The sequence below is a fragment of the Marinobacter sp. F3R08 genome, assembly GCF_018860425.1.
Classification (GTDB): Bacteria; Pseudomonadota; Gammaproteobacteria; order Pseudomonadales; family Oleiphilaceae; genus Marinobacter.
Genome location: NZ_JAHKPI010000015.1, coordinates 1 through 56,653 on the forward strand (window position 1 = coordinate 1; position 56,653 = coordinate 56,653).

A 56,653-nucleotide genomic window follows, 5' to 3' on the forward strand; every position below is an offset into this window, starting at 1 on the left:
CCCCTCAAGCATCGTTTCCGGGTGATATACTCTGTCAATAACGAATTCAATTTCCGAATGGAGCATTTCTGATGCCTTCGAATGATCACCTTGTCATTTTTGATACGACGCTCCGTGATGGTGAGCAAAGCCCCGGCGCCACCATGAACAAAGCGGAAAAGCTACGCATCGCAAAAGTTCTGGAAAAGCTGCGTGTCGACGTTATTGAAGCAGGGTTTGCGATCGCAAGTCAGGGCGACTTCGAGGCAGTGAAGGGGATCGCCGAGTCGATCAAGGACTCCACAGTCTGTAGCCTCGCCCGGGCTCTGGACAAGGATATCGATCGCGCAGCAGAGGCAATTCGCCCTTCGGAGCGTGGTCGTATTCATACCTTTATAGCTACGTCGCCCATCCACATGAAGCACAAGTTGCAGATGCAGCCCGAAGAAGTGGTAGAGCAAGCAGTTCGCGCGGTGAAGCGGGCTCGCAGTCATGTGGAGGACGTTGAGTTTTCCTGTGAGGACGCCGGGCGCTCAGAGTTGGACTTTTTGTGTCGGATCATTGAGGCCGCCATTGATGCCGGAGCCGCCACGATTAATATACCGGATACCGTGGGTTACGCGATTCCAGAACAGTTTGGTGAAACTATCCGGCTGCTTTTGAACCGGATTCCGAACGCCGACAAGGCCATTTTTTCGGTGCATTGCCACAATGATCTGGGCTTGGCGGTTTCTAACTCTCTGGCTGCAGTCTCTCAGGGCGCCCGTCAGGTTGAATGTACTATCAATGGATTGGGCGAGCGTGCTGGCAACGCTGCTTTGGAAGAAATCGTGATGGCGGTTCGTACCCGTCAGGACCTGTTCCATTTAGATACCCGCATAGATACCCAGCATATCGTTCCTGCATCCCGTCTGGTGTCCACTATTACCGGCTTTCCTGTTCAACCTAACAAGGCCATTGTTGGCGCCAACGCTTTTGCTCATGAGTCCGGAATTCACCAGGATGGGGTTCTCAAACACCGGGAAACCTACGAAATTATGCGTGCGGAGGATGTAGGTTGGCACACTAACAGTCTTGTGCTTGGCAAACATTCCGGTCGCAACGCATTTCGTACCCGGTTGCTTGAGCTCGGAATTCAGTTTGAAACGGAGACCGAGTTGAATGAAGCTTTTACAAGGTTCAAGGCACTTGCAGACCTGAAGCATGAGATTTTCGACCAAGACCTGCAGGCTATTGCCAGTGATACCCGCCAGAAAGAGGAAGATGGCCGTTATGGTCTGGTCTGCATGCAGGTCTGCTCTGAGACCGGTGTGGTGCCCAAAGCCAACCTGACGCTTACGATGGATGGCAAAGAGCACAAGGTTGAAGCAGAGGGAAGTGGTCCTGTAGATGCAACATTCAGGGCAATCGAATCGTTGGTGGATTCTGGTTGCAATCTGCAGCTCTATTCAGTCAACAATATTACCAGTGGCACGGATTCCCAGGGCGAGGTAACTGTGCGTCTGGAAAGAGGTGGCCGGATTGTTAACGGCGTGGGTGCTGACACAGATATTATCATCGCCTCTGCCAAGGCTTATATCGAGGCGCTTAACCTGATCAGTAGGGGAGGAATTCGACAGCACCCTCAGGTTGCGGATGTCTGAGTGTCTCAATCAGGTGAGTTCCGACAGGCGGCTTTGATGATTGGATCGGAAGTAGAGCGTCAGTTTTACCTGGGAGCAGCAGGGATTCGGATGTGGTACGCCCGTCAACCGTTGCCTGGTGCGGCGCCCAGTCCGGAGTTTGACTTCTCTGTGGAGGCTGAGGCCCCGGAAACAAACCCGCGGGTGTTGGAGCCTGCACGCGGGCCCGTAAAAGACCCGGGACGTCCGGCTGCGGGACCAGATCGAACCGAGGGCGTTGCCCGAATTGCTGGCCTGCAAGCATTGATGGAAGGTGACGCTGGCGCTTCGGCCAATGCCGCGCGACCGTCGACTGAATTGTCAGTCATGCCCCAGCCTGTTGCGGAGAAGGCAGTACCAGAGCCACAGGTGATGACGGCGCCATTCTCTGCGTTTCCCTCTGAAAGCATCAATATCATGGTCTGGGCCGGGAGCAGTGCGGCTCTGATCGGAAGTATGTCTTCGGATGCCAGCAGTCTGCTCCAGGAGACCCTGGCGGTAAATATTTTAAAGAGCCTGGGCGAAAATCAGCCAAAGGTGCTGGGGCATCTATCCTGGCCCATTTTTAACAATCTGCTGGTGCCAGGGAATTCCGGCCAGGACTTCGTCGAGGTGATGGCTAGCGTTGTCTCGGGGCTGAAGCGTCACGACGTTGTTGTTCTTCAGGATCTCCAGAATTCGGAGCAGAGCTGGCTGAGTGAGGCGCTTGGTCGTGACCCCGCGAGGCAGTTTCCTCACACCCTCGCTGAGATTGCTGGTAACCCGAACCTCAAGCGTTTGCTCTGGGAGCGGATACGCCCCATGGTTGCCCGCTGATGGTCTCCACGGGGACGTATCAAAGCGTGTTGAAAGCCGATCTTCTGGTCCGCCCTCTGGTGCCTGATGACGTTGCGACCGTCATGGATATAGAACGCCAGGGTTATTCTCACCCCTGGACCGAATCGGTGTTCCTCGATTGTTTCAAGGACAACTATCGGCTATGGGCTGCAAGCCACGGTGAAACGCTCGTGGGCTATGCTGTCGTGGCCTATATGGTAGATGAAGCCCATCTGTTAAATATCTGTGTCCATCCCGGGGCCAGAGGTAAAGGCGTGGGACGACATATCCTGAGGCATGTCGTTTCTACGGCTGCCCATGAGGGTATGATCCAGTTGTTGCTGGAGGTCAGGGCCAGTAATGCCATGGCTAGAGCCTTGTACGAAAATGAAGGGTTTCGGGAAATCGGAAAACGCCCGGGCTATTATCCGGCGGCCAACGGTCGGGAAGAGGCTCTGGTTATGGTGCTGGAGTTCGGGCAGTAACCGGTGAAGCGTGAGTTCGCGTCATAATGCCTTAGGGCCTATAATACCCGCCTTTTCCAGAACATCAGATTCAGGTTGCTTTTCGATTATGTCTAACCTTCCCCAGGAAGTGGCCAAGCGCCGCACCTTTGCCATTATTTCGCACCCGGATGCCGGTAAAACAACCATCACAGAGAAAGTGCTGTTGTTCGGCCAGGCGATTCAGAAAGCCGGCACCGTTAAGGGAAAAAAATCGGGGCAACATGCCAAGTCCGACTGGATGGAAATGGAAAAAGAGCGGGGTATTTCTGTCACTACCTCGGTCATGCAGTTTCCCTACAGTGGCAAACTGGTGAACCTTCTCGATACGCCGGGCCACGAGGATTTCTCTGAAGATACTTATCGTACGCTGACCGCCGTGGACTCTTGTCTGATGGTCATCGACAGCGCAAAGGGTGTCGAGGAACGGACCATCAAGCTGATGGAGGTCACGCGGCTGAGGGATACGCCTATCCTTACCTTCATGAACAAACTGGACCGTGATACCCGGGATCCGGTGGAATTGATGGACGAGGTTGAGGACGTTCTGAAAATCGCCTGCGCACCGATCACGTGGCCCATTGGTATGGGCAAGAGCTTCAAGGGTGTTTACCACCTGCTTCGGGATGAGGTCATTCTTTACCAGTCCGGCCAGGGGCACATGATTCAGGATCGGCGGATCATTGCAGGTCTCGACAATCCTGAGCTGGATGAAGCGATTGGCGCCTACGCTGACGATCTCCGTGATGAAATTGAGCTGGTGAAAGGCGCTTCTCACGAATTTGACCAGGAGGCGTTTCTCGCTGGTGAGCTGACCCCGGTGTTCTTTGGGACAGCTCTGGGTAACTTTGGGGTGGATCATATGCTTGACGGTCTGGTGGAGTGGGCGCCCACACCCCAGCCCAGGGAGACGGACCAGCGATTGGTGCAGCCGGCTGAGGACGGATTTTCAGGATTCGTGTTCAAGATACAGGCGAATATGGATCCTCAGCACCGCGACCGCGTGGCCTTCCTTCGTATCGTCTCCGGGAGCTACAGCCAGGGCATGAAGGCGCGTCACGTACGTATCGGCAAAGATGTCCGGTTCTCCGATGCATTGACGTTCATGGCGGGTGACCGGGAGCATGCTGAGGAAGCATTTGCCGGCGATATTATTGGATTGCACAATCATGGAACCATTCAGTTGGGGGACACCTTCACTGCAGGTGGAGACATGAAATTTACGGGCATTCCAAACTTTGCGCCCGAGTTATTTCGCCGGATTCGTCTCAAGGATCCTCTCAAGGCCAAGCAGCTTCAGAAAGGCCTTATACAATTGTCGGAAGAAGGGGCGGTGCAGGTATTCCGTCCGCTACGGAACAATGACCTTATCGTCGGGGCTGTGGGTGTTCTCCAGTTCGACGTGGTTGTGAGCCGCCTGAAAAGCGAATACAAGGTTGAGGCAATCTACGAACCAATCAATGTTGCCACTGCCCGCTGGGTTACCTGCAGCGACGAGCGCAAGCTCGATGAGTTTCAGCGCAAGAACAACGATAACCTGGCTCTCGATGGTAGTGACCGGTTGGCGTATATCGCTCCTACCATGGTGAACCTGAATCTGGCTCAAGAGCGCTATCCCGACATTCATTTCCACAAGACCCGGGAGCATTGACGAGTACCGGGCGGAGGTGACTGTGCAACTGATCGACGCTCACTGCCATTTCGATTTTCCGTATTTTGATGGTCATCGCGATGAAGAGCTGGAGCTGGCTCGATCGCGCGGGCTTCGGGGTCTTGTAATACCCGGTGTCAGGCGCCCTGATTGGGCAAGAGTCCGGAAGATTGCTGAAGCCTATGATGGTCTTTCGTATTGCCTCGGCATTCATCCCTGGTTTGTTGGTGAGCATTCGAGACACGATCTTGTAGAGCTCCGGAGGTTACTGGAGGTCAGCCCGGACCGCTGCGTAGCGATCGGAGAGTGCGGGCTCGACCGGCTCCGAGGGAATCTTGATGATCAGTTGCCCTGGTTTGAGGCTCAAGTAGAGTTGGCGCAGGCGTTGGACATGGCTCTGGTCATCCACTCGGTAAAAACCCATGATGAGGTGGTCAGCCTGCTTAATCGCCTTCGTTGGGGTGGTCGAGCCTTGATTCACGGTTTTAGTGGAAGCTTTCAGCAGGCCAGAAAGCTGGTCGATCTGGGGTGCTACATTGGGGTTGGTGGTGTTATTACCCATCCTCGTGCCCACAAGACCCGTGACGCCATATCGAAATTGCCGGCGGAGTCACTGGTGCTTGAAACCGATGCGCCAGATATGGCGCCGGAAGGGGTTCCGAAAGGGCAGAATTCGCCACGCTATCTGCCGGATATCCTGGGTGTGCTCGCCGGGATCCGCACCGTTCCGTCGCAAGAGTTGGCTCCAATTCTGCTGCAGAATGTGTGTCGATTGTATGGTTGGTCAGGCACCCAGGTAGGGGAATAACGAAACAACCCGACGCAGGGTTGGCTTTCCTGAGTGGTTCGAGTATACTTCGCGCCCTGGCTTTTCAAGGTGATGTCACTATCTCAGCCCCGAATAGTGTCACTGCCGACTAACTAACAGGTACAGAACCACCTCCGGATGCAGTGCATTTACCGGCGGCGGTTTTTAACGTTTCTTATATAGCGTTCAAGGCGGAATCAATGAAGACTCTGAGTGCGAAACCAGAAACAGTAAAACGTGACTGGTACGTTGTAGACGCAGCCGGCAAGACGCTGGGTCGTCTGTCAACCGAAATCGCCCTTCGTCTGCGGGGCAAGCATAAGCCTGAGTACACCCCTCATGTAGACACTGGCGATTATATTGTTGTGATCAACGCGAGCCAGGTGCGGGTGACCGGCAAGAAAGCATCTGACAAGATGTACTACAGTCATACCGGCTTTCCGGGTGGGATCAAATCCATCAACTTCGAGAAGCTGGTCGACAAGGCGCCTGAGCAAATCATCCAGAAGTCTGTCAAAGGCATGCTTCCGAAGGGTCCGCTCGGCCGCGCAATGTTCAAGAAGCTGAAAATCTATGCAGGCGCTGAGCATCCTCATGCAGCCCAGCAGCCCAAAGAACTCGACATTTAACGGAAGGCGGATATGTCTGTAGCACAAAATTACGGTACTGGTCGCCGCAAGACATCCACGGCTCGGGTTTTTATCAAGCCTGGAAGCGGTAATATTTCCATCAACGGTCGCTCTATCGAAGATTTTTTCGGTCGTGAGACGCTTCGTATGATTGTTCGTCAGCCTCTGGTTGTCGCTGAATCTACCGATCGTTTTGATATCAATATCACCGTTAAAGGTGGTGGTATCAGTGGTCAGGCTGGCGCGATTCGCCACGGCCTTACTCGTGCGTTGATGGATTACGATGAAACTCTGCGTCCGGCGCTTCGCACCGCAGGTTACGTTACTCGTGATGCGCGGGAAGTCGAGCGTAAGAAAGTGGGTCTGCGTAAGGCGCGTAAGCGTCCTCAGTACTCCAAGCGTTAATTTCGCTGGAGCAGATCCTGGAAAACCCGGCCCTTTCGGTCGGGTTTTTTTATGCCTGTGTGATCTGCCTGCAATTTGATCTGGGGCAGGGATGAGGCGCCAGCGGCGGCTTTCCGACTTGTAAGCCCAAGGTAATTTCATTACCATTTGGGCGCTTATATTTTTGGGTTGTGAAGTCCTTTTAGATGCACATTGCCAGCTGCTTTGCGGGCTGCTGCATCGCCTGATGGGAGAAGACCATAATGAATAATGGCGACGTTAGCCAAGGCCGGCGCCGGTTTTTGATCGGTGCTACGTCCGTGGTAGGTGGAGCGGGCGTCGTCGGTGCCGCCGTTCCATTTCTGGGATCCTGGAATCCCAGTGCTAAAGCGGAAGCAGCGGGTGCACCGGTAACTGTCAATATCAGCAAAATCGAACCGGGTCAGCAGGTCACCGTCGAGTGGCGTGGTAAACCGGTCTGGGTTATCCGTCGTAGCGAGGAAATGCTCGCTAATATCGAAAAGCTGAACGATACAGTAAAAGATCCGCAGTCAGAGGCACCTCAGCAGCCAACCTATATCGAGGGTATCTACAGGTCATTGAAGCCGGAGTTTGCGGTGATCGTGGGCCTGTGTACGCATCTGGGCTGTGTACCTTCCTACCGGCCGGAAGTTGCGGCAGAGGACCTGGGCGAAAACTGGCTCGGTGGGCTTTTCTGCCCTTGTCACGGATCACGCTATGACTTGGCTGGCAGGGTCTATCAGGCGCAGCCGGCGCCGTTGAACCTTGAGGTTCCGCCTTATCGCTTTGACGATGATGCGACCCTCACGATTGGTCTTGATCCGGAGGCAGCGTAATGCAAAAGCTGATTAACTGGGTAGACGAGCGTCTGCCAATCGTTGATGCCTGGAACAAACACCTGGGTAAGTATTACGCACCGAAGAATTTCAACGTCTGGTACTTCTTCGGTTCCCTTGCGATGCTCGTGCTGGTAAATCAGCTGGTGACAGGCATCTGGCTGACCATGAGTTATAACCCGTCGGCAGAGGGCGCGTTCGCCTCCGTTGAGTACATCATGCGTGATGTTGAGTGGGGCTGGTTGCTGCGTTATCTGCATTCTACCGGCGCGTCAGCGTTCTTCATTGTGGTTTATCTCCACATGTTCCGGGGCTTGATGTACGGTTCTTACCAGAAGCCGCGTGAGCTTATCTGGATTTTCGGCATGCTGATCTATCTGGTGCTGATGGCTGAAGCCTTTATGGGCTACCTGCTGCCTTGGGGACAGATGTCCTATTGGGGCGCCCAGGTTATCGTCAATCTGTTTGGCGCGATCCCTGTAATCGGTGAAGATCTGTCTCTGTGGATTCGTGGTGACTACCTGATTTCCGGTATTACCCTGAACCGATTCTTTGCCTTGCATGTGGTTGCCTTGCCGATCGTTCTGCTCGGCCTCGTTGTGTTGCACATCCTTGCTCTGCACGAAGTTGGCTCCAACAACCCTGACGGTATCGATATCAAGAAGAACAAGGACGAAAACGGCATTCCAAAAGATGGTATACCGTTCCATCCTTACTACACGGTTCACGACCTGCTGGGTGTGGGCGTGTTCTTCTTCATCTTCTTTATAATCGTGTTCTTCTTCCCGGAAATGGGAGGGTTGTTCCTCGAGAAGCCCAATTTTGAGCCTGCGAATGCTCTGAAGACGCCTGCACACATTGCACCCGTCTGGTACTTCACTCCGTTCTACGCCATGCTGCGGGCAGTCACTGTTGACTTGTTCGGATTGCCTGCGAAGTTCTGGGGGGTTGTTGTCATGGGTGGTGCCATTGCAATTTTGTTCGTGCTTCCATGGCTGGATAGGAGTCCGGTGCGCTCCATGCGTTATAAGGGATGGCTGAGCAAGATTTCTCTTGCGGTCTTCGCAGTCAGTTTCGTGGTGCTCGGGTATCTCGGCCTTGTGCCGGCAACTGAGGGCCGCACTATGCTGGCGCAGGTGTTGACCGTAGTGTACTTCCTCTACTTCATCCTTATGCCGTTTTACACGCGGATGGAGAAAACCAAGCCAGTTCCAGAGAGGGTGACAGGGTAATGAGAAAGCTGATCTTTGGTCTTTTCATCGCAGTCCTGCCAGCCCTTGGGCTGGCAGCGGGCGCGACCGTTCATCTCGATGAGTTCGAGTCAGATCACGCCGATAAGGCGTCTCTGCAACGCGGTGCGGCCACGTTTACCAACTACTGCATGGGGTGTCACTCCATGGAGTATGCCCGTTACAAGCGGGTTTCGGATGACCTGGAAATCCCCGTCGAGTTGTATGAAGAGAACCTGATTTTTACCGGTGCCAAAATTGGGGAGCTGATGAAGAACTCGATGAGCAAGGATATGGCCGCTGACTGGTTTGGTGCGCCGCCTCCTGATCTGACGCTCGAAACCCGTCTGCGGGGCGAGGCCTGGGTGTATTCGTATCTCCGTGGCTTCTACAAGGATGAGGCTCGGCCACTTGGTGTCAACAATGTGGTGTTCCCTAACGTTGGTATGCCCCACGTTCTGGTCGGGCTCCAGGGATTGTGCGCGGTCAAGCCAAATATTGGCGTCTCCGCCAGTGTCGAGCCGCTCAGTGGTAACATTAACAACGCAGATGTATGCCCGGAATACGCTATCGAAGGCAGTATGTCAGGCGGGGAGTTCGATCAGGCGATGTATGATCTGACCAACTTCATGTCCTACATGGCGGATCCGGTTAAGCTTGAGCGGGAACGTCTGGGGATCTTTGTTCTGATTTTCGTGGCTATCTTCTTTGTGTTTGCCTATCTGCTCAATCGTGAGTACTGGAAGGACGTGCACTGAGAAATAGGGTATAATCCCGTTCCCTGAGTTCCAGCGGGCAATAACCGGCTCGCTGGACTTTTGCGTTTTTTCAGGATCATTTCGGTTTGTTTACTCGTGAGGTAGTTCTATGGGCGTTGTGACCAAGCGGTCATCAATGACGTTTTTCTCGGATCCCGCCAGCCATTACAGCCACAGGGTGCGTATTGTTTTGGCAGAGAAGGGCGTTACGGTCGATATCGTTGATGTGGATCCGGATAATCCGCCGGCTGAACTGGCCGACCTGAATCCGTATAACGCCCTGCCAACGTTGGTGGATCGTGATCTTGTGCTTTATGAGCCCAATATCATGATGGAATACCTCGATGAGCGATTCCCTCATCCGCCACTGTTGCCCGTGTACCCCGTTGCCCGTGCCAACAGTCGTCTGATGATGCACAGGATTCAGAAGGATTGGTGTGGTCTGGTAGACCAGATTCTGGCCCAGCCAAACGTAAAGGCATCGGAAGTGGCCCGTAAAGAATTGAAGGAAAGCCTGCTGGCTACGGCACCTCTGTTTGGTGAGATGCCTTTCTTCCTGTCAGAAGAGTTCACCATCGTGGACTGCTGCATTGCTCCGATTCTCTGGCGTCTTCCGTCGCTGGGCATCGAGTTGAATGAAAAGCAGGCAAAGCCACTGCAGAAGTATATGGAGAGCATCTTCGGCAGAGAAGGCTTCAAGGCAAGCCTGTCTGATCTCGAAGAAGACATTCGCAGTTGATTTGGTAACGTTCCGCCGGCCGGAGCAGGAGAGAGGCAGTGGCTGAGAGTAAAAGCACCATGACGTCCAGCCGACCGTACCTGGTACGAGCATTCAATGAGTGGATCCTGGATAACGATTGCACCCCGTATATTGTAGTGGATGCAGGAATCCAGGGTGTACAGGTGCCGACTGAGCACGTAGCAAACGGGCAGATTGTTCTGAATATCAGCCCTGGCGCGGTGCGTGGTTTGGTGGTTGGTAATGGTTCCTTGGAGTTCAGTGCCCGGTTTGGCGGTGTACCGATGCAGGTATTCATTCCATTGCAGGCGGTTATGGCCATTTATGCCAAGGAAAACGGTGAAGGCATGGTGTTCGGCAGCGAGCCCGGCTCTCCGGATCCTGATCGTACTCCGGGGGGGCATGAAAGCGAGCGGTCTTCCTCCGGTCAGGAGGATCGTCCTTCGGGGCGGCCAACGCTTAAAGTTGTTAAGTAACGAATAGGCAAGCTTCGTTCTGCCGTTGTGAAAAAGCCAGCTAATGCTGGCTTTTTTTATCCCCCGAAAATCTTGGCGTCTATTAATCCGCACAGAGCGTTGATAATCAGCAACAGGAGTGGGGTTGCTTCGGTAGCGCTGAGGTTGTTCAGTGCAATTTCGTGATCTTCCGGGTGGAGAAGGGATGTAATGTCGGATTTTTCCCTGGCGCTGAGTACGACCACTCTCATCTCTCGGTCGTGGGCAGCCTGGATTGCCTGGATGAGGTTGGCTTTGTGTCCGTCATCAACAATGACGAACAGAAGATCTCCGGGCTTGCCGATAGCCCTGACCTGGCGGGAAAAGGTGTCATTGAAGCGGTTGTCCCGGCAGATTGCGGAATAGGTCGTTGCATCGGCTCCGAGATTAATGGCCGGTAAGGCGGGTCTGTCCTGTTCGAACCGGTTCAGAAGGGCGGTGCAGAAGTATTGGGCCAGGATGTTGGCATTGCCGTTCGCGCAGGTGATGATTTTGCCATCCTGGAGTAGCGTCTCCACGAAGGCATTGGAACCTTCCTCGATAGCGAGGCCTGTGGTGCTGGCGGCCTGCGCCGTATGCTCCATATGGCTGGCGAACCATTGATTGATCTGGTGTTCGGTTTCTGTCATTTTCAGTATCACTATCCTGCCAAAATTGCATTTCTGATCCATTGTACCCGGTATTTTTTGGTGGTTCCCGGGCTGATGGCAATTACGTCTATCCGTGAGAGGCTGTCCCAGAGGCCGTGCCTGTGCAGATAAAATGACGCTGCGCGAAGCAGGCGTTGTTGTTTGGGATAATTGATTGAGCTCGCAGGATCAACGAGACTTCCTGGCCCCCGATAGCGGACCTCAAAAAATACGAGGGTATCGCCATCCCGACCGATCAGGTCAATTTCACCGCCGCGATTGTAAACGTTGCGTTCGAGTATCCTGATGCCTTGGCGAGCAAGGTATCGGGCTGCGACGCCTTCGAAGTGACTGCCCAGGGTTTTGGTGCCATCCATGGCCGTTTATGCCCTCCTGTGATGCTATTGGCTATCTGTTGTACCTGCTTCTGCGGCGGCTTCTGATTCAGCCTCTTCTGTGATTGGTTCAGCAATGACTTCCGGGGCGCCACTCTGGAACTGTGCCCAGAGTTGCTCGCGATGGATTCTACCCTCGGGGGTCATGGTCAGTAAGCCGGTCTGTCCTGAAATTGAGGCGTCTTCAACCTGTTTCAGTAATGGCAGGCGCTTACTCAGATGCCACGCATCAGCACCCATCGCGAACAGCCGCCCTGGTTGACCGCGAGTGCCAGACAGACTCTTCGTGGCCCTGGCCCGCAACTGGTTCATGTCGCCCAGAACCCAGGGGATGTCGGTGAAAATGACTCCGTTGAGGTCGCGATCCCGGGAGGTTGCCGGTGTACCTTCGTAGATAATAGATGGTGAATAAACCGGTAGGCCTCCCCCGAAATAGAAGGCGAACAGAGGCTTGAGCTGTCGAGCAACCGTCGGCTCTGCCACCATCACGATCGCGTCGGCATCCTGACGGCGCCTCGGTTCAAATTCGAGGTTCATGCCGATAGTTCGTTCAACCTGAATGGCTCTGTCCCGGGAGACGGTAATGCCCAGGAGGTCGGCGGTTACCGCGCGAAGATTGTCTTCACGGGCGAAGCGTTCAATATCGAGGACGACCCCGGAATTGGCGACCATGCGTTTCTGAAGTGCGGCCTCGACACGATCACCCCATTCTCCATCGGGAATGATTACCAGGGCCTGGTACAGTTGTTCGGCGGCTAATCTGTCAGCAATCTGTCTGGCTTCATCTTCTGCCGAAAGACCAAACTGGTAGAGGCCCTCAGTAGGTGTGGTATCGGCGGGCAGATAATTCAACCCGAGTGTGGGTACCGGCAGGGTGTGCATTGAGGCGAGCCCAGCCAGGGCCTCTTTTTCCAGTGGGCCAACGATCAGATCGATATCCTGTTCGGTCAGTTGTCGGTAGAGTTCGCTGAAGGATGTGCCGGAGGTGTCAAAGATCCGTATATCTGTTTCACTTCGGTCGGCAGAATCATCAAGGTAGTAGGCGGCAAGAAAACCATCGCGGATGGCCTTTCCGGCGGTCGCAAGTGGACCTTCAAGGGGAAGGGTAAGGGCGATTTTTTCAGGACGGCTTTCCGCCAGTGTTGCGATCAATTGCAGTTTCGAGGGCAGTACCTGGGCGGCCGGATGGCCGGCCCAGTCGTTCTGCCAGCGGCGAATGATTCGTCCCTGCTCGTCAATGCCAGCTTCCTGGGTCTGGACAAGTCTGGCGAGTTCAAGCCATCCCTTGGTCTCGTAACCGAGGGCGTCGGTGGAGGCCGAACTCAACTCGTTCTCGGGCACCTGTTGCAGCAATGACCAGAGTTGGTTGTGGATCTGCTGTGCATTTGCGGTGTTATCAGTCTGGGCCAGCAACATCAGGGTCATGGCCGCAGGCATGGGTTTGCCTGCCAGGCTGTACGTGTCCGCCTGCAGGTTGGCTGCCCGGCTGATCAGGTCGGCTGGGTAGTCGACAAAAGTCGACGGGGTGAGCTCGTTAGCGATCTCTTGTGCCCAGGAGCCATCCTCGAGAGCTGTGGCGCTTGCCATTGCCAGGAGAAGCTTCTGGTTAACGAGCCCCGGAGCGGGTTGCGCCAACTGTGGGCTTTGCAGTAGCGTTCTGGCTGCCGTGTGGTCGCTCTGGTCCTGGAATCTGCTGGCGATCCGCAGGAGGTAAGCCTGGGCAGTTTCGATGTTGTCCTCGTTGCTGGCCAGCTCCAGGGCCTGGTCGGCCGTTTGTGCTACGTGGGTTTCGAGGTTCACTGTGGCGCAACCAGCCGACAAAAGGGCGGCCGCAAATAGGCTGGCCAGTGCTCGTTGATGAATGCGGATTTTTATCATGGCAGGCTCGACATACTCCGGATGATTGGGCTTGTAGCGCCAGACTAACGGTGGCAAGTTTAACAGCTCCGAGGTTAATTCACATGACGTAACTGTCACGGCCTTGGGCTCCCCATATAGAGAGGCAGAAGCTTTGAAAAACGAGGTCAGCGATTTGCCGTCGTCAGACAGCCGGAAGGGTGAATCGGGAGGCGTGCTTTATGTGGTTGCAACGCCCATCGGTAATCTTGATGATCTGTCTCCCAGGGCGGTCCGGACATTGGCCGGTGCGGATGTGGTCGCCGCAGAGGATACCCGCCACAGTGGCCGGCTGTTGAGCCATTTGGGTGTTGCAAAGCGAATGATTGCATTGCATGACCATAACGAGAAGGATCGGGCTGCCGGGATTCTGGCTGAGTTGGCGGCCGGGCATGATGTGGCGCTGATCTCTGATGCAGGTACGCCACTGATTTCGGATCCCGGCTATATCCTTGTTCGTGAGGCCCGGAGTGCAGGGTATAGAGTTAGCCCGATTCCGGGTCCCTGTGCGCTGGTTGCGGCACTGAGCGCCGCTGGCCTGCCCACAGACCGTTTCCTTTACGTGGGATTTTTACCTGCGAAACGCTCTGGTCGCAGAGGCAGTCTGGATCTTTTGAGCAATGAAGAGGCAACCCTGGTTTTCTATGAGTCACCTCATCGGATTCTGGAATCGATGCGGGATATTGCTGATGTGCTGGGATCGGATCGCGAGGTGGTTCTTGGCCGCGAGATCACCAAGACCTTTGAAACCTTCTATTCGGGTTCGGTGACAGAGGTTCTGGCAGAGTTGGAGCGTGACCCCCATGGAAGCCGGGGAGAATTCGTGGTTATGGTTCGTGGTGCAATGGGACGATCAGATAACAGCGAAGAAGCCACTATGGATGTGGATCGGGTGCTTCGGGTTTTGCTGGCGGAGTTGCCAGTCAAGAAGGTTGCAAAAATGGCTTCGGAGCTGACCGGGCTTGGGAAGAATGAACTTTACCAGCGCGCCCTGGCGCTGAAGGATGGCTGATCGTGGTGGCGGTTTCTCTTGCAAGGCTGTGGGCGCAGGAGTATTGTCTCGCCCGAGCTCGCCAGACAGTCGCCGCCGGTATTCCGGGGGAGGAAAGTCCGGGCTCCGCAGGGCAAGGTGCCAGGTAACGCCTGGGCGGCGTGAGCCGACGGAAAGTGCAACAGAAAGTATACCGCCTAAGCGTCTTCGGGCGCCGGTAAGGGTGAAACGGTGCGGTAAGAGCGCACCGCGTGGCTGGCAACAGTTCACGGCGATGGTAAACCCCACCTGGAGCAAGACCAAATAGGAATCCTATGGCGTGGCCCGCGCTGGATTCGGGTAGGTTGCTTGAGGCCTGTGGTGACGCAGGCCCTAGATGAATGACTGTCCAAGACAGAACCCGGCTTATCGGCGAGCTCTCTTTTCTTCCTTATTGTGACGCCTGTGATTCTCAACAGGCGTCCTTTATACCCAAAAAATCTTAAACCTCACTAGTCTTCTTCAGACCTTTTTGCAGGTGTTTGATTTTACTTCTTTTCTTTTTTGTAATCTCATCATTTTATCGAATCCAGCTCTGTAACCTCTTGTCATAAAAGGAAGTTTCCCATGTGTGGCGCTGTTTGCTGCGCTTGCATTGTGTATTGCGTGTTTCTATAGTGTGCAGAAGTGGGAAAAAGTGGTTTGAAGTGGTTTTTTGTGGACATTAGGTACCCAGAGACAATGTGAATGAGTAAATTCCTCGGCAGTCATGCCATCAATATGGATGCGAAGGGTCGCTTGGCGATCCCCGCCAAGGTGCGCGAAGAGCTCGCGCAGGCCTGTGGTGGGCGCATTGTATTGACGGCAAACCCTGACGGAGAGCGGTGTCTTCTGATGTACCCGGAGCCCGAGTGGGAGATTCTTAGGCCGCAAATTGAGGCACTCCCCAACATGAATAAGCTGGCGCGGCGCCTGCAGCGCATAATCCTGGGGAATGCCGCGCCCATGGAACTGGATACAGCCGGGCGCATTCTTGTTCCTCCCACTCTGAGAAGCTATGCCCATCTGGAGAAAAAGCTGATGTTGATCGGGCAGGGCAAAAAGCTGGAGCTGTGGAGCGAAGAGCGTTGGTTTGCCTGGCTGGATGAGTCCTCCGATGACGAAGAGATGCCGCCCGAGATGGAGGCGCTGTCTTTATGACCTCCGATCGCAGTCCGGAGGCCGGGGGAGCGTACTCGCATCGCTCGGTGCTCCTTGATTCGGCGGTCGACTACCTGATTGCCGACCCCGATGGTTTTTACGTGGATGGCACCTTTGGTCGAGGTGGCCACAGTCGTCTGATTCTGGGGCGTCTCGGAACGTCCGGGCGGCTCCTTGGTATTGATAAGGACCCCGAAGCGATCGGAGCTGCACAAGCACTGGAAGCAGAGGACGGCCGTTTCCGCAGTTTTCATGGTTCCTTTGCGGAGCTGGATGACGCGGTATCCGGCTTGGGGTGGCAGTCGGTCAATGGTGTTCTGCTGGACCTCGGTGTGTCATCACCGCAGCTTGACGATGCCTCCCGTGGGTTCAGTTTTATGCGTGATGGACCTCTGGATATGCGCATGAATACCGAACAATCGCCCAGTGCGGCTGAGTGGCTGGCGACGGCGGAGGAGTCGGATATTGCCAACGTGATTTTTCGTTATGGCGAGGAACGATTTTCCCGTCGAATTGCCCGGCTGCTGGTCGAGCGTAGGCAAGAGATGCCTATTGAGACGACTCGCCAGCTGGCAGAGTTGGTAAGCGAGGCGGTTCCCAAGAAAGAAAAGCACAAGCATCCGGCAACCCGAACCTTTCAGGCAATCCGGATTTTTATCAACCGGGAACTGGAGGATCTGGAGGTTGGTCTCCAGTCCGCTGTTGAGCATCTTGCGCCTGGCGGGCGCCTGGTGGTTATCAGCTTTCACTCGCTGGAAGATCGGTTGGTCAAGCGCTTCATGAGGGACCTGGCCCGAGGACCGCAGTTGCCAAAAGGTGTTCCCGTAACCGCAGATCAGGAAGCCTCAGACTTCCGTCTCGTTGGCAAGGCCAGCAAAGCTGGTGTTGACGAAGTAAGTGACAACATACGTGCCCGCAGCGCAGTTATGCGTGTGCTGGAGCGGACAGATACCAGGAAAAACTCGCAGGGGAGCGCGTCGCCATGGGTGCGGTAGCTATTGAAGAGCCGGTTAAGACCGCAAAGCTCAACAAGCAGAGGGTTCGGGACGGCGTTGCAACTGCGGTCCGGATTTCTCGGCAGGTTTTTGCAGCCACGAAGCAGGGCAAAGTGCTGGTTTCGCTTGGGTTGGTTGTCGTGTTGTTGGCTTCCTCCATCGGGGTGGTTGTTAGTGCCCACGAAAACAGGGAGCTTTTTAATACCCTGTCGCAACTTCAGTCTGAGCGTGACGGCTACCAGAGTGAATGGAGTCAATTGCTGCTTGAGCAAAGTGCACTCAGCGCTCATGGCAGAGTAGAAAATCTGGCGGCCGAGCGTTTCAACATGGTGGTGCCGGGGCGTCAGGACATTGTGTTGGTCCCACTCATGTCGCCGGTCGCCGGCCGGTAATTAACAAGAACACCAACGATTCAGGGTGATCGACGTGTCCGATCAGGGAAAGAAGACAACATGGGGGCAGCGTTTGGCGTCCGGGCTGGCAGCCTGGCGCTTTGGCTCCGTCGTGGGCGTCTTTCTGCTGGTCGTTGGAGTTCTGGCCTGGCGCCTCGTTGATCTTCATGTTGTTGATAACGAGTTTCTGCGTAAACAGGGTGATGTCCGGACTATTCGGGTAGAGAGTATCGACGCGCACCGGGGGGTGCTCACTGATCGCTACGACGAGCCGCTTGCAGTGAGCACGCCAGTGCAGACCATCTGGGCAAATCCGTCGGAGGCTGACCCTTCCGAGGCACGTTTGGCAACCCTGGCAAGGCTTCTTGATATCAACGAAGCCTCCCTGCGCCAGCGGCTGAAAGATTACTCCGGTCGCGAATTCATTTACCTGCGCCGAAAGGTTCAGCCGGATCTGGCCAGAAAGGTTCTGGACCTGGATATTGGTGGCGTCTATGCCCGTCAGGAATACCGCCGTTACTATCCGGCAGGCGAAGTGACTGCTCACGTTGTGGGCTTTACGGATATTGATGAGCGTGGCCAGGAAGGAATCGAGCTGGCCTACAATCAATGGTTGTCCGGCGAGACTGGACGAAAGCGTGTTCTGAAAGACAACCGGGGTCGGGTCATCAAGGACCTGACTCTGATTCGTGATGCCAGCCCCGGGCGCAATCTGGCGCTCAGCATTGATCTGCGCCTCCAGTATCTGGCGTACCGGGAACTCAAAGCCGTTGTGGCGGCTCATAATGCCCGCGGGGGCACGCTGGTTATGCTCGACGTGGATACCGGTGAAGTCCTGGCGATGGTGAATCAGGGGTCATACAACCCCAATGATCGCAGCCAGCTTGAGCCTGAAAATCTCAGAAACAAAGCTATAACCGATCTGTTTGAGCCCGGATCTACCATGAAGCCGATCACTATGGCGGCTGCCCTGGAGTCCGGCAAATACTCGGTTGATAGCACTATTGATACCAATCCGGGGTATCGTCGATTTGGTCGCTTTACCATCCGGGATCATCGTAACTACGGTGTGATGGACATGGCTGAGATTATCGTCAAATCCAGTAATGTCGGGATCAGCCGGATTGCCACCGATCTCGGTGGTGATGTGATTCGCGATCTGTACGCCCGGTTGGGGCTCGGTCAACCCACTGGCATAGGTTTTCCTGGCGAAGCGGTGGGTGTATTGCCCTCCCCACCAAAGTGGCGACCGGTTGAAGAAGCAACGTTGTCATACGGTTACGGTATGAGCGTGAATGCTTTACAGCTGGCACAGGCGTATATGGTGATCGCCAATGGTGGCGTGCGCTATCCACTGAGTCTGGTTCGGCAGGACGACAAGCCCCAAGGGCAACGTGTGCTTTCTGAAAAGGTGACCTATCAGGTCCGGAACATGTTGCGTGAGGCCGTCTCAAGGGGCACCGGAAAACGCGCCCAGCCTGGCTTTTACTCGGCTGGGGGCAAGACGGGAACGGTTCACCTGGTTGGCGCTCAGGGCTACGAAGACAGCCAGTATAAAGCGATTTTCGCTGGTATGGCGCCGATTGATAACCCAAGACTGGTTACGGTTGTGGCCGTTGATGCGCCGCAGTCCGGAGAATACTACGGTGGCGAAGTTGCTGCGCCGGTATTTTCACGGGTAATGAGTGACGCACTGCGACTGTTGAATGTGAAGCCTGAACTGGAAGTAGGCGAGACTGACGTGTTCTCTTCCGCGACCGGTGAGCGAGGGTAAGCGTATGTGCATCACATCTCTCAGCACGTTGTTGCAAGGCATTGTGGTGGTTCCGTCTGTGTTTGACGTGACTATCCATGGCCTGAAGGTTGACAGTCGGGAAGTCGCCTCCGGCGACGCGTTTATAGCCCTCTCAGGTGCCCGAACGCCTGCCGACTTCTACGTTGACCGGGCCATTGAGGCTGGTGCGACGGTTATTCTTTTGGAAACCGAAGAAGCCGGTGAGTGCGCTGAGCGACACGGGGCGCTGGTTGTGCCCGTCGTGGGCCTGCGAAGCCTGGTGGGTCGAATTGCCGACCGGTTCTTCGAGCACCCGTCGCAACGGCTTCGGCTTGTCGGGGTGACCGGAACCAACGGGAAGACGTCGGTCTGTCAGTATGTTGCTCAATTGTTGAAAGAGACAGGAACGCCCTGCGGCATCCTTGGAACTCTGGGGTACGGCATGCCGGGCGCTCTCCAGTCGGCGACCCACACAACGCCAGATGCCGTGCAAATTAACCGGGTTTTGTCCCGGATCGTAAATCAGGACGGTCGCGCTGCCGTGATGGAGGTGTCCTCCCACGCACTGGAACAGGGTCGGGTGGATAATCTGTCCATGACCGCGGGCGTGTTTACCAATCTGACCCGGGACCACCTGGATTATCACGGCTCCATGGAAGCATACGGCGCAGCCAAGGCCCGGTTGTTTCAGCGGGAGGAACTGCATTTTTCGGTTATCAACTTCGACGACCCGTTTGGTCGACAGCTGTTTGATCAGCTGGAAGGAAAGTGTGATCGCGTACGTTTCAGCCTTCACGAGGCCCAGACCGAACTCTGGTTGCGAGAGTTTCGGCCTACCAATGAGGGCTTTGAAGCTGAAGTGGATGGTGAATGGGGGCGGTTTGTTATCGCGGTTCCCCTGATGGGCAGCTTCAATGCCAGCAATGTGCTGGCGGCAATGGCAACGGTGTTGACGCTTGGCGTGCCGGTTGAGCGTGTACAGCAGGCTGTCCAGCGACTTACGCCACCCCCGGGAAGGCTCGAACGGTTCGATAGCGCCAGTGGCGTCAGGGTGGTAGTCGATTATGCCCATACCCCCGATGCTCTGGCGAATGCTCTGGCAGCGTTGCGCCCGCATGTGGCGGGTGAACTCATTTGTGTGTTCGGTTGTGGCGGTGATCGCGATGCCGGCAAGCGACCGGAGATGGCACGCGAATCTGAGAAATTTGCAGACCGTATTGTGGTCACCGATGACAATCCCCGCAGCGAAGATCCTGAGATCATTGCACGGGACATTCTTGCGGGCTTTTCAGATTCGGCAAGGGTGTCTGTTATGCATGACAGAGCCGAAGCAATTCTGTCGGCAATCCGCTCTGCTACTGCAAACGACCTCGTTCTGATTGCAGGTAAAGGACACGAGACGTATCAGGAAATTGCAGGCCAGAAATACCCGTTCAGCGATGCTGAGCAGGTTCGCCACATACTGCGACTCAATGGTGGTGTGGCATGATGCGCGCCTTTTCGCTGGCCGAGGCCCGGAGCTGGACGGGGGCTGAGTGCCGTCTGGGTGATCAGACGTCAGTGATGTTCAGAGGCGTTTCAACCGATACGCGTACCCTTGCGCCGGGACACCTGTTTGTTGCTCTGCGCGGAGAGAATTTCGACGGTCATCAATTTTTACATCAGGCGCAGGATCGGGGTGCGGTTGGCCTGGTGGTCGATACGCCGGATCACAGTGTTGGTCTGCCTCAACTGGTGGTAGAGGACACGCTGAAGGCTTTGGCGCAGCTTGCTGCCGGCAACCGAGAAGAAAGTACGGCCGGCATGCTCGCGATCACCGGCAGCAGTGGCAAGACCACCGTCAAGGAGATGTGCGCCGCGATTCTCTCGCAGATGGGCCAGACACTTTCGACGAAGGGCAATCTGAACAATCACATCGGTGTTCCGCTTACGCTGTTTGGTCTCTCGCAGGAGCACCAGTATGGCGTGATCGAGCTGGGTGCCAGTGGACTTGGTGAGATAGCTCATACCGTCGCCCTCGCAAAGCCCCGGGTGGCCATCCTCACGAATGCGGGCGAGGCTCATCTGGAAGGGTTTGGCAGCTACGAAAATATTGTCCTGGCGAAGGGCGAAATCATTGAAGGCGTGGCGGCTGACGGGCTGGTTGTGCTCAATAGCGATGATCCGGCCTGCGGGACGTGGCGCAAGCGTGCCGGAGCCCGACGCGTTGTCGGGGTCAGTCGTCTTGGAGCTGAGGCGGATTACCACGTGGTCGTCGAGAATCGGAAGGCCGGGAACAGAAACATTCAAGTCAGCGGTCCGGACGGCTGGCAGTGCCGGGTTACCCTGGGGCTGGAGGGTGATCACAACATCACCAATATGCTGCTTGCGATTGCTGCTACCCGCGAATTAGGCGCCAGTGATCAGGCGATTGTCGACGGTCTGGCCGGTGTTGCCTCGGTGCAGGGGCGGCTTCAGTTTCTGACGTTATCGCCGGGGTTGACTTTGATTGACGACAGTTACAACGCCAATCCGTCGTCCATGAAAGTCGCGCTCGGGGTTCTGGCAGAGCGAGAGGGACAGCAAGTTGCCGTACTTGGCGCCATGGGAGAGCTTGGTGTTGAAGCAAGGGCATTGCATCGGGAAGTCGGGCAGTGCGCCCGCGACCTTGGCATCGACCGAGTAATCACCGTGGGGCAGGGCTGCGAAGGCTATGCCGACGGATTTGGCGGATCCACGGAGTCTGTGCGGAGTCATGAGGAGGCCGTTGAAGCAGCGATCGGAGATAAAAACACGCCATTGACAGTGTTGGTCAAGGGTTCTCGCAGTTCTGCCATGGAGCGAGTGGTGGAGGGAATTAAAGAAAAGGTGAATAACACATGCTGCTCTGGTTGACAGAGATCCTATCACAGTATTTTTCCGCACTGACGGTGTTTCAGTACCTGACCCTGCGTGGAATTTTGGGAACACTCACTGCGCTTCTGATTTCGTTGATCATCGGCCCGGTGATGATTCGTAAACTGAGTCAGTATCAGATCGGTCAGGCGGTGCGGGATGACGGTCCTCAGACCCATCTGAGTAAAGCCGGAACGCCGACCATGGGAGGGGCGCTGATTCTGGTGGCGATCGGCATCAGTACGTTGCTCTGGGCCGATCTTAGCAACCGATACGTCTGGGTTACCCTTCTGGTGACACTGTTGTTCGGCGCGATCGGCTGGGTCGACGACTACCGTAAGGTTGTAGAGCGCAATCCACGGGGCCTGCCTGCCCGGTGGAAGTATTTCTGGCAGTCGGTTGTTGGTGCTACGGCGGCGGTGGTCCTTTTCTTCAGTTCGGTGCTGCCTCAGGAAACCTCGCTGTACGTGCCGTTTGTAAAACAGTTTTCATTGACTCTTGGGCCGGTGCTTTTCATTTTGCTCAGCTACTTCGTCATCGTTGGCAGTAGCAATGCCGTTAACCTGACCGATGGACTTGATGGCCTTGCGATCATGCCTACCGTCATGGTTGCCGGTGCTCTGGGGATCTTTGCTTATCTGTCCGGCCACGCTCAGTTTGCCAATTACCTGTTGATTCCGCACCTCCCGGGGACTGGTGAGCTCATCGTTTTCTGCGGTGCGCTTGTCGGTGCGGGCCTTGGCTTTCTCTGGTTCAACACTTACCCGGCCCAGGTATTCATGGGTGATGTCGGGGCGCTGGCCCTCGGTGCAGCACTGGGTGTTGTTGCGGTTATTGTCCGCCAGGAAATTGTGTTGTTCATCATGGGCGGGGTGTTTGTGATGGAAACCGTGTCGGTGATCCTGCAGGTTGCTTCGTTCCGTTTGACCGGGCGACGGATCTTTCGGATGGCGCCGCTGCACCACCATTTTGAGTTGAAGGGATGGCCTGAGCCCCGGGTTATTGTCCGGTTCTGGGTTATCACTGTTGTTCTGGTCCTGATTGGCATTGCCAGTCTGAAGCTGAGATAGGGACGTGTTACCGCTATGAGTGTCATTGTTTCGGATCGTCGTACGCTGGTCGTAGGGCTCGGTAAAACCGGGCTCTCCTGCGTGCGTTATCTGTCCGGGCAAGGTCGGGAAGTGGCTGTAGCTGACAGTCGTATGTCGCCACCCGGTCTGGAGCAGTTGAGGGCGGACTGGCCAGATGTTCCTGTGTACCTGGGGGTATTTGACGCCGAACTGTTTTCCGGTTTTAACGAGCTGGTGGTAAGCCCTGGCATCAGCATAGCGGAGCCCGCGATTGTTAAAGCGGAAAAGCATGGCGCCAAAATCCGCGGAGATGTTGACCTGTTCGCTGAGGCAGCTGATGCCCCCATTGTGGCTATCACCGGCTCGAACGGTAAAACCACGGTCACCACTCTGGTGGGTGAGATGGCAAAAGCTGCAGGTCGAAACGTTGCCGTGGGTGGCAATATTGGTACGCCCGCGCTGGACCTGTTGGGGCGAGGTGCGGATCTATACGTACTGGAATTGTCGAGTTTCCAGCTAGAGACCACGGACGAACTCAATGCCCTGGCGGCCACCGTGCTGAATGTCAGCGACGACCATATGGACCGCTATCCGAACAAGATGGCCTATTTTCAGGCCAAACAGCGGATATTTCGGGGGTGCAGTAATGCCATTGTCAATCTGGACGATGCCTTGAGTACACCGATGGCAAGAGACAACCTGAGATTCTTGTGCTTCGGATTTCACCGGGTAAACCCGGAGACGTTCAGTACGCGAGACGATGACCAGGGAACCTGGATCACCTTTGGTTTCGATAACCTGCTACTGGCAAATGACCTGAAGCTGCTGGGTCAGCACAATATCAGCAACGTGATGGCCGCTCTGGCGCTGGGGCATGCGGCTGGTCTGCCGATGGATACAATGCTGGCTGTTGTCCGGGCATTTCCGGGACTGCCGCACCGGTGTGAATTCGTGCGCCGGGTGAATGATGTGGATTATATAAACGACTCCAAGGGAACCAACGTCGGCGCAACCGTTGCCGCGATCGAGAGTCTTGCTCCTGAGCATGGCAAGGTGGTGTTGATTGCCGGTGGCGATGGCAAAGGAGCCGATTTCACCGCTCTGGACGCTCCCGTCGCACGTCACTGCCGTGTTGTCCTGCTGATTGGTCACGACGCTCCGGCTATTGCGGATGTACTCGGCAGCGGGACTCCGGTCCATCGCATGGCGAATCTGGCGGAGGCAGTGTCTCGTTCGGCAGAGTTGGCAGTTCCTGGAGACCGGGTCCTGCTCTCACCGGCTTGTGCCAGCTTTGACATGTTCCGTGATTATCTCGATCGCGGTGATCAGTTCCGTTCACTGGTGGAGATGCTGTGATGCATGCCGATCTCTCTCTGCCGAACCGGAACCATTGGATGGGTGAAATTCAGCCGTTGCCAATGCTTGTGATCAGTTCGATCGCATTGCTGGTGGTGGGTGTTGTCATGATTTCATCCGCGTCCATGGACATGGCAACTGAAACCATGGGTAACAGTTACCACTATGTGATTCGTCAGTTGATGTTCGCAGGCCTTGGCTGCGTGCTCGCCCTGGTTGCCGTGAATGTGCCGGTGGGCTGGTGGGAGCGCAGCGGATGGTTACTTCTCGGAACCGGCCTGCTGGTCCTTGTGTTGGTGCTTACGCCCCTGGGAAGAACCGTCAATGGTTCTACCCGCTGGATTCCGTTTGGTCTGTTTAACGTCCAGGTTTCAGAGGTGGCGAAGCTCTGCGTCATTGCCTACCTGGCAGGCTACGTGGTTCGTCGCCGGGAAGAGCTGCTCAACACCTGGCCTGGTTTCATCAAGCCACTGGTCGTTCTTGGTGTGGCTTCGGTCCTTCTGGTTATCCAGCCGGACTTTGGTGCCACTGTTGTCCTGGTAACAGCAGCGGCGGGAATGATCTTTCTGAGTGGTGTGCGGCTTAGCCGATTTGTACCTCTCATAGGTACGCTGGTGTTTCTGGGTGTCATTCTGATCGTTACTCAGCCGTACCGTTTGAAACGGGTCGTCAGCTATCTTGACCCCTGGAAAGATCAGTTCGACAGTGGCTACCAGCTAACGCAGTCACTGATTGCCTTCGGTCGGGGAGACTGGGGGGGCGTCGGGCTCGGGAATTCCATCCAGAAGTTGTTCTATCTGCCAGAGGCCCACACGGACTTCATCTTTGCCATTATCGCCGAAGAGTTTGGCCTTCTGGGTTCCCTGCTGGTGCTGGGCCTGTTTACCCTTTTGGTGATTAGCGGGTTTGTCATTGCTCGCCGGGCAGAGAACGCGGATATGCCCTTCGCTGCCTGTTTCGCTTATGGCCTGACGTTGCTGATTGGCCTGCAGGCGGGGATCAACATGGCGGTCAGTACCGGCCTCCTGCCAACCAAGGGGCTGACCCTGCCCCTGGTCAGCTATGGCGGCTCCAGTCTGATGATTACCTGCATTTGCATCGGTATCCTGGCCCGCGTGGAGATGGAGCGTCTTGATCAGGAAAGGCAGGCCCGTGAAAAGACTGCTCCAAAGAAGCGGGGAGGGGCAGTGTATGACTGAACCTCGTCGTTTTCTGATGATGGCCGGAGGTACCGGCGGCCACGTATTTCCAGCTCTGGCGACCGCGCGGGCACTTGAGGCTAAAGGTCACGAAGTGTACTGGCTGGGAGCCACTGGCGGTATGGAACAGCGGCTGATTGGGGAAACTGATATTCCGCTGTCATTGATTCATATTTCCGGTTTGCGAGGCAAGGGCAAGCTTGCTCTGTTGCTGGCGCCGTTCCGGCTGATGCGGGCTTTGGGTGAAGCCTTTACCGTTCTGCGCCGGATCCGCCCGGATTGCGTCGTTGGTATGGGTGGGTTTGTGACTGGGCCTGGTGGTGTCGCAGCCTGGTTAAGCAAGACGCCGGTGGTTATTCATGAACAGAATGCCATAGCTGGCATGACGAACCGGATTCTGGTGCGATTTGCCAAAACAGTGCTGGAAGCCTTCCCGGGTAGCTTCGGGCCGAAAGTGGTCACTCGCTGTACCGGCAATCCGGTACGGGAAGATCTCGCCGCTCTGCCTGAACCTGAAACACGCCTGGCCGGACGCCAGGGCGCGCTCAGGTTACTGGTGATTGGTGGCAGTCTCGGTGCGCAGGTATTCAACGAGCAACTGCCCGAGGCCCTGGCCATGTTGCCTGAAACCGATAGGCCAGTGGTTCGTCATCAGTGTGGCGAACGTCATGCCGAGGCAGCGCGGAAGTCCTATGAGCAGCACGGGGTTGAGGCCCGTGTGGAGCCGTTCATCAAGGACATGGCTGAGGCCTATAAATGGGCGGACTTGGTGCTATGCCGCTCTGGCGCGTTGACGGTATCAGAGCTGTGCGCGGTGGGAATTGGTTCGGTACTGGTGCCGTTTCCACACGCGGTGGACGACCATCAGACCAGAAATGGGCAACAGTTGGTGTCCGAGAAAGCCGCCATCCTGATTCCACAATCAAAAATGACCCCGGCAGTGTTGGCCGAAACCCTGGGTGACCTGGCCCGGGATCGAATCCGGGTAACCGATATGGCGAAGGCCGCCAGATCGCTGGCCCGCCCTGATGCAACGGAGAGAGTCGTGAATTACTGTCTGGAGGCCGCCCATGGCTGATGCAACCAATCCGCCCCTGGTCTATCAGGTGCCTGAAATGCGCCGGATCCGTCACATCCATTTTGTGGGAATTGGTGGCGCCGGGATGAGCGGCATCGCCGAAGTCCTCAAAAACCAGGGCTATGACGTTTCAGGATCGGATATCAAAGAAGGCGCGGTGACCGATCGCCTGAAAGCGATGGGGGTTGAGGTTCAGATTGGCCACCGGGAAGAGAACAGCGCCAGCGCTGATGTTGTTGTGGTGTCTTCGGCCGTCGCGGCAGACAACCCCGAGGTGGTAGCGGCGCGCAGCCGCCGGGTGCCAATTGTACCCAGGGCAGAAATGCTGGCGGAAATCATGCGTTATCGTCATGGCATCGCTGTGGCTGGCACCCATGGCAAGACCACCACCACCAGCCTGATCGCATCGATTCTGGGCGAAGCGGGCCTGGACCCTACCTTTGTGATTGGCGGCAAGCTGAACAGTGCCGGAACCAATGCACAGCTGGGCGGATCCCGCTATCTGGTGGCAGAGGCAGACGAGAGTGACGCGTCGTTCCTTCACCTGACACCGGTGATTTCCGTGGTGACCAACATCGAAGCGGATCACATGGATACCTACGGCGGGGATGTTGAGAAGCTCAAGCAGACCTTTGTGGATTTTCTGCACAATCTCCCGTTCTACGGCGTTGCGGTGATGTGTGTGGATGATGGTTATGTTCAGGAAATAATTCCCCGGATTTCCCGGGCGATTATTACCTATGGGATTGACAACCCGGATGCGGATTACCGTGCCGAACATATCAATTCCGATGGCTTGCGGACGCACTTTGTGGTCAAGCGTCCAGCTGGCAGGAGTGACCTGACGGTCGAGCTGAAAATGCCCGGTCGCCACAACGTGTTGAATGCCCTGGCAGCCATTGCCGTGGCCACTGATGAGGGCGTTGCGGACGATGCGATCTGTCGCGGACTGGCTGGTTTTGCTGGTGTGGGGCGCAGGTTCCAGGTTTATGGCGATTACCAGACGCCGAAGGGCCTGGTTACGCTGGTGGATGATTACGGACACCACCCGACGGAAGTCGAAGCGGTCATCAGAGCCGCGCATGACGCCTGGCCGGATCGTCGTCTGGTCATGCTCTACCAGCCGCACCGGTTTAGCCGCACCCGGGATCTTTATGAGGACTTCGTCCGGGTGCTTTCTGAAGTAGACGGCCTGCTGCTGATGGATGTTTATTCCGCCGGCGAAGCCGCAATTCCGGGTGCCGACGGTCGTGCCCTGTGTCGCAGTATTCGCCAGCGCGGTCAGGTTGAACCGGTATTTGTTGAGGATAACGGTGAAATTGAAGCTCTGCTGGCCAACGTTCTGCAGGATGGCGACCTTCTGATTACTCAGGGCGCCGGTGATATTGGCGGCGTTGCGGCGCGGCTGGCGGCCGCGGGAGTGATGGCGGGTGAGTGATATGCAGCATTCAGAAGCACAAGCCTACCAGGCTGATCCTGAACTCGTGCGGGCGCTGGGTCGTGTGGCTGTCTTTATGGGCGGAGATTCCGCCGAGCGTGAAGTGTCGTTGAAAAGCGGAAGAGCGATCCTGGCGGCTCTGGTGTCCGCCGGCGTGGATGCCTATGCAGAAGATGTCAGGGGATGCCTGTTGAAGGCCGTTGAGAATCCGCAATTCGACCGGGTTTTCATTGCGTTGCATGGTCGTGGAGGCGAGGACGGTACTCTTCAGGCCATTCTCTCCCAGGCCGGGATTCCTTATACCGGTAGTGAAACGCTGGCCTCGGCGCTGGCTATGGACAAGCTGAGAACCAAATACGTATTTGAAGGCTGCGGTTTGCCCACGCCGAAGTTCCGAATCATGTCCGGTGCGGAAGAGGCTGTTCAGATTGTTGATCAGTTGCGGGTGCCGTTGAGTGTCAAGCCGTCCCGGGAAGGCTCCAGCATCGGAATCCGAAAGGTGCATACCGTTGCGGAACTGGTCGAAGCCTACGAAGCCGCTGCGGCCCTGGACAGTCTGGTACTGGTCGAGGAATGGATCGAGGGGCCTGAGTTTACGGTCAGTCTGCTTCAAGATCGGGCTCTTCCGGCCATCGGGCTGAGCGCCAGCACCGAGCACATTTTCTACGATTACGACGCAAAGTACCTGGCTGACGATACCCGCTACCGTATTCCCTGCGGTCTGGTGCCCGATGATGAGATGAGGCTTCAACAACTGGCACTGGAGGCGTTCAGGGTTGTTGGCTGCCGTACCTGGGGCCGGGTTGACATTATGCAGGACAGTGACGGCAAGTTCTGGCTGCTGGAAGTCAATACTGTGCCGGGGATGACCGATCACAGTCTCGTGCCCATGGCGGCACGGGCGGCGGGGATTAGTTTTGAGGAGTTGGTGGTCCGGATACTGAAGGACTCCCTGGAGGATCCCGATGCATGAAACACTGCTGATCCGGAGCCGGGCGACACCGTCTGAGCCCCCGCGGCGCCGGGGGGCGACGTCCCTCGGTCCTGAGCGGGACCGGTTTGGCGTGTTGAAGGGCGTTCTGGCGGCTGTGCCCTGGCTTCAGGTGGGCATGGGGGCTGTGATTGTTCTTTTGGCTGCACTTGTGCCCTGGGGCACAGGCAAGGTTTTGGGGGCAATGGATCAGCAGATCCTCGCGGTGGATGTAAAGGGCGAGTTTGTTGGTGATAGCCGGGTAGCCATCGAGCGGGCTGCGGGCGACTGGATAGGCAAGAGTTACTTCGCATCGGATCTCTCGGAAATCAAGGCAAGCCTGGAGCGCCGCCCATGGGTGGAAACCGCTGCGGTGCGCCGGGTATGGCCTGACCGCCTGGTGATCGATATCAGGGAGAAGAAGCCTCTGGCTTATTGGACGGACGGCCGTCTGGTCAGCCGGACTGGTGAATTGTTTGCGCCGCCCAATCCCGAGGTCGCTGGCCGGCTGCCGCGGTTGGCGGGACCTGACGAAAGGGTGCGGGAAGTGATCACTATGGCGCGGGCCATGAGTGACAAGCTGACTGCCCGGGGCCTGGGATTTTCGGGCCTGGCTCTGGAGCACAGGGGGGCCTGGACCCTGCGACTGGCCAATGGCATTGAAGTGGTATTAGGCCGGGATCAGGTTGAACAACGGTTCGAGCGGTTCATTACGGTTTACGAAAGTCGGTTGGCAGCGCGTTCGGACGAAGTCAGTCGGGTAGATGCCCGCTACACCAATGGTGTAGCGGTCAAGTGGAAGGCTGTTGAGACAGCCTCCATCCCACAATCATAGAAACGGTTAATTCAGACCTACGGTTTGGTGGAACACATGTCATCGGATGAAACGGAAAATATGATTGTCGGCCTCGATATCGGAACCTCGAAAGTGGTTGCGATTGTCGGCAAGCGCAAGATGGACGGGACCATCGAAGTGGTGGGCATAGGTTCCCACCCTTCCCGGGGCCTCAAGCGTGGAGTGGTGGTGAACATTGAAACCACGGTCCAGGCTATTCAGCGCGCGGTGGAAGAGGCGGAGTTGATGGCTGGGTGCCGTATCCACTCGGTGTATGCAGGCATCGCAGGTAGCCACATCAAAAGCCTGAATTCTCACGGCATTGTTGCTATCCGTGACCGTGAAGTTACCCAGGCTGACATTGACCGGGTTATCGATGCCGCGCAAGCGGTGGCGATTCCTGCAGACCAGAAGATCCTTCACATTCTGCCCCAGGAATTCGTGATCGACAGTCAGGAAGGTATCAAGGAGCCAATGGGCATGTCTGGTGTCCGCCTTGAAGCCAAAGTGCACCTGGTGACCTGCGCCGTCAATGCCGCTCAGAATATCGACAAGTGTGTGAAGCGCTGCGGTCTTGAGGTGGATGACATCATTCTGGAACAGCTGGCGTCCAGCCACGCCATTCTCACCGAGGACGAAAAGGAACTGGGCGTCTGCGTGGTGGATGTTGGTGGCGGCACAACAGACATAGCCGTTTTTACCGGCGGCGCAATCCGGCACACCGCGGTCATTCCTATTGCTGGCGATCAGGTGACCAACGATATTGCGATGGCTTTGCGCACGCCCACCCAGAATGCGGAAGAAATCAAGATCAAGTACGCCTGTGCACTGACTCAGCTGGCGGGGGCAGATGAAACTATCAAGGTGCCCAGTGTCGGTGATCGTGCTCCGCGGGATCTTTCCCGACAGGCGCTGGCTGAGGTCGTTGAGCCCCGGTATGAGGAGCTGTTCACACTGGTGCAGTCAGAACTGCGCCGGTCTGGATTTGAAGACCTGATTCCGGCTGGCATCGTGATTACTGGCGGTTCCTCAACCATGGAAGGAGTGGTGGAGCTGGCAGAAGAAATCTTTCATATGCCGGTAAGGCTGGCCTGTCCGCAGGCAGTTTCCGGCATGACGGAGGTAGTCAACAATCCCATATACGCCACCGGCGTCGGGTTGTTGATTCATGGTTTCCGCCAGATGGATCTGGGGCGGGCGCCAGTGCTCAAGGGTGAAGATGCACCCTCGCTGTTTGAGCGCATGAAAGCCTGGTTTACCGGTCATTTCTGAGTGAGCCAGGTAGTTAGAAAACGAAGGTATCTCGAAAACACAATCTCGAACAAACAGCCTGGAAAAGGCTGAAAACAGCACGAAGGAGTAGGGGATATGTTTGAACTCGTCGATAATGTCCAGCAAAACGCGGTCATTAAAGTCGTCGGTGTTGGCGGTGGTGGCGGAAACGCCGTTCGCCATATGCTTAACAGCGACATCGAAGGTGTAGAATTTATCTGCGCCAACACGGATGCCCAGGCGCTGACTGATATGGATGCGCGCCAGATCATTCAGCTCGGTGGCAATATCACCAAGGGGCTGGGTGCCGGAGCGAATCCTGAAGTGGGTCGCCAGTCCGCTCTGGAAGACCGAGACCGAATTGCCGAATCAATCAAGGGCGCGGACATGGTCTTCATCACGGCAGGCATGGGTGGTGGTACCGGCACTGGCGCTGCGCCGATCGTGGCGGAAGTGGCCCGTGAACTGGGCATCCTCACCGTTGCCGTTGTGACCAAGCCGTTTATGTTCGAAGGCGGCAAGCGCATGAGTGTTGCCGAGTCCGGTCTGAAAGAGCTTGAAGAAAGCGTGGACTCGCTGATTACCATTCCGAACGAAAAGCTGTTGGCGGTCATGGGCAAGAAGACCAGCCTGCTGGACGCATTTGCCGCAGCTAACGATGTGCTCCTCGGGGCGGTTCAGGGTATCGCTGATCTGATCACCCGTAATGGCATGATTAACGTCGATTTTGCCGACGTTAAGACGGTCATGTCCGAGATGGGTATGGCTATGATGGGTACTGCCCGCGCTACTGGTGAAAACCGTGCCCGGGAGGCCGCGGAAGCAGCCATTCGCAGCCCGCTGCTCGAGGATATCAATCTTCAGGGCGCCAAAGGCATTCTGGTCAATATCACCGCTGGTATGGATCTGAATCTTGGTGAGTTCTCCGAGGTCGGTGACATTGTGCGGGAGTTTGCTTCTGACGCCGCGACGGTTGTTGTCGGTACGGTAATCGATCCGGAAATGACCGAGGAGCTGAAAGTGACCGTGGTTGCAACCGGTCTGGGCGGTGATCGTGAGAAGCCGACCAAGGTGGTGGACAATACACGGACCCTGGATGGGAAAACTGACTATAACCAGCTGGATCGTCCCGCTGTACTTCGTCGCCGCGCAGTGTCTCATGGCAACGTGGCTATCGATGAAAGCAAGGACAGCGAAGAGCAGGGTGTCGACTATCTCGATATTCCCGCATTCCTTCGCCGGCAGGCTGATTGATAACCTAGTGCAATTGTTACTGGGTTATGGTTCAAGTATGAAAGTTTGAGCTTCCAGGCCAGTAGCTGCGTGCACTGACTGCCGTGGGTTGTTTGCTGAATGAACATTCTGCAACAACAGGTTGGTTAAATGGTATTCAGTCTTATTTTCTGATATTCTCCGAGCAGTTTTTTGCCCAGAATATCGCCAATTTGTGACGGAATTATGTACCGATGATCAGACAACGGACACTTAAAAATACCATCCGTGCCACCGGCGTGGGCCTGCATTCGGGTGAGAAGGTTTACCTGACTCTCAAGCCTGCCCCGGTTGACTCCGGTATCATCTTCCGCCGTACCGATCTTGATCCGATGGTCGAGATTCGTGCCTGCGCGGAAAATGTAGGTGAGACAATGCTGTCCACGACGCTGGTGAGAGATGGTGTCCGTGTGGCGACCGTAGAGCATCTGCTTTCGGCCATGGCTGGTCTCGGAATTGACAACTGTTTCGTCGAGCTTAGCGCCGCAGAAGTGCCAATTATGGACGGCTCAGCCGGGCCATTTGTGTTTCTGCTGCAGTCCGCTGGTATTGCCGAGCAGGACGCGGCCAAGCGTTTCATCCGCATCAAGCGTGAAGTAACGGTTGAGGAAGATGACAAAAAAGCGACCTTGTTGCCTTTCGAAGGTTTCAAAGTGAGCTTTGGTATCGACTTCGATCACCCGGTGTTCAAAGGCCGAGCTCAGACTGCAACTGTTGATTTCTCAAGTACGTCCTTTGTTAAGGAAGTCAGCAGGGCAAGGACCTTTGGGTTCATGCGTGACATCGAAAAACTGCGTGCCATGAACCTTGCGCTTGGTGGGAGTGTGGATAATGCGATCGTCGTTGACGATTACAAAATCCTCAACGAAGACGGGCTGCGCTATGACGACGAATTCGTAAAGCACAAGCTGCTTGATGCCATCGGTGATCTGTATCAGTTGGGCAATAGCCTGATTGGAGAGTTCCGGGGTATCAAATCCGGCCATGATCTGAATAACAAACTGTTGCGTAAGCTTCGGGCGGAAGAGGATGCTTGGGAAGTAGTTACCTTCGATGATGAAGCTACTGCCCCAATCTCCTACATGAAGCCCGTGCTGGCGGCGGGCTGAAGCGGGATGCTTTAATTCCGGACGTGGCTAGCGAGTTTTTCGAGAACCTCGCGTAATGCTTTATCCTTCGTGTGCCCGGCTTCCTCTTTGAGGAGTCGGGCATTTTCTTTGCTCAAAGGTTCTTTCTTGAATGCCGGTTTTTCCCTGAATCTTGGTGGGGAGACCTTGACCTTCAGCTTCCAGACAAACCTGAACAATTCGTTTTCTCGCAAGTTTCCCATAATTTCGTGCTGTCGGAAGCGGATCTGACTGGCTTTGCCGGCGGTTTCAGCCGTCAGGACCAGCTCACCGTCTTTGCAGCTGACAAAGCGTGTACCCTCAAGCAATGCGTCAGGAAGTGCAGCCAGGACTTCTACCTCAGCCTGTCGGTGAAGTTCGGCTCTGGCTACGAGCTCTTTGAGAGCCGGGTTCTTGCCGAGCTTGTCGAAGGTCGTTTTTTGATCACCTTTTGGTTTCATTGGCATGTTTTCACTCGACGGCTTCGTTAACCATTGGTTACACTTCTGAACTCTTTAAAGGTCGTTCCTGTATTACACTCGTTTTACATTGTACGAAATGAGTATGTCTACCGGGCGCTGTATATTTTCAGTTTGCAGCTGTTGCCACAGGATGGCAGACCCACTCGGTCTATTCCGGGACGCAACGCTACAGGATGCGGTTGCGGCTCATCGATAAAGCCAGATGACGATATGAACATAATTTTCGTTGGGAATCACCACGGGAAATCCCGTGCGTTGTCAGTCAACAGTGCTTTTTTTGTTGCGCTTTTTTTATTGGCGCTTGTGATGATTCTTGCTGCGGCTTGGGCCGGTTACCGGGTGGCGATCGGGCAGGCTGAGGCAATAGAACCGACGGATTCAGAGCTGGTTGCTCAGTGGCAGCGCGAACTGTCAGAGCAAGAAACAGAGCTGGCCGGTATTAAAGAAAACGTTCAACAACAGGTTGATGCACTGACCCTGCGGCTGGGCGAGATTCAGGGCCGTTTGTTGCGTCTGGATGCTCTGGGTCAGCGTTTTGTAGAGTCTGGTTTGGTCGCCAGTGATGAATTCGACTTCGATCAGCCCGCTGCGGTTGGGGGGCCGGAAGATGCGTTGTCAGGTGATTCTTTTACCGCCCCGGAGTTGACTCGAATGATCGAGGAAATGGAATGGCGGATCAAGGATCGTGAACAGCAACTTCGGTTACTGGATAAGCTGGCATCCAGTAAGAGGCTGGAGGATGAACTTTACCTTGAAGGTCGTCCGATAACCTGGGGTTGGCTGTCTTCCAAGTACGGTTATCGTTCTGATCCGTTCACTGGCAAGCGCACCTGGCATGCCGGGGTTGATCTGGCCGGTAAGGATGGCAGCGATATTATCTCTGTCGCAGGCGGTGTGGTGACCTATGCTGGGGAGCGCCATGGTTACGGCAATCTTGTCGAAGTCGATCATGGTGATGGCCTGGTAACCCGCTACGCTCACTGCAAGACCATCAAGGTCAAGGTGGGGGACGTTGTCCAGAAGGGCCAGGTGGTGGCGTTGATGGGCAGCACCGGACGTTCAACCGGACCTCATGTTCACTTTGAAGTCATCAGGAACGGCAAGTCTGAAAATCCGGAAACCTATATCAAGCGGGCGAGCCGATAGGCCGGTTCCTGCCTCTCCTCTGCCGCCAACGGGCTTCTGCCATTCTGAGTCCTGCCAGATTTTATCCGTGAATCCGGTGCCTTTTCGGCGACTTATTGCGCCTGTGTGAGGCCTGCCTTTTGTCCTGTTGCGAAATAAGGTTAGAATGCCGGCTTCCTCCGTTTAATCAAAGAAGCAGTGGTCTATGTTCACAAATCTTGCAACCAAGATGTTCGGCAGCAAAAACGCCAGGGAAATCAAGAGAATGCGTAAGGCTGTCATACGCATTAATGAGCTTGAAGAGAAATATGGCACTCTGTCTGACTCCGAGTTGCAAGGCAAGACTGCCGAGTTCCGTCGCCGGATTGACGAGGGTGAAACCCTCGATGCATTGCTCTCGGAAGCATTTGCAACGGTGCGTGAGGCAGGTCGCCGGGTCATGGGTATGCGGCATTACGATGTCCAGCTGATCGGTGGTATTACCCTGCACGAAGGCCGGATTGCAGAAATGAAGACCGGTGAAGGCAAGACCCTGGTGGCCACCGCTGCTGTCTATCTCAACGCGCTGTCCGGTAAAGGTGTTCACGTTGTGACCGTGAATGATTACCTGGCTCGTCGAGATGCCGAGTGGATGGGCAAGCTGTACCGATTCCTGGGTATGCAGGTGGGTGTGGTTGCCTCGGGACAGCCTGCCGAGGAAAAGCGAGCGGCTTATCAGGCGGATATTACCTACGGTACCAATAACGAATTTGGTTTTGACTACCTGCGCGACAACATGGCGTTCAGTTCCGAGGACAAGGTCCAGCGCGGACTGAACTACGCGATCGTGGACGAAGTCGACTCGATCCTGATAGACGAAGCCAGAACGCCGCTGATTATCTCAGGTGCAGCGGAGGACAGTTCTAAGCTGTACCAGGCCATCAATGAACTTATTCCCAGCCTGGAAAAAGGCGAAGTGCCTGAAGAGGGGGATCCGAGCGGCGACTTCACGATTGACGAGAAGTCCCGGCAAGTCGAGCTGACTGAAAGTGGCCACGAGAAAGTCGAGGAACTTTTGCTCGGGCGCGGCCTTCTGCAGGAAGGTGAAAGTCTGTATTCGGCAACGAACCTGAGCCTGCTGCACCACGTTCATTCGGCATTACGCGCTCATCATCTGTTTCAGAAGGATGTGGACTATATTGTCCAGAGTGGCCAGGTGGTTATTGTCGATGAGCACACTGGCCGGACCATGCCGGGGCGTCGCTGGAGCGAAGGACTGCATCAGGCGGTTGAAGCGAAAGAAGGCGTCAAGATCCAGGCTGAAAGTCAGACGCTGGCTTCCACCACCTTCCAGAACTATTTCAGGTTATATGACAAGCTCGCCGGTATGACGGGCACGGCCGACACTGAAGCCTTCGAATTTCGTCAGATCTATGGCCTTGATGTGGTGGTCATTCCGCCTAACAAGCACATCCAGAGGATTGACTATAACGACCTGGTCTATCTGACCCAGGAAGAAAAATTCCACGCGATTATTGACGAGATCAAGGATGTCACCGCCGATGGACGACCGATACTGGTCGGCACGGCCTCTATCGAAGCCTCTGAACTTCTGTCCATGCTGCTCAAGAAGGCAAGGATTGAACACAAAATTCTGAACGCCAAGCAGCACGAATCCGAAGCCCATATCATTGCCCAGGCGGGTCGTGCAGGCGCGGTGACCATTGCCACCAACATGGCTGGCCGTGGCACCGACATCGTGTTGGGTGGTAACTGGGAACACGAAGTTGCGGCCATGGACAACCCTTCAGAAGAAGAGGTAGCCAGGGTCAAGGCGGAATGGACCGAGAGTCACAATCAGGTGCTTGAGGCCGGTGGTCTGCACATCATTGGTACAGAGCGCCATGAGTCCCGCCGAATTGATAACCAGCTGCGGGGCCGGGCCGGTCGCCAGGGCGATCCTGGTTCTTCCAGATTTTTCCTGTCCCTGGAAGATAATCTCATGCGCATCTTTGCACCTGATCGGGTCAAGAGCCTGATGCAGGCTATGGGCATGAAAAAGGGTGAGGCCATTGAGCACCGGATGGTTTCCAACGCCATCGAGAAATCGCAGCGCAAGGTGGAAGGTCGCAACTTCGATATGCGGAAGACCTTGCTCGAATACGACGATGTGGCGAACGATCAGCGTACGGTGATCTATGACCAGCGAAATGAAGTCATGTCGTCTGACGACGTTTCGGAGATGGTCAAAACCATTCGGGAAGACGTGGTTGACTCTCTGATCAGCGAGTACATTCCGCCCCAAAGCATGCCGGAACAATGGGATGTCTCCGGGCTGGAGTCTCAGCTTCAGTCTGAGATGGCCATAGATCTTCCGATTCAGCAGTGGCTGGCAGACGATAACAAGCTGTATGAGGATAGTCTGCGCCAGAAGATCCTGGACGAGATTGTGGCTGCCTACGAAGCCAAGGAAGAGGTTGCCGGCTCCGAATCCATGCGCAAGTTCGAAAAGCAGGTGTTCCTGCAGGTGCTGGATACCTTGTGGAAGGAGCACCTTTCCAACATGGATCACCTGCGTCGGGGTATCCATCTGCGGGGCTATGCCCAGAAGAATCCCAAGCAGGAATACAAGCGTGAGGCGTTCAACCTGTTTGAAAATATGCTCGAGACCATGAAGCGCGATGTAACCAGGGTGCTTTGCCACGTGCGTGTTCAGAGTCGCGAAGAAATGGAAGAAGTCGAGCGTCGACGCAAGCAGGAGCTTGAAGAGGAACTCGCCCGGGCTCGTCTGCGGCATGACGAGACCAGCGCCACAGCCCAGAACCCGGATGATGGCGATGCGGATGGCGCCAGACAGTCGACCCCGGAGACCTTTGTACGACAGGAGCGCAAGGTGGGCCGAAATGAGCCCTGTCCCTGCGGGTCCGGCAAGAAATACAAGCAGTGTCATGGCAAGGTCAGCTAATTCGGAGAATTGATCGCGCTACCGGAACCCGCAATCTGCCAGCCAAGACTGGTGGGCTGCGGGTTTTTTCGTTACAAATCAGCTGTAGTGGTCCCTTCAGCAGAATTAAAAACAGAGGAGTGTCAGGATGGCGGTAGGTCCGGGAACCTTACCTGAGTTTTATCCGGTGGCCGGAGTTAAACTCGGCATTGCCAGTGCCGGGATCAAGAAACCGGGGCGTAAGGATGTGGTTGTGTTCGAACTGGCTCCGCAAAGCCAGGTTGCCGGGATCTTCACAAGAAACCGGTTCTGCGCAGCCCCGGTCACCCTGAGCCGACAGCATCTGGCCGAGGCGTCACCCAGATATCTGCTGGTCAACACGGGCAATGCCAATGCCGGAACCGGCGAGCAGGGGTTTCAGGATGCGGTGGCCTGTTGTCAGGCGCTGGCAAGCCAGGCGGGCGTTAGTGAAGCTGAAGTCTTGCCGTTTTCCACGGGAGTGATTGGCGAGCCGTTACCGGTTCAGAAGATCGTCGAAGCCCTGCCCGAGGCACTGGCGAATACCGCCGAAAATCGCTGGGCTGAAGCTGCCAGCGGCATCATGACCACCGATACCCGCCCCAAAGGCGCCTCCTGTCAGGTGGAACTCGATGGTCATACTGTGACGATCTCCGGCATCAGCAAGGGCGCAGGCATGATTCGTCCCAATATGGCGACCATGCTCGGCTTTATCGCGACCGATGCCCGGATTGCTCCGGAACTTCTGCAAACGCTTGCTTCGGAGCTGGGTGAGATATCCTTCAACCGCATTACCATTGATGGCGACACTTCCACCAACGACGCCTGTATGTTGATGGCCAGTGGGCAATACAGCGGGCCCGAAATCACTGCGTCCAGCCCGTCATTGCCAAAGCTCAGGGAGGCCCTGGAGGCAATTTATCTGGAGCTGGCTCATGCCATTGTCCGGGATGGAGAGGGGGCAACCAAGTTCGTCACGATTGATGTCAGCGGGGCAGCCAGTCAGCAGGAGGCTCTGGACGTAGCTTACACGGTCGCACATTCGCCTCTGGTCAAAACGGCACTGTTCGCCTCAGATCCGAACTGGGGCCGGATTCTGGCGGCGGTGGGGCGCGCGGAGGTCGATGGACTGGATCTCAACGCTCTAGAAATCTACCTGGGTGATGTATGTCTGGTCCGCAACGGTGGCCGGGCCGACGATTACTCGGAAGCCCGCGGGCAGGCCGTGATGGACCAGGAGGAGATCACCATTGGCATTGATCTCCGGCGGGGCGATGTGCGTGAGACGGTCTGGACCTGTGACTTTTCCCACGACTACGTCACCATCAACGCTGAGTATCGTACCTGAGCATGTCTGGGCCTGAGACGGGGGTAAAAGAGATTCACGTTGCCGTTGCGGTGGTTGTACGGGACGGGCGGGTGCTGATTGCCAGGCGCCCGGACCACGCGCATCAGGGCGGTTTGCTGGAGTTTCCCGGCGGCAAGGTGGAGCCGGGGGAGAGTGTTCAGTCGGCGCTGGTTCGGGAGATTGCTGAAGAAACCAGTCTTCGGGTGCCTGAGGCGTCCCTGGAGTCGGTTATCGGTATCCGTCATGACTATGGCGACAAGCGGGTTTTCCTGGATGTCTGGGAGACCAGAGCCGCCGAAGGCGAGGCCAGAGGATGCGAGGGTCAGCCGGTTCAGTGGTGCCGCCCGGATCAGCTGCGGGATGAAGACTTTCCGGTTGCCAACCGGCCGATCATCCGGGCGCTTCGCCTGCCCCGGCAATTGGCGATAACCGGAGCAGCGTCCGATCTGGCGCAAGCGATCCTCCACCTTCGGGCTGGGTTGGAAGCCGCCCGGCCCCGGATGGTGCTGCTCAGGGCTCCGTCTATGAGCAGGCGGGAATATGGGGAGTTTGCTGCTGCTGCGGTTCCGGTATGTGACGCGTTCGGGTGCGAGCTGATCGTGCACGGTGGTCCTGAGGTGTTCAGTGCCACGCCTGGTGCCCGTGGCCTGCATCTGCCCTGGCGAGAGGCGGCCGGGCTGGCGGCGAGACCGGTTCCGGATGGAGTATGGCTGGGCGTTTCCTGTCATGACAAACAGGAAATAGACCGGGCCGTTGCTCTCGGTGCAGACTATGTCACTCTCGGACCGGTTCAGCCAACGGAGAGTCACCCAGGGTCTCCGACTCTTGGCTGGCAGGCCTTCTCCGATCTGGTATCCGATGCCAGTTTACCGGTGTTCGCGCTGGGAGGGCTTTCGCCGGGTGATCTCGGCGAAGCCCGTCAGCGAGGCGGGCAGGGAATCGCGGGTATCCGTTTCTGGTGGCCTCAAAGCTGAGACAACTGAGCCATGAAGTGATCATCTCTGTTATGCTGCTGCAGCGTTTTTTTCATCATGGACAACTGATTCCGGGAGACTTCGTGAGTAAACTGACCCATCTCGATGACAGGGGCGAAGCCCGCATGGTGGACGTGACCGACAAGGCGACCACCGAACGGGAAGCCCGCGCCGAAGCGACCATCCGAATGGCGCCGGAAACCCTCAGAATGATTATTGAGGGTGAGCACCCGAAGGGCGATGTTCTCGCCGTTGCCCGCATCGCCGGTATTATGGCAGCAAAGAAAACTCATGATCTGATTCCCTTGTGTCACGCGTTGAATCTGACCTCCGTGAAAGTCGAACTGAGCCCGGGGGATGATGGGGCGTCTGTGTACATTCTTACCCGTTGTAAATTGTCAGGTCAGACCGGTGTCGAGATGGAGGCGTTGACCGCTGCAAGTGTTGCGGCGCTGACTCTCTATGACATGTGCAAAGCTGTCGACCGTGGCATGGAAATCGGTTCGGTGCGTCTGCTGGAGAAAAAAGGTGGTCGCAGTGGCCACTGGATTGCCGGCAAGTCCTGATCTGCCGTGTCGCTACGCTCGTAAGTGTTGGTTACCAGAACCACACAAGAGGAGCGACAGTGTCCAGACTACGCCAAGCGGGCGGGCCCGTGATAGAATGCGCGGCCCGATTGAGTGAACCACGAGGAAACACTGTGGCTGTTCGTTATATCCAGACCTGCCGGTTGCCGACCCCGTTCGGGGTTTTCGATATGCACGGCTTTGAAGAACCTGACACCGGAAAGGAGCATGTTGCCCTGACTCTGGGTGATCTGGACAGTGACGAACCGATGCTTGCCCGTACCCACTCCGAATGTCTGACCGGCGATGCCCTCTACAGCATGCGTTGTGACTGCGGTTATCAGCTGGAGGAGGCGCTGCGGAGCATCGCCCGGGAGGGGCGCGGTATTCTGATGTATCTGCGCCAGGAGGGCAGAGGAATTGGTTTGCTGAACAAGATCCGGGCCTATCACCTGCAGGATCAGGGCGCGGACACTGTTGAAGCCAACGAGCGCCTCGGTTTTGCAGCGGATCTTCGGGATTACAGTATGTGCAAGGATATGCTGGAGCATCTCGGGATCCAGAGCTTGCGGCTGATGACCAACAATCCACGAAAGGTAAAAGCGTTGTCCTCCTACGGCATTGAAATCGCGGAGAGGGTACCGCTGCATGTTGGTCGGAATCCTCACAACGAACACTATCTCAACACCAAGCAGAGCAAACTGGGCCACTGGCTGGAGACTCATCAGGACGACGACCCGGAAGGTTAAGCTGTCCGGATAGGTCCTTGGTGACTAAAAAGCCCGCGAGAATCGCGGGCTTTTTGTTTTCTGCGGTCAAACATTGTGTTTACTTGACTGCTGTCAGGTTCTGGTGGCGAAGGGTTTCCATGCGCGTGCGGATGGCTGACTCAATTCCCGCAGCATCCAGGCCGCAATCTGTCAGCAGTTCTCCGTGTTTGCCGTGGTCCATAAAGGTGTCAGGCAGGCCCAGTTGAAGTACTGGCATCGACACCTGACTGTTATTCAGGAATTCGGTCACGGCACTGCCGGCGCCGCCGGCAATGGCGTTTTCTTCCACAGTGACCAGCAATTCATGCTGTTCGGCCAGTTCCAGTATCAGCTCTTGATCAATGGGTTTTACGAAACGCATATCGGCAACCGTAGCACCAAGAGCTTCCGCTGCGGCCAAAGCCGGTGCCAGCAGAGTGCCGAAGTTGAGCACGGCCACGTCCTTACCACTGCGTATCTTGCGGCCCCGGCCTATCTCTAACGGCGTTAGTGCCTGCTGAATGTCGGTGCCCGGTCCGGTTCCCCGGGGATAACGGACCGATGCCGGACCGTTATACAACATGCCTGTCTGCAGCATCTGGCGGGTCTCGTTTTCGTCCGAGGGCGTCATAATGACCATGTTCGGCACGCAACGCAGGTAGGTGATGTCAAAGGCACCTGCGTGAGTCGGACCGTCTTCACCGACCAGCCCCGCGCGATCAATGGCGAACAGGACGTCCAGATTCTGTATCGCAACATCGTGGATCAGTTGATCGTAGGCTCGCTGAAGGAACGTCGAGTAGATGGCAACGACCGGCTTGGCTCCGTCACAGGCCAGACCGGCGGCCAGAGTGACCGCGTGCTGTTCGGCAATGGCGACATCAAAATAGCGTTCAGGGAAGCGCTCCGAAAACGCCAGCAGGTCCGAGCCCTCGCACATGGCGGGTGTGATGCCTACGACACGCTCATCCTGTTCGGCGGAATCGCAAAGCCACTGACCAAAGACATTGGCGTATTTGGGTTTTGCCGGTTTCGGTTGGACCGGCTCAGGTTTGCTGGGGGGCACCGGTTCGATCTTGTTAATGGCATGGTAACCGATCGGATCCGCTTCGGCCGGGGCAAACCCTTTGCCCTTGGTTGTCACAACATGAAGGAACTGCGGGCCTTCAAGCTCGCGGATGTTCTCCAGGGTTTCCACCAGCAGGGGCAGGTCATGGCCATCGATGGGTCCGATGTAGTTGAACCCGAGTTCTTCGAACAGGGTGCCGGGGGCAATCATCCCCTTGAAGTGTTCTTCCGTCTTCTTCGCCAGCGCCATCAGATGTGGCGCCCCCTGAAGAACCTTTTTACTGCCGTCACGGACCTGATTGTAGGTGCGACTGGACAGCAGCTTGGCAAAGTAATTGGACAGCCCGCCAACGTTCCGGGAGATCGACATGTCATTGTCGTTCAGTACCACCAGCATGTCGGCGTGCAGATGGCCTGCGTGATTCAGGGCCTCGAAGGCCATGCCGGCGGTCATGGCACCATCACCTATGACGGCAATGCTTTTACGGCCGGTCTGTTGCAGGCGCGCAGCAATGGCCATGCCGAGTGCCGCGCTGATTGATGTGCTGGAGTGGCCCACCCCGAAGGTGTCGTATTCGCTCTCTGCCCGTTTCGGAAAGCCTGCCAGCCCGCCTTTGCGCCGGATGCTGCCCATGGCTGCCTTGCGGCCGGTCAGGATCTTGTGGGGGTAGGCCTGATGGCCGACATCCCAGATCAGGCGGTCGTTTGGGGTATCAAAGACGTAGTGCAGGGCGACCGTAAGCTCAAGTACCCCAAGCCCGGCTCCGAAATGGCCGCCAGTCTGGCCCACTGACCATAGCAGAAAGGCCCTGAGTTCCCGGGCCAGCTGGGTCAGCTGTTCCGGTGCCAGCTCTCTCAGCTGGGCCGGTTCGTCAATCCGGTTCAGCAACGGGGTGTTAGGCCGCTGTGACGGGATTTCCTTGAAAATATAGGTGTCCTGCATCTGCTCGGGTCTTTTCCGGTACGTTCAGTAACTGACTGGCATTATAAGGGAACAGAGGAAGCTGTTTCACACTAACCGGGCCAGTTGTTACGAAATTATTTACGGCCAGTGTGCGCCTTCGGAGTGCCGTGATTCAATGGGTTCTTGCCACGACGTAATCGGCCATCGCTCGCAATGGATCCGCTTCCGGACCGAACTCCCGCAGGCTTTGCTGGGCATTCTCAAGCAGAGTTGCCAGGTGATCCCGGGCTCCAGTGATACCGAGCAGAGCCGGGTAGGTGGGTTTGGAGCGGGCTGCATCCGAACCCTGGGGTTTACCAATAATATTGGTGTCCCCTTCAATATCCAGCAGATCATCCTGAACCTGGAACGCCAGGCCGAGAGCCTTGGCATAACGGGTCAGAGCGTCCAGAGCCTGTTCGCTGACCGACGGCGCAGTAAGAGCGCCAATCCGTACGCTGGCCTCGATCAGAGCACCTGTCTTGTGGCGATGCATGGTTTCCAGCTGACTCAGTACCAGGGTCTTGCCAACAGATTCAAGATCAATTGCCTGGCCGCCAACCATGCCGCTGTGACCGCTGGCCCGGGACAGTTCTCTGACCATCGTCAGTCGAATCGATTCAGACAGTCCGGGTGCTTCGGTCAGCAGACCAAACGCCAGAGTCTGGAGGGCATCCCCGGCCAGAATGGCGGTTGCCTCATCAAAAGCGATGTGGGTGGTCGGGCGCCCGCGCCTCAGCTCATCGTCGTCCATGGCGGGCAAGTCATCGTGAATCAGGGAGTAAGCGTGGATCAGTTCAACCGCGCAGGCCGGAATCAGGGCTTCATCTCCGGACTGGCCAAGGGCTTTTGCCGCTGCCACGCACAAAGCTGGCCTGATTCGTTTGCCGCCGCCCAGGACGCTGTAGCGCATGGCCTCCTGCAGCCGCCCGGAAGCAGCGTTGTGATCAATACACCGGTCCAGTTCTGCATCGATGTTGCCCCGGCAGGTTTCCAGAAAAACTTCAGCAAGAGGGTTCTGTCGGGGCATCACTCAGTGTCATCCGGTGAAAATGGACGGGTTTCCAGGGTGCCGTCACTGTTCTGTACCAGTTGTTCGACGCGCTGCTCGGCGCTCTTCAGTGCCTGCTGGCATTCCCGGGTCAGCTTTACACCTCGTTCGAACGCCGTCAGGGATTGCTCGAGCGAAAGTTCGCCCTGCTCCAGATCGCGAACCAGATTCTCCAGTTCATCAAGAGATTTCTCAAAATCAGCTATCGAGGTGGCGCCTTGTTCACCGGCCATCAGAGGCCCTCCGATCGGGTGGCAGAATTTCGCGGATTATATCAGAGCCTGATCGCTATCGCTGCCAGTGGAAGCGACGGTGTTCGCCAGTTTTGCCGTCCGGCTCCCAGCTCTGTTCGGTCACGTGGATTTCACCGTCGGCAGAGATACTTACCACGGTCGTTGCCCGGGTGCCGTAATCGGTGCCGACGATAAAGGGTGATGACAGGAAACGCTCGGTCTCCAGCCCGATGCCTGTATCCGGTAGCAGGTGGTCTGGTGCGGGAGTGTTGTCCTGAAGCAGATGCACCAACGCGCTATGCAGTGTTTCCGTGCTCTGGCCTGCGGCGGCAACGGCGTCACCGGTCGCCTTTCTGAGGCGCAGAAGTTTGGGCCACGGGGTTTGCAGCAGGTGGTTGCTCAAACCATAGACGCCCCGATGAATGTGCCGACCAGGATGGGCGTCACGGTTGCTGAAATACCATCCGTCCCGGGGGCTAAGGTGGACGAGGTTGAAGCCGGAAAAGTGATCGGCCTGGCTATGCAGGTAGCTATTGAGCTGATCGCGCGAATCGTTGATAGCACGCAAGGGCAGTTCGCCCCGACTGATTCTTCCCGCTTCGGGAGCACCTTCGCGTACATTGGTCACCGCGCTGACCTGGCCTTCGGCAGTCACCGCCAGCCAGGTGCCGCCTGACAGCAGGTCGCGGCCCGCAAGAACCCGGGTGCCTGACTCTGTCGTCCACCAGTCCATGGCGGCGGTTGGGCGACGAAAGAACTCATCCCGGTTAGCGGCCACAACCAGCGGAAAATGAGGGTTCTGGTCAAGGGCGAAGGCGATAAGACACATGATTAAGACGGTCGCTCCCGGAGTTAATGAAGTTGACTCTTGCGCTGTGTATCATACCAGCCTTGGTTTTCCCGGGTACGTCTCAAACTATGATCCTGATTTACGCGCTAGCCTCGTATCTGGCTCTGGGTGCTCTGGCCGGTACCCTTGCAGGCCTGTTAGGTATTGGTGGCGGTCTGATTATTGTGCCGGTGCTGATCTTCACTTTTGGCCTGCAGGGGATCAACCCCGAGATTATCCCGCACCTGGCGGTCGGTACGTCGCTGGCAACTATCGTATTTACTTCGGTCAGCTCGATCCGGTCCCATCACAAGCATCGGGCCGTGCGTTGGGATCTGTTCAGGCCCATGACTCTGGGCATTGTTGCTGGGGCGCTGATTGGTGCCTGGACCGCCTCTCTTTTGAGCGGGCGTGCTCTTGAGCTGGTGATCGGGGTTTTCGTTATGCTGGTGGGGCTCAAGATGTTTTTCGAAGTTGTCCCGGAGCCTGGTCGTGATGTTCCCGGCTCGGCTGGTCTGGGCGTCGCGGGCGGCGGTATTGGTTGGGTGTCAGCCATTTTCGGAATAGGGGGTGGGACGCTCACGGTACCTTTTCTGAGCTGGTGTAACGTTCGCATGCAACAGGCGGTGGGAACGTCGGCTGCCTGTGGTCTGCCCATTGCAGTTGCCGGTGCGTTGGGCAATATCTGGACCGGATGGCAGGATCCTGCCTTGCCGGAACTGAGTGCCGGGTTTATTTATCTCCCGGCTCTGATCGGTATTATCCTGACCAGCGTTCTTTTTGCCTGTGTCGGAGCGAATCTGGCTCACCGGCTGAACGCCCGCCTTCTCAAACGAACTTTTTCCATCATGCTTCTGCTGGTGGGTCTCCGTTTTTTTCTGAGCTGAGAGGTTTTCGATGCTGCAGCATCCCCAGATCGACCCGGTGGCAATTGCCATTGGCCCCCTTAAGATCCATTGGTACGGCCTGACCTACCTGTTCGGTTTTATGGCCGGCTGGTGGCTTGGCCGCCTCCGGACCCGCAAACCCTGGTCGCCTATTAATGAAGAACAGGTAGGTGATCTGCTGTTCTATCTGGCCCTGGGGGTGATCCTCGGCGGCCGGTTCGGTTATGTCCTGTTCTATAACTTTGACGCCTTTTTGGCTGATCCGCTCTGGCTGCTCCGGGTCTGGGAAGGCGGTATGTCTTTTCACGGTGGTCTGCTGGGCGTGATGTTTGCCATGTGGTGGTACGGCCGCAAGGTCGGCAGCGGTTTCTGGCGGATGGCTGACTTTGTGGCGCCGCTGGTGCCCCTGGGTCTTGGCGCTGGACGGATTGGAAACTTTATCAACGGCGAGTTGTGGGGCAAACCGACGGATGTTGCATGGGGCATGGTGTTCCGTACGGCACCAGATGCCCTGGCCAGGCACCCCTCTCAGCTTTACCAGTTTGCCCTGGAAGGTGTGGCACTGTTCGTGATTCTGTGGTGGTTTTCATCCCGCCAACGTCCCAGGATGGCCGTGTCCGGGCTATTCCTGATCTGTTATGGCGTGTTCCGGTTTCTGGTGGAATTTGTACGCCAGCCGGACCCGCAGCTGGGATACCTCGCCTTTGACTGGCTCACCATGGGGCAGGTACTGTCCTTCCCGATGATTATTGCCGGCGCCGCTCTGATGTTCCTAGCCTACCGGAGGCAAGCCCAATGAAAGCGTATCTCGGCCTGATGCAGGACGTTGTGGATAATGGATTCGATAAAGGGGACCGCACTGGTGTTGGTACCCGATCGGTCTTTGGTCGTCAGCTCCGCTTTAATCTGCAGGAAGGTTTTCCACTGGTGACCACCAAGAAAGTCCACCTGCGCAGCATCATTTATGAACTGCTCTGGTTCCTGCGAGGTTCCACCGACAACACCTGGTTGCAGGAGCGCAAGGTCTCGATCTGGAATGAGTGGGCGCTGGAGAATGGCGATCTTGGTCCCATCTACGGTAAGCAGTGGCGCAGTTGGCAGTGCCCGAATGGCGAGGTGGTGGATCAGATCAACGAGGTGATTGAGCAGATTCGCACCAAGCCCAATTCCCGTCGGTTGATTGTCTCTGCCTGGAACCCGGCGGAACTTCCTGACGAATCGATTGGCCCTCAGGACAACGTCCGTGAGGGCCGTATGGCGCTGGCCCCCTGTCACTGCCTGTTCCAGTTCTACGTGGCTGATGGAAAGCTTTCCTGTCAGCTCTATCAGCGCAGTGCCGATCTGTTCCTGGGTGTGCCGTTCAATATCGCTTCCTATGCGTTACTGACCCATATGATTGCCCAGCAGTGCGATCTGGATGTCGGCGAGTTCGTGCACACCTTTGGAGACTGCCATCTTTACCAGAATCACCTGACGGATGACATTGTCTTCGAGCAACTGAAGCGTGAGCCCCGGGCGTTGCCGAAGCTCGCGATCAGGCGCAAGCCAGCGAGTATTTTCGAGTACGACCTGGACGATTTCGAGTTCGAGGGATACGAACCCTGTCCCGGAATCAAAGCTCCGATTGCCATCTGATTGAACTCCGCTGGAGGCGAGCACATGAGAAAAGCCCTGATCGTCGCCATGTCCCGAAACCGGGTCATCGGCCGAAACAACAATCTGCCATGGTATTTGCCGGGTGACCTCCGTTATTTCAAACAGGCTACCATGGGCAAGCCCATTATCATGGGCAGGAAAACCTGGGATTCCGTTGGCCGGCCTCTGCCGGGGCGTATGAACGTGGTTATTTCCAGGAATGAAAGTTGGGAGGCACCAACCGGAACTGTGGCTGCGAAGTCATTGCCCGAAGCACTGGTGACAGCTGAAGCCCAGGCCGGGTTGGACGGCGGAGATGAAGTGATGATTATCGGCGGCGGGCAGATCTATGCGGAGGCGTTGCCGATGGTTGATCGCATGTACATCACCCAGGTGCACGCTGAAGTGGACGGTGATGCTTTCTTTCCGGAAGTAAACTGGGATGAATGGGAAGAAATCGGACGGGAGGATTTCTCCGCGTCCAATAACAACCCTTACGACTACAGTTTCGTCGTTTATCAGCGCTTGGCGTCTGCCTGACGCGGCGGGCGCTTACCTGCAGGTTTGGCGCCCTTGCCGGGCGGCTTGCCCTTCGGGCCGGGGCCGCTGCGACCTTTTGGCCCTTTCTTGAAGCCGCCTTTTGGCCCCTTGCGGTATTCGCCCGGGCGGCCACCTTTACGGTCGCGGCGAGGTGGCGCAGTAGTGGATACCACCGGCAACGCGTCTGGTTGCTCCAGTGGCAGAGAGCCCGGCTGGGCTGCTTCCATCCAGCACGCCATGGCGCCGGCCACCATGGCCATATCCATGTCGTTGCGTTCAGCAATCTCGTCCAGCAAAGCCATAGCCTTGGCCAGCTTCTTGTCTTCGGCGAACGCCAGCAGCTGCGTTTCAAACTGCTGCTCGCGCATTTTTTTCAGCTCAACCGGTGACGGCAGTTCGTAGGCCTGCATGGGCGAGTTGGTCGCGCGCTCCAGAGTGCGCAGCCAGCTCCGCTCCCGCGGTGTGACCAGCAGGATGGCCTTGCCTTCGCGTCCCGCACGTCCGGTACGGCCAACGCGGTGAATATAGGCTTCGGTATCGTAGGGCACATCGTAATTGATCACGTGAGTGATGCGGGGTACGTCCAACCCTCGGGCTGCAACATCCGTGGCGACGATGATGTCCTTTTTGCTGCGTTTGAGGTCCTCGACGGTCTGCTCGCGCTGGCGCTGGTTCAGGTCGCCGTTCAACGGCGCAACAGCATGGCCGCGGGCTGACAGCTTCTCGGCCAGCAGAGTGGTTTCTGCCTTGGTACGAACGAAGATGATGGAGGCGTCAAACGGCTCAACTTCCAGAATCCGGGTCAGGGCGTCCAGCTTCCGCTCGGCATAGACCGGCAGAACGTACTGGGAGATGCGCTCGACCGTGCGGGTTTCGCTCTCAATCCGAACTTCGGTAGCTTTCCGCAGGTAGGTCTGGGCAACTTTCTTGATCTGTGGCGGCATGGTGGCCGAGAACAGCGCGCGTTGGCAGTTCTCTGGTGTCTTCGCCAGAATGGCTTCCACATCGTCAATAAAGCCCATGCGCAACATTTCGTCGGCTTCATCGAGAACCAGCGCTTTCAGGCTGTCCAGTTTCAGGGTGCCCTTGCGCAGGTGGTCGAGCATGCGGCCCGGTGTGCCTACGATAACCTGGGCGCCACGGCGAAGGCCTTTGATCTGGGGGTAAAAGTCCTGGCCGCCGTAGATCGGCAGCACATGGAAATTCCGGAACTTGCTGGCGTATGTAGTAAAGGCCTCAGCCACCTGGATAGCGAGTTCCCTGGTCGGGGCCAAAACCAGAATCTGGGGATCGGTTACAGAGGCGTCAATCCGGCTCAGGAGAGGCAGTGCAAAAGCCGCGGTTTTACCGGTGCCAGTCTGGGCGACGCCCAGTAGATGGTTGCCAGCAAGTAGCGCGGGGATAGACTGGGCCTGGATGGGGGACGGGGTTTCATAACCAACAGCGGATACAGCTTCAAGTACGGCTGGATCAAGCCCCAGTTCGGCAAAGGACAATTCAGACATTGATTCACTCGGAATTCGGGAGGTAGAGCATTGCCGGGCAATGCATGATGTGAGAACAGTATAGCGGTTTTCTTGCTTCTTTAATATGCAAAAGCCAGGCTCGGCTGTAGGTAGTTGCCGGGGAGGTGTCATTGCATTGCTGTCCAATCTTGGGCAATCTTCGAATCTATCCCGATAGGTTGCTAACAGGAACAAGAAATGACCTTTGACGAATTATTGCAGGCTGTTCATGAAAATCAGGATCTTGTGTTGCCGTCGGACTGGTCCCAGGGGCGGGCTACTTTTGGCGGTCTGACGGCTGCGTTGATGTTTGCGCGGATGGAAAAGCTTGTTGCCGAAGGCAGGGCAATGCGGTCGTTGCAAGTGTCGTTCGTGGGGCCGGTAGAACCGGGGATTCCCGCCAGCTTTGAGGCCGAAATTCTGCGTGAGGGCAAGGCGGTCAGTCAGGTTCAGGGGCGCATTGTCCAGAACGGTGAAACCCGGCTGGTGTGTCTTGGCAGTTTCGGGGGAGATCGCGAGTCGGCGGTGCAGGTGGAGGCGTTGCCAGCGCCAGAGGCGATGCCGGTTTCTGACTGTCCCGGGCTGGATTATATCGAAGGTGTCACCCCGGAATTTATTAAGCAGATAGAGATGCGCTGGGCTTTCGGTAACCTGCCGTTCAGCGGCAAGGGTGGTCGTGAACTCGGCGGCTGGATGCAGTTCCGGAAGGCCCCGGATAGGTTTTCCGATGCCCACATAATTGCCCTTGTTGATGCCTGGCCACCGGCACTGCTGCCGTATCTGAAACAGAGGGTGAGGACCAGTTCGCTGAGCTGGGCGTTGGATATTGTCCATCCGCGGCCGGTTATCGAACCGGGTGACTGGCTGCTGTACAAGGTCTCGATAGATCAGGCCGGGGCCGGTTATGGCCACACGCAGGCGGGGATATGGACAGCCAAAGGCGAGCTGGTGGCGCTGAGTCGTCAGACCGTCACGGTGTTCGGGTAGATGAAGGCGGCCGGTCAGGCCGCCATTTCGGATTTCAGAGCGTCAATGATGATGCGGGCGAAATCCTCGGGTGAATCTTCCTGAAGGAAGTGTCCGCCGCTAAGCGTGATATGAGGTTGACCGTGTGCACCCGGTATCCGGCGTTGCATGTGCCGGTCTCCGCCGCGGGTGACCGGGTCGCCATTGCTGAAGCAGGTGATGAACGGCTTTTTCCAGTTTTCCAGGACCTGCCAGGCGGCCTTATTGGCGTCGCTGTCTGGCGTGCCTTGTTCTACCGGCACCAGTTTTGGAAACGCTCTCGCTCCCGCCTTGAACTCGGCTGATGGAAACGGAGCTTCATAGGCGGCAATTTCGGCCTTGCTCAGGGTGCGGTCGGTGCCGAGTTGCACGATGCGACCAATCGGGAACCATGGGCTGTGCGTGACAAAGGCCTTCCAGATAGTAAACACCGCAGGGGCCGGTGTTTCCCCGGTTGGCAACATGCCATTTCCTACGATGATGCGGCTGAAGCGCTGGTGGTGTTCCGCTGCCAGGCGCAGACCGAGCAGTGACCCCCAGTTCTGGCACACAAGAGTGATGTTCGTGAGATTCAGCTGTTCCAGCCAGTTCGCCAGCCAGGTCAGGTGGCGGCCATAACTGTAGTCCGCAACCGACGCCGGCTTGTCGGATTTGCCGAAACCGATCAGATCCGGAGCCAGCACCCGATACCCGGCGTCTGCCACGAGAGGAATCATGTGCCTGTATAGATAAGACCAGGACGGTTCGCCATGAAGCATCAGTACCGGTGCAGCATTGCGCGGGCCTTCGTCAACGTAATGCATCCGAAGCCCGGTATCTACGTCGAGATGGTGTGGAGCGAAAGGATAATCCGGAAGACCTGCGAAGCGGGCTTCATTGGTTCTCAGAATACGCATGCCATCGACTGTCCTGACTGATTGGTTGCGTGATTGCCGGGTGGCTCCGGTGGTCCGGATGCCTGAATACAATCGTCGAAGATCAGGATAAAGCAGATGGAAAATTTGTGTGTTTGAGTTGCGTAACAGAGCGTTGCGGCTTTGAATCAGGACGCAATGCCGAACAGGCGTTCAGGGTTGTCGATACCGGCCAGGGCGTCGTCGCAACAGTTGACAGCGCCGCAATCATCGGCTGAACAAAGGCCGATAGTTCGGCATTCCATTCGCTGGTGCGGGTTGTCTTGATTCGAAAAAATCCGTGTTCTGGACAGGATTGATTGGCAGTGGCCACACAGCAGTGTGGGTACCGCACAGCCATCCGCCAGAAGTGCTTTGTAGTGATGTTGTTCAGTCATAAAAAACCTCCTGATACTGTCCAACATAGGTACTAAACATGACATTTCAAAGTAGGCGTGCCGGTGGTATACGAATCAAGCGTCAGGATCGGCCAGTGGCCGGCGGTTAGAGCGCTTGTCATCCCAATCAAGCTCTTTCGGGTCGTACCAGCCGATCTCGGTGAGTACTCGCTCCCGTGTTTGTGGCGAAAGGGTAGGCCAGAGCTCCTGGAAGTCCTCGAGGCCAAGATCCCGTTGCTTCTGTTGCTTGCTCTGGAGCCGGTTAATGATGCGGGGCAGTTGCAGGGCTTCGCCAAGTTGGCCAGGCACCATGACTTCCTGACCCATCACCTTGCGCCGGTGAGTTCTCGCTGCCAGAACCTTGCGCAGTTGCGTAGCCGCGTCCAGAGCTGTCTCGGTGGTGAAGGTTTCCAATTCCAATAAAATGACCTGTCTATTGGTTGACTAATAACCGTCCACTATACCCTGAAGACTGCTACAGTGGCCACGTCAGCGTGGTAGGGTAGAATGGCCCGCTCAATCGCAAAAATTAAACCGGGGAACCGCACGAACTATGTACGCAAAACTTGAAACACGGACTTTTCTGGCGTTGCTGGTAGGCGTTTCCCTTGCCTTTGTCTTTCTGATGAAGCCGTTTTTCGGGCCTATATTCTGGTCAATCGCCATCGCCTTGATTTTTCACCCGGTGCAGCAGTCACTGGTACGAAAGCTGGGGGACCGGCCCAATGTGAATGCCCTGATCACCTTGTGTATTTGTCTGTTTATCGTGGTCATCCCGGTTCTGGTTCTGATTACCTCCCTGGTGGCTGAGGGCGTTGCGCTTTATCAGCAGATTCAGAGTGGCGAGATACGTCCGGGCGATTACATTGATCGGGTCAACCAGTCTTTTCCTGCTATTCAGGCGTTCCTCGCACAGTTTGACATCAGCTTTGCCGAACTGAGGGACAGGGCGGTGAGCATTTTCGTCGGAGGCAGTCAGTTTCTTGGCAAGCAGGCGCTGGGCCTGGGGCAGAATACCTTTCAGTTTTTCCTGGGCCTTGCGTTGATGGTGTATCTGGCGTTCTTCCTGCTAAGAGACGGCAGTGCGCTGGTCGAACTGATTATTCGGGCTTTGCCGCTTGGCGATGAGCGGGAGAGGCTGCTCTTTGCCAAGTTTGCTGAAGTGACGCGGGCAACGGTTAAAGGCAACCTGCTGATTGCGATCATTCAGGGGGCTTTGGGTGGCCTGATTTTCTGGGTTCTTGGGATCAATGGCGCGATACTCTGGGGTGTCGTGATGGCAATTGTGTCACTTTTGCCAGCGGTGGGCGCCGCTCTGGTTTGGGTGCCAGCAGCCATCTATCTGGCAGCGGTAGGAGATATGGTCGAAGCGGTCGTGCTGACTGTCTTCGGTGTTGTGGTGATCGGGTTGGCGGATAACCTGCTTCGCCCGGTACTGGTCGGTCGGGATACCAAGCTCCCGGACTACATCGTTCTGTTATCGACGCTTGGGGGCATCGTCATGTTCGGCATCAACGGTTTCGTGATGGGACCCCTGGTGGCAGCCTTGTTCATGGCTTTCTGGGGCATTTTTATCCGTGAGTTTAGCGAAGAGGCCCACCGACTGCCGGCTAGTGGGGATGATGAAGCCTCAGAGTGAAGCCATGAAGCGAGGCAGGATGTCTTGTAAGACGACATGCGACCAAAGTATGGTAGCCTTTGAACGGTATGCCCCAGCCTGTGGAGATAGGCACCACATAACAAGAAAGAAACGGATATCTCTGAGATATCAGGAGTTAGGCAGGTGAGTACAATGAGAGCAGCATATTCCCGACTGACACGCCTGGCCGCTGTGGCCGGATTGGCCGTCACACTGGGCTTTGCCCCTGCGGCCTTTGCGAATGAAATTGTTTCACTCAAGAATGCGCTCTACGGAGCGGGTTACGACATTACCAATGTCAGTCGGCAGATGGACGAACCCACCCGGACCGCGCTGACCCGGTTCCAGGAGGATCATGGTCTTCAGGCTACCGGTATTCTGGATGACTCAACCAAGGAAGCCCTCGGTATCATCTCCGTTCAGATCGCGGCGTCTGCACCGGCACAAGCCGCCGAGCCCAGCAGCGTCTCCGCTCAGGACTCTTCTTCCGCGTCGCAACCGCCTGCACCGGAGCAGGAGGATGCCATTGACGAAAAAGAAGATGGTGGCTGGTCACTCTGGTAATCAGAGTCAGCTGAAAGACAGCCCGCCGGAGTTTTCCGCCGGGCTTTTTTTCTGGCTGGTTATCAGGCCGGTTCAGTCAAGCTTTTCGAGATCGCGCACCGCACCTTTGTCGGCACTGGTGGCCAGTAGCGCGTAGGCTTTCAGCGCCGCCGATACCTTGCGGTCGCGCGGCAGTTCCGGTTTCCAGCCTTTCGCATCTCTGAGTTCCCGACGACGGTCCAGTTCGTGCTGGTCCAGTTCGACATTGATGGTCCGGTTCGGTATGTCGATACGGATAGTGTCGCCGTTTTCGATCAGACCAATGGCCCCGCCGGCCGCCGCTTCTGGTGACGCGTGGCCGATGGACAGGCCTGAGGTGCCTCCGGAGAAGCGTCCATCCGTCAGCAGAGCACACTCCTTGCCCAGCCCTTTGGATTTCAGATAACTGGTGGGGTACAGCATTTCCTGCATACCGGGGCCACCACGTGGGCCTTCATAACGTATGATAACGATCTCGCCGGGCTTGACCTCATCCGCCAAAATGCCAGCAACCGCGGAATCCTGACTCTCGAATACCCGGGCTTTGCCTTCAAAGAGATAGATGCTCTCGTCCACGCCCGCGGTTTTGACTACGCAACCATCGAGGGCAATATTGCCATACAGAACAGCAAGGCCACCCTCGGAGCTGTAGGCGTTTTCAACCGAACGGATGCAGCCCGTCTCCCGGTCGCCATCCAGCGTTGGCCAGCGTGTGCTCTGGGAGAATGCGGTCTGGGTGGGGATGCCGGCAGGTCCGGCTTTATAGAATTCGACCACTTCGGTGGTCGGTGATCTCATGATGTCCCAGGTCTCCAGAGCCTCTTTCATGGTCTTGCTGTGAACGGTGGGTAGATTGGTGTCGATGAGTCCGCCCCGTTCCAGTTCGCCCAGAATGCCCATGATACCGCCGGCCCGGTGCACATCTTCCATGTGGTATTTTGGCGAGTTAGGCGCTACTTTGCACAGCTGGGGGACAGAGCGTGAGAGCTGGTCGATCTCGCTCAGAGTAAAAGGTACGCCACCTTCCTGGGCTGCTGCCAGCAAATGCAGGATGGTGTTTGTTGAGCCGCCCATGGCGATGTCCATTACCATGGCATTTTTGAAGGCCGCCATTGAAGCAATGCTCAAGGGTAGTACGCTGGCATCGTCTTCCTCGTAATAACGCCGCGCATTTTCCACAATCTGCCGGCCGGCATTGAGAAACAACTGTTCGCGATCAGCGTGTGTAGCCAGCAGTGAACCGTTGCCGGGTAACGCCAGGCCAATGGCTTCGGTCAGGCAGTTCATGGAATTGGCCGTGAACATGCCGGAGCAGGAACCGCAGGTAGGGCAGGCACTGCGTTCGTACTCTTCCACCTGTTCGTCGGAGGCATGGGGGTCGGCCGCAATGACCATGGCATCCACCAGGTCCAGCTTGTGTTCGGAAAGCTTTGTTTTGCCGGCTTCCATGGGCCCGCCGGAGACGAAAATCGTCGGAATGTTCAGGCGCATGGCGGCCATCAGCATGCCCGGGGTAATTTTGTCGCAGTTGGAAATGCATACAAGCGCGTCGGCACAGTGGGCGTTCACCATGTACTCTACAGAGTCTGCGATAATTTCCCGGGAGGGTAGCGAGTACAGCATGCCGTCGTGGCCCATGGCGATGCCATCATCTACCGCGATTGTATTGAATTCCTTGGCAACGCCTCCGGAGGCCTCGATTTCGCGGCATACGAGTTGCCCGAGGTCTTTGAGGTGGACGTGGCCTGGCACGAATTGGGTAAAGGAGTTGGCGACTGCGATAATGGGCTTGCCAAAATCTCCATCTTTCATACCGGTGGCGCGCCAGAGGGCACGGGCGCCGGCCATGTTGCGGCCTGCTGTGGATGTCCGCGAACGATACTGAGGCATGGTGTTCTGCTCTCTCTGTTGTTGCCTGACGAAAAGGGTCAAAAACCAGAGGATACCAGATTAGACTCGACGCGCATGGTTGTTTTCGGAGCGGCTGTTTACAATAGGTAACTCAGTTGCCAACTTATTTTCAGGTTTGAA

General features: G+C 56.4%; 55 protein-coding genes and 1 other RNA gene. 43 read left to right on the plus strand and 13 right to left on the minus strand.

Translation table 11 applies throughout. From position 1 onward, the window contains the following. Positions 1 to 71: 71 nt before the first annotated feature. The 12 genes from KO499_RS09045 to KO499_RS09100 all read left to right on the plus strand — a co-directional run bounded on the left by KO499_RS09045 (position 72) and on the right by KO499_RS09100 (position 10,490). Positions 72 to 1,622 carry a 2-isopropylmalate synthase gene (locus KO499_RS09045; protein ID WP_215983426.1) on the plus strand — a complete coding sequence of 517 codons (1,551 nt, stop codon included), beginning with the start codon at positions 72 to 74 and terminating at the stop codon, positions 1,620 to 1,622. Beyond that, on the plus strand, positions 1,623 to 2,456 hold the full coding sequence (locus tag KO499_RS09050; RefSeq protein ID WP_323133334.1) for a 2-isopropylmalate synthase: 834 nt from the start codon (positions 1,623 to 1,625) through the stop codon (positions 2,454 to 2,456). Next, on the plus strand, positions 2,456 to 2,941 hold the full coding sequence (gene rimI / locus KO499_RS09055) for a ribosomal protein S18-alanine N-acetyltransferase (protein WP_215983427.1): 486 nt from the start codon (positions 2,456 to 2,458) through the stop codon (positions 2,939 to 2,941). The genes KO499_RS09050 and rimI overlap by 1 nt, the downstream gene beginning before the upstream one ends. Positions 2,942 to 3,029: 88 nt before the next feature. After that, complete coding sequence (prfC, locus tag KO499_RS09060) at positions 3,030 to 4,610, plus strand: peptide chain release factor 3 (RefSeq protein ID WP_215983428.1); 1,581 nt, start codon at positions 3,030 to 3,032, stop codon at positions 4,608 to 4,610. A gap of 22 nt (positions 4,611 to 4,632) precedes the next feature. Continuing rightward, positions 4,633 to 5,418, plus strand: a complete 786-nt coding sequence (locus tag KO499_RS09065) for a TatD family hydrolase (protein WP_215983429.1) — start codon at positions 4,633 to 4,635, stop codon at positions 5,416 to 5,418. Between the two features lie 200 nt (positions 5,419 to 5,618). After that, the gene (rplM, locus tag KO499_RS09070) at positions 5,619 to 6,047 is read left to right on the plus strand and encodes a 50S ribosomal protein L13 (RefSeq protein ID WP_008176556.1); all 429 of its coding nucleotides are present in this window, start codon (positions 5,619 to 5,621) and stop codon (positions 6,045 to 6,047) included. A gap of 12 nt (positions 6,048 to 6,059) precedes the next feature. Then, positions 6,060 to 6,452 carry a 30S ribosomal protein S9 gene (gene rpsI / locus KO499_RS09075; protein WP_215983430.1) on the plus strand — a complete coding sequence of 131 codons (393 nt, stop codon included), beginning with the start codon at positions 6,060 to 6,062 and terminating at the stop codon, positions 6,450 to 6,452. A 242-nt stretch (positions 6,453 to 6,694) separates the two neighbouring features. After that, positions 6,695 to 7,288 carry a ubiquinol-cytochrome c reductase iron-sulfur subunit gene (gene petA / locus KO499_RS09080; protein ID WP_215983431.1) on the plus strand — a complete coding sequence of 198 codons (594 nt, stop codon included), beginning with the start codon at positions 6,695 to 6,697 and terminating at the stop codon, positions 7,286 to 7,288. Next, positions 7,288 to 8,520, plus strand: coding sequence for a cytochrome b (locus KO499_RS09085; RefSeq protein ID WP_215983432.1), 1,233 nt, complete (start codon positions 7,288 to 7,290; stop codon positions 8,518 to 8,520). The genes petA and KO499_RS09085 overlap by 1 nt, the downstream gene beginning before the upstream one ends. Continuing rightward, a complete protein-coding gene (locus KO499_RS09090; RefSeq protein ID WP_215983433.1) occupies positions 8,520 to 9,275 on the plus strand; it encodes a cytochrome c1 in 756 nt (251 codons plus the stop codon). The genes KO499_RS09085 and KO499_RS09090 overlap by 1 nt, the downstream gene beginning before the upstream one ends. A 109-nt stretch (positions 9,276 to 9,384) precedes the next feature. Continuing rightward, entirely contained in the window at positions 9,385 to 10,014 is a 630-nt protein-coding gene (locus tag KO499_RS09095) for a glutathione S-transferase N-terminal domain-containing protein (RefSeq protein ID WP_215983434.1), read from the plus strand. A gap of 59 nt (positions 10,015 to 10,073) precedes the next feature. Continuing rightward, positions 10,074 to 10,490, plus strand: coding sequence for a ClpXP protease specificity-enhancing factor (locus tag KO499_RS09100; protein WP_228339884.1), 417 nt, complete (start codon positions 10,074 to 10,076; stop codon positions 10,488 to 10,490). Positions 10,491 to 10,546: 56 nt separating this feature from the next. Here KO499_RS09100 and KO499_RS09105 read toward each other — a convergent pair whose 3' ends face one another. From KO499_RS09105 to KO499_RS09115, 3 genes are read right to left on the minus strand one after another with little or no spacing between them, the layout of a single operon-like run. Beyond that, a complete protein-coding gene (locus KO499_RS09105) occupies positions 10,547 to 11,137 on the minus strand; it encodes an SIS domain-containing protein (RefSeq protein WP_215983436.1) in 591 nt (196 codons plus the stop codon). Between the two features lie 11 nt (positions 11,138 to 11,148). Further along, complete coding sequence (locus KO499_RS09110; RefSeq protein ID WP_215983437.1) at positions 11,149 to 11,514, minus strand: YraN family protein; 366 nt, start codon at positions 11,512 to 11,514, stop codon at positions 11,149 to 11,151. Between the two features lie 24 nt (positions 11,515 to 11,538). Further along, on the minus strand, positions 11,539 to 13,467 hold the full coding sequence (locus KO499_RS09115) for a penicillin-binding protein activator (RefSeq protein WP_228339862.1): 1,929 nt from the start codon (positions 13,465 to 13,467) through the stop codon (positions 11,539 to 11,541). Positions 13,468 to 13,543: 76 nt separating this feature from the next. Between KO499_RS09115 and rsmI the strand changes: the two genes are divergently transcribed. The 18 genes from rsmI (at position 13,544) to lpxC (ending at position 33,232) form a co-directional block, all read left to right on the plus strand. Next, entirely contained in the window at positions 13,544 to 14,440 is an 897-nt protein-coding gene (gene rsmI, locus KO499_RS09120) for a 16S rRNA (cytidine(1402)-2'-O)-methyltransferase (RefSeq protein WP_215983438.1), read from the plus strand. A 53-nt stretch (positions 14,441 to 14,493) separates the two neighbouring features. After that, positions 14,494 to 14,843: RNase P RNA component class A (gene rnpB, locus KO499_RS09125), an RNA gene on the plus strand. Between the two features lie 302 nt (positions 14,844 to 15,145). Then, entirely contained in the window at positions 15,146 to 15,598 is a 453-nt protein-coding gene (gene mraZ / locus KO499_RS09130; RefSeq protein ID WP_215983439.1) for a division/cell wall cluster transcriptional repressor MraZ, read from the plus strand. Continuing rightward, positions 15,595 to 16,593: a 16S rRNA (cytosine(1402)-N(4))-methyltransferase RsmH gene (gene rsmH, locus KO499_RS09135; protein WP_215983440.1), complete on the plus strand. Its 999-nt coding sequence runs from the start codon at positions 15,595 to 15,597 to the stop codon at positions 16,591 to 16,593. Before mraZ ends, rsmH begins: the two co-directional genes overlap by 4 nt. Continuing rightward, positions 16,581 to 16,985: a cell division protein FtsL gene (gene ftsL / locus KO499_RS09140; protein ID WP_215983441.1), complete on the plus strand. Its 405-nt coding sequence runs from the start codon at positions 16,581 to 16,583 to the stop codon at positions 16,983 to 16,985. The genes rsmH and ftsL overlap by 13 nt, the downstream gene beginning before the upstream one ends. A gap of 34 nt (positions 16,986 to 17,019) precedes the next feature. Continuing rightward, positions 17,020 to 18,759, plus strand: a complete 1,740-nt coding sequence (locus KO499_RS09145; RefSeq protein WP_215983442.1) for a peptidoglycan D,D-transpeptidase FtsI family protein — start codon at positions 17,020 to 17,022, stop codon at positions 18,757 to 18,759. Between the two features lie 4 nt (positions 18,760 to 18,763). Then, the gene (locus tag KO499_RS09150; protein ID WP_215983443.1) at positions 18,764 to 20,248 is read left to right on the plus strand and encodes a UDP-N-acetylmuramoyl-L-alanyl-D-glutamate--2,6-diaminopimelate ligase; all 1,485 of its coding nucleotides are present in this window, start codon (positions 18,764 to 18,766) and stop codon (positions 20,246 to 20,248) included. Then, positions 20,245 to 21,633, plus strand: a complete 1,389-nt coding sequence (locus KO499_RS09155) for a UDP-N-acetylmuramoyl-tripeptide--D-alanyl-D-alanine ligase (RefSeq protein WP_215983444.1) — start codon at positions 20,245 to 20,247, stop codon at positions 21,631 to 21,633. Before KO499_RS09150 ends, KO499_RS09155 begins: the two co-directional genes overlap by 4 nt. Next, positions 21,618 to 22,703, plus strand: a complete 1,086-nt coding sequence (mraY, locus tag KO499_RS09160; protein WP_215983445.1) for a phospho-N-acetylmuramoyl-pentapeptide-transferase — start codon at positions 21,618 to 21,620, stop codon at positions 22,701 to 22,703. The genes KO499_RS09155 and mraY overlap by 16 nt, the downstream gene beginning before the upstream one ends. A gap of 15 nt (positions 22,704 to 22,718) precedes the next feature. Then, on the plus strand, positions 22,719 to 24,059 hold the full coding sequence (gene murD / locus KO499_RS09165) for a UDP-N-acetylmuramoyl-L-alanine--D-glutamate ligase (protein WP_215983446.1): 1,341 nt from the start codon (positions 22,719 to 22,721) through the stop codon (positions 24,057 to 24,059). Next, positions 24,059 to 25,258, plus strand: a complete 1,200-nt coding sequence (ftsW, locus tag KO499_RS09170; protein WP_215983447.1) for a putative lipid II flippase FtsW — start codon at positions 24,059 to 24,061, stop codon at positions 25,256 to 25,258. Before murD ends, ftsW begins: the two co-directional genes overlap by 1 nt. Beyond that, a complete protein-coding gene (murG, locus tag KO499_RS09175) occupies positions 25,251 to 26,336 on the plus strand; it encodes an undecaprenyldiphospho-muramoylpentapeptide beta-N-acetylglucosaminyltransferase (RefSeq protein ID WP_215983448.1) in 1,086 nt (361 codons plus the stop codon). Before ftsW ends, murG begins: the two co-directional genes overlap by 8 nt. Then, complete coding sequence (gene murC / locus KO499_RS09180) at positions 26,329 to 27,774, plus strand: UDP-N-acetylmuramate--L-alanine ligase (protein ID WP_215983449.1); 1,446 nt, start codon at positions 26,329 to 26,331, stop codon at positions 27,772 to 27,774. The genes murG and murC overlap by 8 nt, the downstream gene beginning before the upstream one ends. A 1-nt stretch (position 27,775) precedes the next feature. Then, entirely contained in the window at positions 27,776 to 28,747 is a 972-nt protein-coding gene (locus KO499_RS09185) for a D-alanine--D-alanine ligase (RefSeq protein WP_215983450.1), read from the plus strand. Then, complete coding sequence (locus KO499_RS09190; RefSeq protein WP_215983451.1) at positions 28,740 to 29,579, plus strand: cell division protein FtsQ/DivIB; 840 nt, start codon at positions 28,740 to 28,742, stop codon at positions 29,577 to 29,579. Before KO499_RS09185 ends, KO499_RS09190 begins: the two co-directional genes overlap by 8 nt. Positions 29,580 to 29,615: 36 nt before the next feature. After that, on the plus strand, positions 29,616 to 30,851 hold the full coding sequence (gene ftsA, locus KO499_RS09195) for a cell division protein FtsA (RefSeq protein WP_215983452.1): 1,236 nt from the start codon (positions 29,616 to 29,618) through the stop codon (positions 30,849 to 30,851). 96 nt (positions 30,852 to 30,947) lie between these two features. Then, entirely contained in the window at positions 30,948 to 32,105 is a 1,158-nt protein-coding gene (gene ftsZ, locus KO499_RS09200) for a cell division protein FtsZ (RefSeq protein WP_215983453.1), read from the plus strand. A 212-nt stretch (positions 32,106 to 32,317) separates the two neighbouring features. After that, positions 32,318 to 33,232 carry a UDP-3-O-acyl-N-acetylglucosamine deacetylase gene (gene lpxC, locus KO499_RS09205; protein ID WP_215983454.1) on the plus strand — a complete coding sequence of 305 codons (915 nt, stop codon included), beginning with the start codon at positions 32,318 to 32,320 and terminating at the stop codon, positions 33,230 to 33,232. 11 nt (positions 33,233 to 33,243) lie between these two features. Here lpxC and KO499_RS09210 read toward each other — a convergent pair whose 3' ends face one another. Beyond that, the gene (locus KO499_RS09210; RefSeq protein ID WP_215983884.1) at positions 33,244 to 33,690 is read right to left on the minus strand and encodes a DciA family protein; all 447 of its coding nucleotides are present in this window, start codon (positions 33,688 to 33,690) and stop codon (positions 33,244 to 33,246) included. Positions 33,691 to 33,921: 231 nt separating this feature from the next. Between KO499_RS09210 and KO499_RS09215 the strand changes: the two genes are divergently transcribed. The 6 genes from KO499_RS09215 (at position 33,922) to ribA (ending at position 41,414) form a co-directional block, all read left to right on the plus strand. Continuing rightward, positions 33,922 to 34,857 carry a M23 family metallopeptidase gene (locus KO499_RS09215; RefSeq protein WP_228339863.1) on the plus strand — a complete coding sequence of 312 codons (936 nt, stop codon included), beginning with the start codon at positions 33,922 to 33,924 and terminating at the stop codon, positions 34,855 to 34,857. Between the two features lie 184 nt (positions 34,858 to 35,041). Beyond that, positions 35,042 to 37,780, plus strand: coding sequence for a preprotein translocase subunit SecA (gene secA / locus KO499_RS09220; protein WP_215983455.1), 2,739 nt, complete (start codon positions 35,042 to 35,044; stop codon positions 37,778 to 37,780). Positions 37,781 to 37,907: 127 nt separating this feature from the next. After that, complete coding sequence (argJ, locus tag KO499_RS09225; RefSeq protein ID WP_215983456.1) at positions 37,908 to 39,125, plus strand: bifunctional glutamate N-acetyltransferase/amino-acid acetyltransferase ArgJ; 1,218 nt, start codon at positions 37,908 to 37,910, stop codon at positions 39,123 to 39,125. A 2-nt stretch (positions 39,126 to 39,127) separates the two neighbouring features. Further along, positions 39,128 to 40,099: a Nudix family hydrolase gene (locus tag KO499_RS09230; RefSeq protein ID WP_215983457.1), complete on the plus strand. Its 972-nt coding sequence runs from the start codon at positions 39,128 to 39,130 to the stop codon at positions 40,097 to 40,099. Positions 40,100 to 40,131: 32 nt separating this feature from the next. Then, positions 40,132 to 40,665, plus strand: a complete 534-nt coding sequence (gene moaC, locus KO499_RS09235) for a cyclic pyranopterin monophosphate synthase MoaC (RefSeq protein WP_228339886.1) — start codon at positions 40,132 to 40,134, stop codon at positions 40,663 to 40,665. 134 nt (positions 40,666 to 40,799) lie between these two features. Beyond that, positions 40,800 to 41,414, plus strand: a complete 615-nt coding sequence (ribA, locus tag KO499_RS09240) for a GTP cyclohydrolase II (protein WP_215983459.1) — start codon at positions 40,800 to 40,802, stop codon at positions 41,412 to 41,414. Positions 41,415 to 41,493: 79 nt separating this feature from the next. Here ribA and dxs read toward each other — a convergent pair whose 3' ends face one another. From dxs to KO499_RS09260, 4 genes are all read right to left on the minus strand, one after another. Then, positions 41,494 to 43,425: a 1-deoxy-D-xylulose-5-phosphate synthase gene (dxs, locus tag KO499_RS09245; RefSeq protein WP_215983460.1), complete on the minus strand. Its 1,932-nt coding sequence runs from the start codon at positions 43,423 to 43,425 to the stop codon at positions 41,494 to 41,496. Positions 43,426 to 43,558: 133 nt separating this feature from the next. After that, positions 43,559 to 44,455 (minus strand): (2E,6E)-farnesyl diphosphate synthase, encoded by an 897-nt coding sequence (ispA, locus tag KO499_RS09250; protein ID WP_215983461.1) that lies wholly within the window; start codon positions 44,453 to 44,455, stop codon positions 43,559 to 43,561. Next, on the minus strand, positions 44,455 to 44,709 hold the full coding sequence (locus KO499_RS09255) for an exodeoxyribonuclease VII small subunit (RefSeq protein WP_215983462.1): 255 nt from the start codon (positions 44,707 to 44,709) through the stop codon (positions 44,455 to 44,457). The genes ispA and KO499_RS09255 overlap by 1 nt, the downstream gene beginning before the upstream one ends. Positions 44,710 to 44,764: 55 nt before the next feature. Beyond that, a complete protein-coding gene (locus KO499_RS09260) occupies positions 44,765 to 45,538 on the minus strand; it encodes an NRDE family protein (protein ID WP_215983463.1) in 774 nt (257 codons plus the stop codon). A gap of 89 nt (positions 45,539 to 45,627) precedes the next feature. Between KO499_RS09260 and KO499_RS09265 the strand changes: the two genes are divergently transcribed. Genes KO499_RS09265 through KO499_RS09280 form a run of 4 tightly spaced genes read left to right on the plus strand, consistent with a single transcriptional unit; the run spans position 45,628 to position 48,600 of the window. Then, positions 45,628 to 46,425, plus strand: a complete 798-nt coding sequence (locus tag KO499_RS09265; protein WP_215983464.1) for a sulfite exporter TauE/SafE family protein — start codon at positions 45,628 to 45,630, stop codon at positions 46,423 to 46,425. Positions 46,426 to 46,435: 10 nt separating this feature from the next. Further along, positions 46,436 to 47,224, plus strand: a complete 789-nt coding sequence (gene lgt, locus KO499_RS09270) for a prolipoprotein diacylglyceryl transferase (protein WP_215983465.1) — start codon at positions 46,436 to 46,438, stop codon at positions 47,222 to 47,224. Continuing rightward, a complete protein-coding gene (locus tag KO499_RS09275) occupies positions 47,221 to 48,060 on the plus strand; it encodes a thymidylate synthase (RefSeq protein ID WP_215983466.1) in 840 nt (279 codons plus the stop codon). Before lgt ends, KO499_RS09275 begins: the two co-directional genes overlap by 4 nt. A 24-nt stretch (positions 48,061 to 48,084) precedes the next feature. Further along, entirely contained in the window at positions 48,085 to 48,600 is a 516-nt protein-coding gene (locus KO499_RS09280) for a dihydrofolate reductase (RefSeq protein WP_215983467.1), read from the plus strand. Here the strand turns inward: KO499_RS09280 and KO499_RS09285 are convergent. Beyond that, positions 48,579 to 50,105 carry a DEAD/DEAH box helicase gene (locus KO499_RS09285; protein ID WP_215983468.1) on the minus strand — a complete coding sequence of 509 codons (1,527 nt, stop codon included), beginning with the start codon at positions 50,103 to 50,105 and terminating at the stop codon, positions 48,579 to 48,581. The genes KO499_RS09280 and KO499_RS09285 overlap by 22 nt on opposite strands. A gap of 198 nt (positions 50,106 to 50,303) precedes the next feature. Here KO499_RS09285 and KO499_RS09290 point away from each other — a divergent pair, with 198 nt between their 5' ends. Further along, positions 50,304 to 51,092, plus strand: a complete 789-nt coding sequence (locus KO499_RS09290; protein WP_215983469.1) for an acyl-CoA thioesterase — start codon at positions 50,304 to 50,306, stop codon at positions 51,090 to 51,092. Between the two features lie 14 nt (positions 51,093 to 51,106). Here the strand turns inward: KO499_RS09290 and KO499_RS09295 are convergent, their stop codons facing one another. From KO499_RS09295 to KO499_RS09305, 3 genes are all read right to left on the minus strand, one after another. Next, positions 51,107 to 52,006 carry a haloalkane dehalogenase gene (locus tag KO499_RS09295; RefSeq protein ID WP_215983470.1) on the minus strand — a complete coding sequence of 300 codons (900 nt, stop codon included), beginning with the start codon at positions 52,004 to 52,006 and terminating at the stop codon, positions 51,107 to 51,109. 146 nt (positions 52,007 to 52,152) lie between these two features. After that, positions 52,153 to 52,401 (minus strand): hypothetical protein, encoded by a 249-nt coding sequence (locus tag KO499_RS09300; RefSeq protein WP_215983471.1) that lies wholly within the window; start codon positions 52,399 to 52,401, stop codon positions 52,153 to 52,155. A gap of 75 nt (positions 52,402 to 52,476) precedes the next feature. After that, positions 52,477 to 52,827 (minus strand): hypothetical protein, encoded by a 351-nt coding sequence (locus tag KO499_RS09305; RefSeq protein ID WP_215983886.1) that lies wholly within the window; start codon positions 52,825 to 52,827, stop codon positions 52,477 to 52,479. Positions 52,828 to 52,954: 127 nt separating this feature from the next. On the opposite strand from KO499_RS09305, the gene KO499_RS09310 reads away from it, so the two are divergent. Both KO499_RS09310 and KO499_RS09315 read left to right on the plus strand, forming a co-directional pair. Continuing rightward, positions 52,955 to 54,040, plus strand: coding sequence for an AI-2E family transporter (locus KO499_RS09310; RefSeq protein WP_215983472.1), 1,086 nt, complete (start codon positions 52,955 to 52,957; stop codon positions 54,038 to 54,040). 153 nt (positions 54,041 to 54,193) lie between these two features. Further along, entirely contained in the window at positions 54,194 to 54,604 is a 411-nt protein-coding gene (locus KO499_RS09315) for a peptidoglycan-binding domain-containing protein (protein WP_215983473.1), read from the plus strand. 72 nt (positions 54,605 to 54,676) lie between these two features. Here the strand turns inward: KO499_RS09315 and ilvD are convergent, their stop codons facing one another. Beyond that, positions 54,677 to 56,512 carry a dihydroxy-acid dehydratase gene (gene ilvD / locus KO499_RS09320; RefSeq protein WP_215983474.1) on the minus strand — a complete coding sequence of 612 codons (1,836 nt, stop codon included), beginning with the start codon at positions 56,510 to 56,512 and terminating at the stop codon, positions 54,677 to 54,679. Positions 56,513 to 56,653 lie beyond the last annotated feature (141 nt).

Bases quoted from the DNA above. Each gene is read 5' to 3' on its own strand.
- lpxC (WP_215983454.1), top strand. From the start codon at position 32,318: ATGATCAGACAACGGACACTTAAAAATACCATCCGTGCCACCGGCGTG.
- KO499_RS09260 (WP_215983463.1), bottom strand. From the start codon at position 45,538: ATGTGTCTTATCGCCTTCGCCCTTGACCAGAACCCTCATTTTCCGCTG.
- KO499_RS09105 (WP_215983436.1), bottom strand. From the start codon at position 11,137: ATGACAGAAACCGAACACCAGATCAATCAATGGTTCGCCAGCCATATG.
- mraY (WP_215983445.1), top strand. From the start codon at position 21,618: ATGCTGCTCTGGTTGACAGAGATCCTATCACAGTATTTTTCCGCACTG.
- KO499_RS09265 (WP_215983464.1), top strand. From the start codon at position 45,628: ATGATCCTGATTTACGCGCTAGCCTCGTATCTGGCTCTGGGTGCTCTG.
- rimI (WP_215983427.1), top strand. From the start codon at position 2,456: ATGGTCTCCACGGGGACGTATCAAAGCGTGTTGAAAGCCGATCTTCTG.
- KO499_RS09190 (WP_215983451.1), top strand. From the start codon at position 28,740: ATGCATGAAACACTGCTGATCCGGAGCCGGGCGACACCGTCTGAGCCC.
- KO499_RS09045 (WP_215983426.1), top strand. From the start codon at position 72: ATGCCTTCGAATGATCACCTTGTCATTTTTGATACGACGCTCCGTGAT.
- murG (WP_215983448.1), top strand. From the start codon at position 25,251: ATGACTGAACCTCGTCGTTTTCTGATGATGGCCGGAGGTACCGGCGGC.
- KO499_RS09230 (WP_215983457.1), top strand. From the start codon at position 39,128: ATGTCTGGGCCTGAGACGGGGGTAAAAGAGATTCACGTTGCCGTTGCG.
- KO499_RS09150 (WP_215983443.1), top strand. From the start codon at position 18,764: ATGTGCATCACATCTCTCAGCACGTTGTTGCAAGGCATTGTGGTGGTT.
- KO499_RS09280 (WP_215983467.1), top strand. From the start codon at position 48,085: ATGAGAAAAGCCCTGATCGTCGCCATGTCCCGAAACCGGGTCATCGGC.
- lgt (WP_215983465.1), top strand. From the start codon at position 46,436: ATGCTGCAGCATCCCCAGATCGACCCGGTGGCAATTGCCATTGGCCCC.
- prfC (WP_215983428.1), top strand. From the start codon at position 3,030: ATGTCTAACCTTCCCCAGGAAGTGGCCAAGCGCCGCACCTTTGCCATT.
- KO499_RS09100 (WP_228339884.1), top strand. From the start codon at position 10,074: ATGACGTCCAGCCGACCGTACCTGGTACGAGCATTCAATGAGTGGATC.
- KO499_RS09090 (WP_215983433.1), top strand. From the start codon at position 8,520: ATGAGAAAGCTGATCTTTGGTCTTTTCATCGCAGTCCTGCCAGCCCTT.
- ftsZ (WP_215983453.1), top strand. From the start codon at position 30,948: ATGTTTGAACTCGTCGATAATGTCCAGCAAAACGCGGTCATTAAAGTC.
- moaC (WP_228339886.1), top strand. From the start codon at position 40,132: ATGCTGCTGCAGCGTTTTTTTCATCATGGACAACTGATTCCGGGAGAC.
- KO499_RS09310 (WP_215983472.1), top strand. From the start codon at position 52,955: ATGTACGCAAAACTTGAAACACGGACTTTTCTGGCGTTGCTGGTAGGC.
- KO499_RS09155 (WP_215983444.1), top strand. From the start codon at position 20,245: ATGATGCGCGCCTTTTCGCTGGCCGAGGCCCGGAGCTGGACGGGGGCT.
- KO499_RS09085 (WP_215983432.1), top strand. From the start codon at position 7,288: ATGCAAAAGCTGATTAACTGGGTAGACGAGCGTCTGCCAATCGTTGAT.
- KO499_RS09110 (WP_215983437.1), bottom strand. From the start codon at position 11,514: ATGGATGGCACCAAAACCCTGGGCAGTCACTTCGAAGGCGTCGCAGCC.
- rsmH (WP_215983440.1), top strand. From the start codon at position 15,595: ATGACCTCCGATCGCAGTCCGGAGGCCGGGGGAGCGTACTCGCATCGC.
- dxs (WP_215983460.1), bottom strand. From the start codon at position 43,425: ATGCAGGACACCTATATTTTCAAGGAAATCCCGTCACAGCGGCCTAAC.
- ispA (WP_215983461.1), bottom strand. From the start codon at position 44,455: ATGCCCCGACAGAACCCTCTTGCTGAAGTTTTTCTGGAAACCTGCCGG.
- KO499_RS09315 (WP_215983473.1), top strand. From the start codon at position 54,194: ATGAGAGCAGCATATTCCCGACTGACACGCCTGGCCGCTGTGGCCGGA.
- rpsI (WP_215983430.1), top strand. From the start codon at position 6,060: ATGTCTGTAGCACAAAATTACGGTACTGGTCGCCGCAAGACATCCACG.
- argJ (WP_215983456.1), top strand. From the start codon at position 37,908: ATGGCGGTAGGTCCGGGAACCTTACCTGAGTTTTATCCGGTGGCCGGA.
- rplM (WP_008176556.1), top strand. From the start codon at position 5,619: ATGAAGACTCTGAGTGCGAAACCAGAAACAGTAAAACGTGACTGGTAC.
- ftsW (WP_215983447.1), top strand. From the start codon at position 24,059: ATGCATGCCGATCTCTCTCTGCCGAACCGGAACCATTGGATGGGTGAA.
- KO499_RS09185 (WP_215983450.1), top strand. From the start codon at position 27,776: ATGCAGCATTCAGAAGCACAAGCCTACCAGGCTGATCCTGAACTCGTG.
- KO499_RS09295 (WP_215983470.1), bottom strand. From the start codon at position 52,006: ATGCGTATTCTGAGAACCAATGAAGCCCGCTTCGCAGGTCTTCCGGAT.
- petA (WP_215983431.1), top strand. From the start codon at position 6,695: ATGAATAATGGCGACGTTAGCCAAGGCCGGCGCCGGTTTTTGATCGGT.
- secA (WP_215983455.1), top strand. From the start codon at position 35,042: ATGTTCACAAATCTTGCAACCAAGATGTTCGGCAGCAAAAACGCCAGG.
- KO499_RS09285 (WP_215983468.1), bottom strand. From the start codon at position 50,105: ATGTCTGAATTGTCCTTTGCCGAACTGGGGCTTGATCCAGCCGTACTT.
- ilvD (WP_215983474.1), bottom strand. From the start codon at position 56,512: ATGCCTCAGTATCGTTCGCGGACATCCACAGCAGGCCGCAACATGGCC.
- murC (WP_215983449.1), top strand. From the start codon at position 26,329: ATGGCTGATGCAACCAATCCGCCCCTGGTCTATCAGGTGCCTGAAATG.
- KO499_RS09290 (WP_215983469.1), top strand. From the start codon at position 50,304: ATGACCTTTGACGAATTATTGCAGGCTGTTCATGAAAATCAGGATCTT.
- KO499_RS09275 (WP_215983466.1), top strand. From the start codon at position 47,221: ATGAAAGCGTATCTCGGCCTGATGCAGGACGTTGTGGATAATGGATTC.
- ftsA (WP_215983452.1), top strand. From the start codon at position 29,616: ATGTCATCGGATGAAACGGAAAATATGATTGTCGGCCTCGATATCGGA.
- mraZ (WP_215983439.1), top strand. From the start codon at position 15,146: ATGAGTAAATTCCTCGGCAGTCATGCCATCAATATGGATGCGAAGGGT.
- KO499_RS09300 (WP_215983471.1), bottom strand. From the start codon at position 52,401: ATGACTGAACAACATCACTACAAAGCACTTCTGGCGGATGGCTGTGCG.
- KO499_RS09215 (WP_228339863.1), top strand. From the start codon at position 33,922: ATGAACATAATTTTCGTTGGGAATCACCACGGGAAATCCCGTGCGTTG.
- KO499_RS09255 (WP_215983462.1), bottom strand. From the start codon at position 44,709: ATGGCCGGTGAACAAGGCGCCACCTCGATAGCTGATTTTGAGAAATCT.
- KO499_RS09095 (WP_215983434.1), top strand. From the start codon at position 9,385: ATGGGCGTTGTGACCAAGCGGTCATCAATGACGTTTTTCTCGGATCCC.
- ftsL (WP_215983441.1), top strand. From the start codon at position 16,581: ATGGGTGCGGTAGCTATTGAAGAGCCGGTTAAGACCGCAAAGCTCAAC.
- KO499_RS09210 (WP_215983884.1), bottom strand. From the start codon at position 33,690: ATGAAACCAAAAGGTGATCAAAAAACGACCTTCGACAAGCTCGGCAAG.
- murD (WP_215983446.1), top strand. From the start codon at position 22,719: ATGAGTGTCATTGTTTCGGATCGTCGTACGCTGGTCGTAGGGCTCGGT.